Below are 57,671 nucleotides of genomic sequence, written 5' to 3' on the forward strand. Positions count from 1 at the left end.
TCCATGGCGACTACAGCTACACCCGTACGCCACGGCCCGGACCGGCGGAACCGACCGGCACGGACGAAGACCGGCAGCCCTGACGTCGGGGGGGTGAGCGTCAGGACTGCCGGGGTTCGTTGGACGTGGACTTCGGTGGACTCAGACCGTCAGGCCACGGGCGCGCAGCCACGGCATCGGGTCGATGCCGGTGCCGTCCGGGGTGTGGACCTCAAGGTGGAGGTGCGGGCCGGTCACGTTGCCGGTCGCGCCCACGCGTCCGATGGTGTCCCCGGTGGTGACCTGCTGGCCGACGCTGACACCGATCGAGGACTGGTGGCAGAACCACAGCTCCGTACCGTCCTCAAGCTCCAGGACCGTGCGGTAGCCGTACGCGCCGGACCAGCCGGCGGACTTGATGGTGCCGCTGTGGATGGCCTTGATCGGGGTACCGGTCGGCGCCGCGAAGTCGAGGCCCGTGTGGTAGCCGGAGGACCACATCGAACCGGCCTCACCGAAGGTCGAGGTGATCGTGTACGAGTAGGTGGGGATGGCGTAGCTGGCGGCGAGCTTGGCGAGCCGCACCGCTTCCGCCTTCTTCTTCGCCTCTTCCGCGGCCTTCTTCTTCGCGGCGGCGGCCTTGGCCTCGGCGGCGTCCTGCTGCTTCTTCGCCTCTGCGGCGGCCTTCTCCTCCGCGGCCTTCTCCTCGGCCGCCCTGGCCTCGGCGTCGGCGGAGTCCTGCTGCTGCTCGGCCTGCTGGAGGATGCGGGCGCGGAGCGCCTCACCGGCGTCCGTCGTGCCCTGCTCGGCCTCCGTGGTGGTGATGCCGGCCGTCGTCAGCGGGGCGGCGGCAGTCACGACCTCGGTCTTCTCCGCCTCGGACTCACCCGAGAACAACGCGCCGACGCCGGGCAGGGACTTGGCCTCGGGAAGTTTGTCCGAGATGGCGTCGGGAAGGGAGATAGACACGGGCGGCTTGCTCTGGGCGGAGGCCATGCCACCCGCACCGACGGCCGCGATGACACCGACGCCGAGGACGGTGGAGCTACGGGCGAGCCCGTTGCGCTGCTTGGCGACGCGGTGCTTGCCGCGCACGGGGCGGATGGACTCCTCCGTGGGGTTCCATTCCTCCCACGCCCGGTCGGATTCGGCCTCGTCGGCGCGGAGGCCGTTGCCGAACTCGGTCCCGAACTCGCTGCCCCGATCGGTCCCGTAGGCGGTTCCGTAGTCGGCACCGTGATCGGTTCCGTAAGCGGTTCCGTGGTTGGCGCCGTAAGCGGCACCGGGCCCGGTTCCGAAGTCGTTTCCGTGTTCGGGGGCGAACCGGTAGGGGGCTTCGGGGGCAGGCTTGTTGGACGCCACTGGGGCGCGCTCCTTTCCTTCCTTCTCGCCTACCGGGTTAGCTGACGGGTTCGGAGCAGGAAGGTCTCCTACGGGTTCCTCCGCCTCTCAACGAGACAGAGATGCCCGATTCACCCCATGTAGGTGGTTCCCCGGTTTCCTTGCGGAATTCGGCGCTCGCGCACGGTGCCGCCACTGACGGCGGCTGGGACAACCGCGCTGCGTTATCGAACGTTAATAGACACACCGGCCCGATTCCAAGCCGTTCCAACTGATCGTTCCGATCCTTGGCCTGGACTTTACGGGACACAACCGGGTGGAATCGGGCGAGTTGATCACCCCTCAGCCGTTAGCCGTCTTCTGACGTTGCGTCAAATGTTATGCGGAGGGGTTCCCTGTGGTTACGCACGGTGGCATCGGCCGCACCTCTCTCCCCACATCCGTCCACACTCCCCCCGTCCAGCCTCTCATCTTCACCCGGCTCCGACCAGGTTCACCCGGGCTCCACAGGGCCGCACCCGGCTTCACCGGGCCACACTCGTCATCACCAGGCCGCACTCGTCATCACCGGGCCGCACACGGCTTTACCCGGCTCCGCCGTCCAGGCCCACGATCTTCACGGTCGTGCGCCGGTCCGGCTGCCCCTCGGTCGGGCGCACGACCGCGAGCAGGGCCATGTCATCGGTCGTCACCCCACCGGTGTGCAGCCGTACGTCATCGGTCAGCGCCGACAGCAGCTCCTCGGGCCCCGGGAAGATCCGTCCGCGCAGCCGCTCGGCGGGATCGTAGAAGACCCCGTCGGCGTCCCGGGCCTCGGAGAGGCCGTCCGTATAGAGGAGCAGCGTCGACCCCGCGGGCAGCTCCCACTCGTCGGAGCGGTCCGGCCACACGCCCAGGTCCATCCCCAGGGGCAGCGCGGGCAACGTGGGCCGCAGCTGCTCCAGCGCCCCGTCCGAGTGCAGCAGCAGCGGTTCGGGGTGGCCGCGGTTGACCACGCGCACCCGGCTGGAGCCCTGCGGGATCTCCGCCAGCGCGGCGGTGACGAACCCTTCGACCGCGTCGAGCCCGCCGCGCCTGCTCGACTCCCGCGCCAGCGCGCGCTCCAGCCGCTGAGCCACCCCCTCCAGTGACCGCTCCTGCTCGGCGGCCTCCCGGAACGCCCCGATGATCACCGCCACCGCCTCCACCGCGTCCAGGCCCTTGCCGCGCACGTCCCCGACCACCAGCCGCACCCCGTACGGGGTGTCCGTGACCGAGAACAGGTCACCGCCGACGAACTCGTCCGCCTGTGCCGCCTCGTACCGCGCGGCCACGTACAGCCCGCCGATCCGGTCGGACGGGGTCGGCAGCACCGCGCGCATGGCGGTCGCCGCGATGACCCGGGCGGAGGCCAGCTGCTCGTTGCTGCGCCGGACGACCCCGTTGATGAAGACCGCGAGGACCGAGACGGTGAGGACGGTGAGCAGCTCGATGAACGGCACGACCCGGAACAGCGTTCCGCCGTAGAGCCACAGCGCGGCCACACACAGCAGCGCACCGGCCCCGACCCGGATCGTGCCGGCCCGCGAGAAGAACGGTGCGGCGATCAGCGGGGCCGCGGCGAACAGGGGAACAGCGGTGAAGGCGGGCGGAGTGAAGAAGTCGAACAGCAACCCGCCGATGAGCATGACCCCGGGCAGTACCCGGACGAGCCGGCGGTTCCGGACCTCATAGGTGCGCCTCCCCCGCCGCTGCTCCCGCTTCCCCACCTTTGCTCTCCTGCCCGGTGCGCTCAGGGCCGCGAACGGTACCGCGCACCACCCCCAGACTTCCCGGAGCACGGTCGCGGGGCGAGTGCTCGACGGCCAATGGGATGACGCGCGCGGCGCGGCACGTACGTACGGAAACGAATCAGGCCCGGCACGCGCTATGCGTACCGGGCCTGATTCTTCAGTAGCGGGGACAGGATTTGAACCTGCGACCTCTGGGTTATGAGCCCAGCGAGCTACCGAGCTGCTCCACCCCGCGTCGGTAAACACCACTCTACGGCATGTCCGACGCACTCATGACCACCCCGCACTCCTCGCCACCCGGCCCGGTCGCCCACCGACCGCACCGGAGGCCTCGACGGAGACCTCGCCGGAAGACTTCAACGGAGAACTCAACGTGGCGAAATCGAGAACGTATTACGGGGGCTCGTGTTCTGCCGCTGCCGCGAGCTGCTCCCGGTCTCTCATCGCGGCCTGCCTGAGGGCCTCCACCGATGACCACACCGCTCACCCACCGCACGGCACCCGAAATGCGATGGTATGAATTATTTCGTATTCACCCATTGGACGCGGCTCCCTGGAGTGGACGATGGACGACTACCCCTTGCTCAACCTCTTCTGGACCATGCTCTGGTTTTTCTCTGGATCATGTGGCTGTTCCTCCTCTTCCGCGTGATCATGGACATCTTCCGCAGCCACGACCTGGGTGGATGGGCCAAGGCGGGCTGGCTGATCCTCGCCCTGGTGCTGCCGTATCTGGGCGTCCTGATCTACGTGATCGCCCGCGGCAAGTCCATGAGCGCGCGTGACGCGAAAGAGGCGAAGGATCGGGATGCCGCCTTCAAGGCGTACGAGAGAGACGCCGCAGGAACGGACGCGGGCGGCGGCGCGACGAAGGGCAACCACGTCGAGGACCTGGCGAAACTGGCCGATCTCAAGGACAAGGGCGCGATCACGGACGAGGAGTACCAGCAGGCGAAGACGCAGCTTCTCGTCTGACCCGGAGCGCCGCGCGGTGCGGGCGTCGGCGCGGGTGCCGACGCCCGCACCGGCGCGTTCGGATTGAGCACCGTGACATCGGTGCCGGTGCCGTACGAGGTGTAGCTCCGGTATGAAGGGGGACGGGCCGGGCGTACTGGTGCCTCTGAGGCCCAGCGGACGGATGATGCGGTCGTTCAGCTCGTGTGCCCAGCTGAGGCCCGTCACCTCGCGGATGATCATCGCGGCGAGCACGTCCGTGCCGGGGTAGAACTTCCGCGAATCCCGCATGGCCGGCCCGACCAACTCCTCCGGCGAGCAGGTGCGGAACCGCTCGGCCCGGTAGCCGGCCACCAGCGCCGCGGGGACCGCCACATCCGGCTTTCCCCCGATGCACCGACGCACTGCCCACAGGGCGGGGCCGGGGGGTGCCCCTGTACGCGGCCCGGCGACCGATGAGTTGCGACGCTAAGCGGCGTCCTACTCGGGAACGTGCCCGCCAGGCACGTCCGAACTCGACCGAGCTTGATGACCCATGAGGAGCTTCCGCGGTGAGCGACATTGTGGTCCAGAAGATCATCCGGCCCGAGCGTGCGCTGTCGGGCCCGTGGCTGGAGGTGATCGCCTCGAATCTCGACTACCACCGGGCAACGTTCCTGTGGAAGTGCGAGAGCCTCTCGGACGAACAGCTGCGGTTACGCCCTTTGCGGTCCTCCGCGTTGACCCTGCTGGGGCTCATGAGGCACCTGCAGGGCGCCGAACGTGCCTGGTTCCAGCTGGCGTTGGCCGGCACGACGCCCTGCTTCTTCCCCTATCGGACCTACGTCACCGCTGACGGCGGCGAGTGGTACGACGAGTCGGACGCGACGCCCGCCAAGGACGTGTACGAGGACTACCTCAAGGCGTGCGAGGAGTCGCGACAGGTCTTCGCCAAGGTGACCGCCGACCTCACGCGCATCGTGCCGAACCCTGAATTCGGTGGCACCGATGTGCGGTTCATCCTGGAGCACATGATCGAGGAGTACGCCCGCCACGTCGGCAACGCGGATCTCCTCCGCGAGGCCATCGACGGCGTCACGGGCGAGTAGCGAGCCGGCGCGGGACCGGACCGGCATCGGCCAGATCGAGGGGGCGGAACCGTGGACATCCCCGCAGAACTCAGCATTGGCGAATGAAACCGCGTCCTGCGGGAGTCCCGCGGTATGTCCCGGCCGGTACTCGCCGCCGCGCTGCAGGTCTCCGACCTTTCCGTGATCACTGGCACCGACCTCGACGGCACGGCACAGCCCGTTCCGCTGGGTCGGCTCTCTCACCCAGGCATGCCCACGATCTGGTCCGCAGTCATGACCCGCGGTCATGACCCGCAGCCTGGCGGGTCCGGCGGCAGGGGCGGTAGACCCAGCTACCCGCCCTACTGATCCCCTGCCCGTACCCCGAGGCCGGCGGAGAAGTAATGGCCGTTGTCCAGATCGGCGAGCATGCCGGGCTGAGCGGGTTTCCAGCCGGGGGTCCGGCGGGTGGTGAGGCTGGACGCCGGGAGGTCCAGGGTGACCAGGTTCGCGAGGAAGCCAAAGTATCCCGGCACCATCAGTACGTCCGCGGGGATGCTCACGGCGGGCAGGCCCAGGCGGCTGCCGATTGCCTCGGCGATCTCGCGGAACGGAATGCCACCGTCCTCGATCGCGTGCCAGTACTTGCCGGCCGGCCCAGGTTCTCCCACCCGGGCGAGCCGATGCTCCCGGCGGCGACCAGCGGCTTTCCGGTTCCCGCGAGTGCCTCGCCGAACGCGAGCACGGCGGGAAGCTCGGCGGCGGCCACGGCATCGATCCCGACGGACGGAAGCAGGTCCTGCCTGTGCGCGAGGTGGATGACGCCGTCGGAGTCCGCGGCCCGCCTCCGGGGCCGCCGTGCCGGCGGTGCCTGCCGCCCCGGGTGCGGGCTGCACCGCGAGAAGCCGGGAAGCCGAAGTGCCTCGACCGGCCGAAGCCGGTCGAGGCACTCAGGAGCAGGTCACAGGGGAAACCCCGCCCCGCCGGAGGTAGGCCGTGTGGGACTCGAACCCACAACCAACGGATTAAAAGTCCCGGCAAGTTCATGCCGGGACTTCCCGACCGGTCCTACGTCATCCGCTTTTGCCTGTTCAGAGGCTTAGGCCGTGCCACGTAGTCCCGTTCGAAACTGAGTGTGCCGTTCCGTCCGCTCACGCATCGCTCACGCACCCCGGCCTGCTGACCAGCAGGTTCGATGCGACATCAACAAGCCCGACCGCTGCCCGCGATGCGGGGCGGTCACGCATTCGCTCTCTCCAACGCCTCGCCTGCGGGGGGCGGCCGGAGACCGGATGCCCCGGCTAGGGAGTGTTCTCTTACGCCCTGCGGACGATGCTGGACGGCGGTAAGGAGAAGAACCACACCGTCCAACGGTTCGAGAAATCGAAGGACTCCGAGGGTGCCGCCGCGGAGGAGGGGCTAGGCGCGAGGTGACAATCGAGGTCAAGGGCTCGGGCAACATGCACACACTCGACGACTCCAGATTCGAGCAGGCGCCCCTCCCCGGGAAGGGTCCGGCCACCATCGCCGCGCTGCGCGCCGAGCTGGAGGTCGGCCAGCTAGTGATCGTCACGCAAGGCGATAAGAAGGTATCCGAACGGCAAGGACGCCTCTGGCAAATCCTGATCCAACCAGCTCACGTAGTACCTGCCTCTGCGGTGACGCTGAGACGTCACATGCGCGACCCGACGCACGAAACCCCATGACCGCGCGGCAGGATGGCAGTTCGGCGCTCAGATCGTCCGCCGAAGCCATTCCCTCTACGAAGGAAACCATGGTGATTAGTTTCGGGCCCCTTAGCCAAGGAGCGGCTAACGGTCAATCTCAGGGCGCGTGGGGCGTTACGCAATACCAGTCATCGGGAGGGGCTGGGGAATCGCCGCCGACACTGGGTTAGCAGCAGCCGTGAATCCACTGTCGGGCACTGCCGCGATGGCTTCTTCCGCCGTGGCCAGGTAGCGGGGAGACACGTCAATACCCACGAACCTTCGACCAAGCGCACGTGCCGCAACACCGGAGCTACCGCTACCAACGAACGGGTCGAGGACCAAGTCGTTGACGTCGGTACTCAAAGCAATGCAGCGACCGGGCAAAGCCGTGGGGAACTGGGCGCCGTGCCCGCCCCGGCCACTGGACGTGGGTAGGACCCAGACGTCTGACAGCTTGTCGGACTCCCAACCGACGTTTCGGCCGCCAAGCGCCGTCCCCGTGGTGCGGTAGGCCAGCTTGTTGAACTTCGGGGTACGGGTCGTCGACAGGTGCAGGACGTACTCCAGCCCTCGGCTGACACGCGAATTCTGTGGTTCGGGGGTGCTGCTCGTCTTGGCCCAGCTGATGACGCTCTTGACGAAGTAGCCGATCCGGCTGGCCCGCTCAGCTACCTGAGACGGGATCATGCACTGTTCTCCATCCTTAAGATAGGAGTGCCCAGCGCTGTACCGGCGACAATCGTAGTCACCCCAGGACCGCCCGTCTTTACCTTGCATCGCCTTGAGCGTTTCGGCGGCGTTACTACGGATCTGGGTGCGGGTGTTGTAAGTATCACCCAAGTTCCACCAAACCGAACCGTCCGCGCTCACCCTAGAGTGAAGCTGGTGCAGAATTTGCACGGTGTGACGAATGAAGCCTTCAGGGGTTTGCTCGTGGCCATAGACACACTCTTCACCATCAGCCCAGAGGACGCTGGTTGCATCCTCGTAGACTCGCACCCCCCAGTACGGGGATGACGTCACCACGCACTGAACGGACTTGGCAGGCAGATAGTGCAGGCGGTCCAGCACACTGCCTTCGAGGAGCTCGTACTTCTCCGGCTCGATCTCCACTGTTTCCGGCGGGGGGGCGGCGGAGGCAAGGTAGGGCAGGACCATGCTGCGGGGAACGAAGGTCTCGTTGAATGCGTCCTGATCCAGTAGCAACAGGACATCGTCCACCGACAGCTCGCCGCCGTGTTCCACAACGCGTCGGATGAAAACCGGGGACATACCGACGGTCGGCGCGACCGATTTGACGGAGAACTTTTCGGAACGGCCAGCCCAGGCAGAGCGATCCAGCGTGGCTACGGGAGTCCTCGGCTTGATGTCAGGCAGCCGAGAGCTTGAGGCGGTAGCCACGGTATTCCTCTCCGTCACATTTGTGGTATCGACGGTCGAATCCTATCGCAAGGAGCGGTCTAGCCATGATCCGGCCGCGGCGATCCCGCTAGTCTGTGTCGATGCCGCGCAACGCCTTCCATGATCAGGGGGGTGTAGGGGCCTGCTCGAGCACTGATCGACCGCCGCAGCACCGCGGCCAGGTAGGGGGCACAGATGCAGCGTTGTTCGCAAGAGGCGTTGGAACATGCGCTGCTCCAGCTCGCCGAACACGCCGGGGACAATAAGCACAGGTCGAACTGGATGTCTACCTTCCTGGCCGCTTGCTGGGTCAAAGCAGCGGATTACCCAAACACCATCAGCGGCGTCAACCAGGCCGTGAACGACCTCTTCGTCTTGCTACCCGACAACAGGGAACACGGCCGCATCAACCCATTCGTAGGTCCTGGCACCGCCAGCCGCTGGCTGAAGATCACTGACTCTGGCCGGTCCACAGTCTGGAACACCGGCACCCGCAAGGGAACGCAGAGGGTTCTTTTCACAGAGGAGCACTTCAAGCATGGGCTGCGGGAGGACGCCATCGACGTCCTCCTGGAAGGGATTGGTGACGCGCCACTCCCTGGCCGCGACGCGCTGGCTGTCTTCCTCACCCGCAACTACAGCTGGTCCACCATGCCGACCCGCGAACAGTTGCACGAAGTGGCCCGTCAGAAGATCGGCCTGAGCGCCGACGAGTTCGCGCGGATCACCTCGGACTGGGCCCTGCGCTGCCCGGTCCTGGGCGAGCCGGAGTGGAGCCCCGAACTGATCGAGAGGTCCGCGCTTCGGCCCCCAGCCCCCAGCCGTCCCGCCGAGGAGCCGGCGCAGGAGCAAGAAGCGTTGTGGGAGCCGGAGCAGGAGTCCACGTCCGAGGAGGAGTCCGCGCCCCAGGAGGAGTCCGCAGCCGAACCGCAGGACGACGAAGGGCTTGGCTGGACACAGGACGTATGTCACCACTCCCTGCGCGACGTGGACATCAACGCCCTGACGCGTCAGGTGCTGGAAAGCCTTGCGAATGAGCACATGGTGCTGCCCGATGCCGAGGGCCTCGTACGGCGCTGCGTGAACGCCCTCCTCGTCGGCAACCTCATACTCCAGGGACCACCCGGCACCGGCAAGACCACGCTGGCGCGGCTGCTCGCGGACGCCTTCGAGGTGGACCTGGTCGAGACCACCGCCACCAGCGAGTGGTCCCCGTACCACGTCGTCGGCGGCTTCCGCACGGCCATCGATGGGGGTCTGACTGCCTCCCACGGCCAGGTAACTCGCGCCGCCCTGCACTGCGCCCGCATCGTCCAGCAAGACGGGTGGGAAGAGGCAGAAGGAGGGGCAGGCGACGATTCTCTGTCTGGTTACCAGGCCGCGTGGCTGTTCATCGACGAATTCAACCGCGCCGACATTGATAAAGCGATCGGCTCCTTGTTCACCGTGTTGTCCTCCTGTGACGCCCGACACCTGCAGGCGACGCCATTGGACCTCTGGTTCGAGTCCGCGCCAAGTCGGCGGAAGCTGTGGATCCCGGCCCGCTTCCGGATCATCGCCACTATGAACGATCTAGACACATCGTTCATCAACCAGATCTCGCAGGGCCTGACCAGGCGCTTTCAGTTCGTCACCGTAGGAGTGCCCACGGAGCGCGCGAGCGTCGAGCAGGCAATCACCAATGAGCTGCTCCAGGCACTCGCGTCAGCACATCGCTGGCTGCACGCTACGTACGGCCAAGCCCTGCCCCTCGGCTCGCTGAATGAGGCAGAACAGGCGTGCGACGCGGAGCTGAAGCGCTTGCAGATCATCGTCGATGGTCTGCGCCAGCCCGATGCTGGACCGGGATGGCCGGTAGGCACCGCCCAGGTCGTGGACGTCATGCGACTGATGCTGCTCCAGTGGGCAAGCAACCCGAACGCGGACCTGGCGACCGCGATCGATGAGGCCGTGGCTGACCGCGTTGTGCCACAGATGGCGGGCGTAGGCAACGAATGGCAGGCGTTCGCCGAGCTCTTCGAGGTCCAGGGCTTCACCGCCACGGCTCGAGCACTGCGTCACTTGGCCGACCCCCATCACATGCCGTGAATGCCCTCGCAGCTCCCGGCGGCGATGGTGCCGGCTGGCTCGACAGGGCTACAGGCGAGGAGCTCCGTACGGAGACCGCGACCAGGGGCGGTGCCCTGAGCGTGGCAGCACGGCGGGCTGCCATCGCGATGGCACTTTCGGTTGTCGGCCGGTACTTCGCCACGGGGCTTCAGCCTCTGACTCCCCAGGCGGCACTCGGCCATGGCGACCGAAGCGGTCGCGCCGAGGAAGGGGCGCCGGACGCCCTGCTGGATGCCCTGCGGCTACGAGCCGGGCTCGCCGCCGCCCGGCGAATAAGGCTGATCCTCGAGCGGATCGCCAGCCGAGCGACTTTCCGCTACGAGCTGCGGCCCGAAGAGAGCACTGGCCATGTCACCGGGCAACTGGACGTGAGCCGCTACCTCATGCGGCTTGGCGCCGTCACGGACGTACCGACCTACCCAGTGCTCACAGTGCGGCGCACCGAGCACACCCCCGAGAACGTCCTCGCTGCGTACGCCGCCCGCTGGATTCTGCGCGAGCTGCACACATGCGTGGCGGCGATCCGAATCCCCTCGACCGGCCCCGAACACCGCCGCTACCAGGAGGAACGGCAGGCATTGGAACGCGTCCTACGGCTGCCCTGGCTGATAGCATGCGCCCCCGCGGCGGCCCAGGTGCGCCACCGCCGGGCCGAACGCGACCTGCTCGCTTCGGTGAAGCGGCGGCTGCACCGCCGTGAGATCGCCAACACCGCACCCTATGCCGAGCTGGTCGACTGGGTGGAACGCGTCCTGGCCGGCGAACCCGTCGTCGACTCCGGAGACCTGGAGTGGGATTTCTACGACGATCGGTTCGACACCCGCTTGTTCGAATTGTGGTGCCTGCGGATGCTGGCCGTGGGAATCTCTCGGCAGCTCGTAGTACCCGTGCCAGACCTCGACCCGGGCTGGCGTATCGACCGCCCCGCGTATACCTGGCACCAATACGCGGGCTCGATCGAGCTGTACTTCCAGCGGTCTTTGCCCCGCGTGGCCCCAGGGCGCCGGGCACGCTGGCGCCGCGACGACGGCACATCGCTCGGAGGAGTCCCCGACATGGTCATCCGAGCGGTACGCCCCGATGAACCGGCCTCCGAGCGGTTCGCGGTGATCGATCCGAAGCTGCGCCAGCGCGGCGGGCCTCCAGCCGAGGAGCTGTACAAGGTCCTGGGCTACCTAGACAACTTCGGCCTTTCCAGCAGCCCGCTCGGCGCAATCCTGTTCCAGACCACCGACACAGAGGACCTGACCGGTTATATCTACCGCGCCTTTAGCCCCGAGGGGGGTGGCGCTGACCACGGCTCTGATGCCTCCGGCGACGGCAAGTTGTACGCGGTCCGGCTCAACCCCGCAGCACCCGACGCAAGCCACATAGCGCTGGCTCCGCTGGTGACCACCGTCCTCGGCATGCTCGACATCCCTCGCCTGGACCAGTACGCAAACGAGCAGCCCACCAACGACGAGGGTGAGCGCTTCTACCGCGCGAAGCAGGCCGAGCTACAAGCTTGCGCGGCCACGATCCCGCCCCAGCTCCTCAATCAGTCGCGCCACCGCGTTCGCATGGCGCTCGGTGACACGCGCTGGCAAACCCTCGGCGGACAAACCCAAGCCATGCTTGCCACCGCCGAACACATCGGATTTTCCCTACTCGCAGGTTCCGACGCGCGACAGGGCATGGTGGACGACTACTCCGGCCCTGTAATCGGGGTGTGCGCCAGCATCGAGAGCGTCTTGCACGACTGCGTGATCACCCCCGCTACCTCACACGACACCGCACTCCACGAGGACTGCGGAAGAGCAACACTCGGCAATGTGATCCGCATCATCGAAGACAGTCTCAACGGCATCAGTAATCCGCAGCCGAAGCACCTAGCGGTCCTCGCCCATCTGAACGCCGCCGGTATAGACAAAGATGCCGTGCGCGACCTCGTCCAGCCGCTACGCCGGATCAGTCAGAACTTCCGCAACCCGGCCGCCCACCGCCATGTGCTGACGCAGCAGACCTGGTCCAGACTGTGGCAGATCGCGGTCAGTGAGGACAGGATCCTGGCGCGAGTAATCGACGCGGTCGCTCCCCCGCCCTACACGGGCGGCGGCGAAGAGGACGGTACAGAGCGCCCTCCCCTGAGCGGATGAAGTGCCAGCAGAGTCCTGCCGGCACTTCCTGGCCGGTCCCCGGCTATCGGTTTGGTGCCTGTTCAGGGGCTCAGCACAGGCGTTTAGCAGTTCGGCCGGGCGGGGAACTTCGTCATTCGGAGTGGCGGTCGGTGACGGGGGCACTTCGGCGTATCCGGGGTCATCCCAGTCGTGATGCTCCATCCGGCCCTACCACATCTACCGGCACTCCAGCCGCCCGAGCTTCCTCCACCGTGTCCGCTGTGCCCCCGCCCTTCCCCGAAAGAGGAAGGCGTATCAGACCCAAGGGCTAGATGAGTGCTCGAATTCGACGCCGCCCGATCGGTTGGCAGGTGAGACGTTTCGGCGGAGGAACGAACGCTACGCCGGAGAAGAGCTCTTGCTGCCGACTCCGGGATGGTGGCCATGGTCTCTCCAAGAGGTCAATCACAGGGATGGTGGCTCCGATGCAAGCATGGTGGCAGCGGACTTGCTGCCGCACCGCGATCATGTAGATCGGGAGGCGGTCCTTGTTCGGCAACCTCGCGAAGAGCCACCGTTCGACTCCGGCTGGCCCGGCGCTGCTTGGCATCCAGAGGACGATCCGGATCTGATCGTGATAGCCCAGCAATGAGATGACGGCCCCTGGCGCTGGATTCTCTTCGTGTGGGGAGAGTCACTCCCGGCCGAGGCGCTGAGGCGTGTCCAAAACACGATCGAGTGGCGACCTGCCTGGGTACTTTGACGGGCTGGGTCGGTCTGCTCGGAAGCCCATCCCCCCACTCTGCACGCGCCGTGCGGCATGAGCCCGCTCAGTCTCCGTACGCAGCCAGCGTCTCAGCCGAAGGCAAGCCCACGGAAGGCGTTCCGGAAGTCCGCCAAGGGCTGACGGTCGCGGGTGTAGTAGAGCTTGTTGGTCAGGAGCACTGCCCAACGTTGCTGACTGGGTGAGATCCACATGCCGGTGCCTGTGAACCCGTAGTGGACCCAGACGTGACCGGCCGCCGCAGTACCGGGCGCGGGGTGCCAGAACAGGCCGCGTACCGGCTGCAGCTCACCGGTCTGGAAGGTCAGCGATTCCGCGGTCCAGGCGGCACCGAACCCCGCCCGGCTGGGTGCGTTGGTGGGGTTAAGCATGTAGCGCAGGAATGCTCCGAGATCGTCCATGACGGTGAAGGCGCCGGCGATTCCGCACACTCCACCCAGGAGCCGTGCGGAGAAGTCGTGGGCAATGCCCTTGAGGTGGGTATCGGTCTCCGGGTCGAGTTCGGTCGGGGCGCATCGTGAGGCGGTCTCGGTGGGCAGCGGCCCGAAGCAGGTCGTATTCATGCCCAGTGGCTGCCAGGTCCGCTGAGTCGCGACCTCGTCGAGGCGTTGGCCGGCCAGATGCTCGGCAAGGTAGCCGAGGATGAGGGCGGCTCGATCGGTGTACTCGACGGCCTCGCCGGGGGGACGGTGCAGGGCTTCGTGGAGGACTCCGTCACGAACGTCTTGTGGGTCCGTGCCGTAGAGGTTCTTGAGTTGTGCTCGTAGCGGGACACCGGCGGTATGCGTCAGCAGCTGTCGGGCGGTTACGCCCCCGAGCGGGTGGCCGTCGACTTCGGACCAGAAGGTGCCGAGTGGGATGTCGAGATCGAGTTTGCCTTCCTCCCAGAGGGCTCCGATCGAGGCCCACACCGCGAGGATTTTCGTCAGGCTGGCGGCATCGAAAATGGTGTCGGGCCGCATCGGCGTACCGGGGTCGTCGGGGTCGAGCACTCCGGCGGAGCCGGAGGCGTGGATGCCGGCAGCGTCACCGACGGCCCATACGGCGCCTGGGTAGACCTTGTCGCGGACGCCTTCACTCAGGAGCTGTTCGATGCTGTCGGTGCGGTACGTCATGGTCTCCCTGTTCGCCGTGTGCATCCCGCCGAGTCAGCGTAGTGACGTGAGCGGGTCCAGTGGGCGATCGGCGTGGCGGGATCGTCTGCTGTGCGACGTTCATGTGAGCCGGCGGCCCAGGTCCGTCAGGGCTTGTGCGGTCGTCGAGAGTGGGTAGCGAGTGGCGTTCGCGTAGCCCGCCTGTCGGAGAGCGGGCAGCAGCCCCGGTGCGGTCCGTAGTCGGTTCAGGTCGCGGACGAGTGCGGTGGACTGCGTGAAGTCGGTGGCCACTCCGGACCCTGCGAGGACCTGGGTGAGGCCGGGCACGGGCTGGTACAGGACAGGCAGGCCGCAGGCTTGGGCCTCCAGCGCGACGAGGCCCATGGCCTCCAGGGTGGTGGACGGCAGGACCAGTACGTCGTGTTCGGTGAAGGCTTTCCACAGCTGTGGACGGCGGAGCCAGCCGAGGTAGCGGGCCCGCACGCCGGCCCGCTGGAGCAGCGGGGTGAAGGCGCGGAACTGGGCTCTGGGGGCGGCGACGCTCAGCTCGACGCCGGGAATGGGCGCCAGGCCGGTGATGAGGTGCTCGACGCCCTTCTCGGATGTCAGCCGTCCTGCGTACAGGACTCGCAGATGGCTGGTTGACGTGCGGGCGGGCCGGGCCGGTGGGTCAGTGAGCAGATGGTCGGGGATGCCCCACGGGATGTGGACGACCTTGCGGCGGTCTGTTTGCGGGGCGAGCTTGAGCAAGTGATCGGCCATGGCACCGGTGGAGACCACGATTGCGTCAGCGGCCCTCGCTGTCTCGCGCAGCACCTGGAGCTGGTCGCGGTGGGCCTCGGCAAACAGCAGGTCGGTGCCGTGAACCATCGCGATCCTCGGGTGTGCCGGCAGGGCCCGGAGTAGCGCGGGGGTGGCGCCGAACGCGAGATGGTGCAAGTGCAGAACGCCGATCTGCGCTGGATCGATCGCTGCCACCAGGGCCCGGCGCAGGGCTGCGACGTAGCGACTGAAGCCGGCACCTTCCAGACACTTCCCGGACACGGCAAGCAGGTCGAGGCCCGATGGGAGGCGGGGCCTGGGGCCCGGGGGTGCCAGCATGAAGGCGCGCGCCGGAATGAGGGGGTCGTCGCCGGTATAGAGATCGAGGAAAAGTTCGACGCTGCCGCCGGGGCTGCCGGCTGGAAGGTCGAGGAAGGTAGCTGCCAGAGGGCCCGCGGTTGGGCGAACGACGGAATTCACAAAGCTCCTTGGGGGATCTCTTCGTACAGGCGGGAGATGTCGATGCCGTTCGTCGTCGCGTACTTGGCGCGTTGTTGTTGGTAACTGGACGGGCTGCCGACGGTGGTGAGGAAGACGAGCTTGCCGAAGGTCATCCCCGGGTAGACGCGGGCGGGCCTGGCGACACGGATCTCCAAGGTCCAGCGGATTGCGTGGCCTTGGTGGCCGAGCGGGGCGGAGACGTGGACCCAGATGCCCAGCGCGCCGATGGTGCGGTTTCCGTTGAGTAGCTGTGCGTACGTTTCCGAGCCGGTCTTCTCCAGAGTGATGCCGAGGTAGAGCACTCCGGGTTTCAGGACCAGGCCGGAGGTGGGGATGGGGTGTTCGGTGAAGGTGGTGCGGGAGGCGGCGTCCAGGTCGCCGTCGCAGATGCGGATCGTGTCGCCCAGCCGCCAGTCGTAGGCGTTGGGTGAGATCCGCGCGGGCTCGTAGGGGGAGATGGTGATCTCTCCCGTGCTGACGGCAGCGACGATGGCCGGCCCCGTGAGAATCACGAGGCCACTGCCTGGATGCGTCCAGCGTCCTGCCAGTAGCGGGAGGGCTGGGGGCCGTCGGCTCCCTGGTACTTGCCGCGGTACAGGTCGACGTCACCGGTGGAGACGAAGAACATGATCTGCCCGATCTTCATGCCCGCGTACACCCGTAGCGGGCGGATGGGCGAGAGCATCAAGGTCCACTGTCCGTGGAAGCCGATGTCGCCGATCGGTGCGGTGATCTCGACGAACAGGCCGAGGCGTCCGACTGAGGAGCGGCCGAAGAGCAGGGGGACGAAGATGTCCGAGCCGACCTCCTCAACGGTGTGGCCGAGGTACAGCTCGCCGGGCTGCAGGACGTATCCGTCATCGCCGATCAGGATCGAGCGCGTGGGATTCGTCTGATGGGCGTCGACCACCTTGGCGGCATACGTCAGCAAGGTCGGACCGAGGCAGACGTTGTAGCTGTTGGGGTTCGTCTGCTCCGGGGTGAAAGGAGTGATCCGTAAGCGCCCGTTGGCCACGGCAGCCTTGATCTCAGGTCCGGTGAGGATCATCACTGGCCTCCTTCTTGGGAGTCGGCGGAGCTGGGAAGCGAGGTGGTCAGGACATGGCTTACGGCTTGTCGAAGGCGTAAGCCTGCTTGATGAGTTCGCCCGCCGAGGTAGCTGTCGGCCAGGTAGTCGGTTGTCAGCACGGTTCGGATCGCCGGGGGAAGAGGCGCAGGGGCGACGACCAGGGGGCCGACGAGTTCGGTGAGGTGGTCGAGCAGCTTGCCGTGGCCTTGGACGTGCTGCTCGGGGAGGAAGGCGTGCACGAGCTGGTTACCGAAGGGCTCGATGGCCAGCAGGTCGCCGAGGGTCAGCGTGGCGCCGAGTGGCACGGGACGTAGGGCGGTCTCGTTGAGGATGACCGCGTCAGCGCCGAGGCCGGAGTGCAGTCGGCCTGCGATCTCTTCGAGCAGTCTGCGGCGATCGAAGGGCGCATTGCGGAGGCGCTCGTCCACAGCGCCGATGGGGCTTCTCAGTCGCAGTCCGATGGCTGAGATCTTCTCCATCAGCGAGGTGAGTTCGTGAGGAACGGAATGGACGTCGGGGAAGGACCCGATGCGGGCGCCCCAGCCGCTGCCGACAGGCTCGGCGGCGGCGTATCCGACACCGAGTTCGCAGCCCTTGACCACGAGGGTGTCGCCGACGTGCACGGGGCCGAAGCTGTCGCTGTGGCAGTGCCCGGCGAAGATGACATCGGCGCGCGGGCAGGCTGCGGCCAGCTTCAGGTCCTCATCGAAGCCGGAGTGGGACAGCACCATCCACGCGTCAGCGCGGTGGTGGTTCTCCTGCATCACTTCGTGCAGCGCCCGTGCCGGGTTGCTGATGCGGTGGCCGGCGCGCTGGTCGGCAGGGATGGCGTTGAACGCCTGCGGGCCCATCACCGCAGTGAAAGCGACCCGTCGTCCACCGATGTCCTGGATACGTACACGGTCGAAGAGCGGCGTGCCGCAGTCATCGGTCGTGTTCGCGCACACCGTCATCCGGCGCAGCCGCGGCTCGAAGTAGTGCGGCCACCCGTGGTTTCCGGGCGCGAGCAGGTCGTACAGGGTGGTGAGGGCTTGGCGCTCGATGCGTCCCTCGCCGAGGTGGTAGTAGCCGCTCCCCTCGAAGAAGTCTCCGCAGTCCACGATCAGGCTGTCGGGCCTCGCAGCGTGGAGGTGGGCGAGCATCGGAGCGGCCGAGTCGAAGGCGGAGTGGACGTCGGTCGTCGCGATGATTTGCCGCAGTTGCCGGTTCACGGGATCACCTCGCAGATGTCGGCTCCGAGGGCGTGCAGCTTGACGGGCAGGTCGGCGTGGCCGCGCCGGAGCTGTTCGAGGCCGCCGAGGGTGGTCACGCCGTGAGCGGTGAGGCCGGCGATGAGCAGGGCGGAGCCCGTGCGGATGTCGGTGGTCTCCACTCCGGCACCGGTGAGTTGCTGTGGCCCGGTGAAGCGGCACTGTGTGGGTGAGAGCTCGTCGATCGTGGCTCCGAGGCGGGCGAGCTGGGGCAGCAGGTTGCGGTGGCGGCCGGGGTTGATGTCGTCGGCGAACAGGTGGGTGCCGGGCAGGGTGAGGGCCAGGGCCAGCAGCGCGGGCTCGAAGTCCGCGTCCAGGCCGCCGGGGGCCAGGGAGGCAATGGCTCGCAGTGGTCGGCCGGTGGGCTGAGCGTCCTGGGCCTGCACGATGAGGGTGCCGTCCTCGGCGTCGGCGGGAATGCCGAGCCAGCGCAGCGCGGTGATCAGGGGGGTGATGTCGTCGCGGCGTACGCCGAGGATGTGCGCGTTGCCGCCGGTTACCGCGACTGCGCAGGCCAGGGTGCCTGCTTCGATCTTGTCGCCGGGCACCCGCCACGCGATCTCCTCGCCGGAAACGGATCGAGGCGGCTGAAGGGTGAGGACGGCCTCGCTGACCCGGCACTCCCACCCGGAGATCCTCAACGCCTCTACGACGCTGAGCACTTCGGGTGACAGGTTCGGTTGGCCCAGTCGCAGCGGCCGTCCGGCGACGACCGTACGTAGGACAGCGGCGATGCTCGCTCCGCGGGACCGGAAGGGGAGCATGATCGACACCGTCCCGCGTCCGCCTGTGGCTGCTTCCACGAGGTAGCCGCGGTCGTCGACGGTCGAGCGGTCTCCGAACCGTTCGTACACCTTGAAGTGCTGCTCCATCCCGCGTTCCCCGATGGCGCAGCCGCCCGGCCACGGCAACCGGGCCCGCCCATAGGCGCCGAGAAGTGCCGGGACCAGGTAGTACGAGGCCCTGATGCGCGCAGCAATCTCGGGATCGGGATCCGGGCGTTGTTTGTCGCTCGGCAGGATCACCGTGGTGTGTGGATCGCTGACCGGGCGGGCCGCGTGCCAGCCGGTCTGCTGGAGGAGGGTGAGCATTGTTCCGACATCCGTGTTGGCCGGGACGTTGCTCAGGTGCACCGGGCGGTGCATGGCTGCGGCGGCGGCCAGCAGGGGCAGGGCCGCGTTCTTCGACCCGTCTACGGTCACGGCCCCGGCGAGCGGAACGCTCGGGCGCACGGCGACCACTTCTGCGGCGACTGGGGGAATGCGTACGGCTGGCAACAGTCAGCTCCTCATCTGGGGCACGTGTGTGGCGACGGTTGGAAGTGGGGTGCTGAACTCGAATTCGGCCCAGCAGCGCTTGCCGGAAGGCAGCGGGTCGAATCCGTGGCGGTCGGCGAGTGCGGCGACGAGGAACAGGCCGCGTCCGTCTTCCTCTTCCGTATCCGCCAGGCCGACTTCCGGGATGTCGAAGCTGGTATCGATCACCGCGATCCGCAGCGTCTCGTCGCTGAGGTAGGCGCCGGCTGTGATCGGTCCTTTGTGTGCGTGCCGTACCGCGTTGGTGATCAGCTCCGAGGCCACCAGCACAGCCGCGTCCAGGAGTGCAGGTCCGAGAGCGGCGCCCCATTCCCGTATCTCCTCGGCGATCTGCCGGCGCGCCGACGCGGCGCCGGCAGGGGTGCCGGGGACGGGAATCCGGATGTGGTGCGCTTCCATGAGCGGCCTCCTGATCGGTTCGGCCACTCCACGTAACCGCCGGACGGGCCTCTCGGACCAGGGCGTGTGCGGGTGCTGCATCGTCTATGCAGGAGCTGCATCACAGTGCACTGCCAGTCCCTTACGCTCGGTTGGGAAGGCAGGATCGGCGACGGCGGGAGGAGCCGTGGCACAGATGGCCGAAGAGCACAGCGAAGCGAGACGGATCGGTGAAGTGATCCGTCAGGCCCGCGTATTACAGCGGCGTTCGCAGAGGGAAGTCGCCTCCTCCCTGGGCTATCACCAGTCCAAGGTGAGCCGCCTGGAAGGCGGCAGGGGCACGGACGACATCCGCATGCTGCGCGAGGTCTCGCGCGTGCTGGCGATTCCGCCCCACCGCCTCGGCCTCGCCGCCACCTCGGACATCAACGACTCCGAACCCGAGACAGAGGACATGCACCGCCGTACCGTTCTCGCCGCCGGCATCGCCGCGCTCGCGGCCCCTACCCTCCCCGGCACCGCCCATCAGGACCTGGTCCAGTCCCTGCTGCCTATATCAGCCCGTGTGAGTGACGAACCGGTGCCGGATCTCCAGAGCATGCGAGACCACGTCGCAGGTGTTCGACGCCTCTTCTGCACCTGCGATTACACAAAGCTGGAAGGCGCGCTGCCCGTCCTGATCGGGCAGTTACGGCAGGCCATCAGCGATAGTCCCGGATCGAGCGACCTGTCCGGGCTCCTCGCCACGGCGTACCAGACCTCGGCGAGCCTGCTGCTCAAGCAGAGCGACCAGGGCAATGCCTGGCTCGCGGTCGGACGCGCCATGTCCGAGGCCGAACGCTCCGGCGATCCTGTCGTCCTCGCCTCCAGCGTCCGCGTTCACGCCCACGCTCTGGCCCGTGACAGCCACACCGCTCAGGCCGTCGCCCTAGTCCGGCACACCGCCGACCAGCTCACGGGCTCGTACGATCAGCGCTCCCCGAAGTACCTCGCGGCACTCGGGCTGCTGCTTCTGCGCGGGGTCACCGCCGCCAGCAGCGGCGGTGACCGCTCCGCCACCCGGGACTTCCTCACTGAGGCGAAGGAGGTCGCCCGCTACGTGGCACTCGACAGCCCCGACGCCTGGGCCAACTTCAGCCCGACGAATGTCGCCCTGCACGGACTCAGCGCGGCGGTGGCCTTCGGCGACGCCGGCGTCGCTCTGGACACCGCCCGGCCTCTCATGCGCCGCCACATTCCCGTCCCCGAGCGTCGTGCTGCCCTGTGGATCGAGGCCGGCCGCGCCTACAGCCAGCAGGGCCGCCTCGCGGACGGGTACCAGGCCCTTCGCATCGCAGAGAGCTGCGCGGCCCAGGACATCCGTCGCCCGGCCGTCCGTGAGCTGGTGGCCGACATGGCCGCCCGCGACCGCCGTCGTACGCTGCCGGAACTGCACCGTTTCAGCCGTCAACTGGGAGTCCCCGCGTGAGTGATCAGCCGGACCGGCAGGCCAAGAAGCCCTTCCTGTACGTCGTCGTGTGCGCCTCCGGCATCGCCGGCGACGTCGGCATCCTGATCACCGCGGCCCAGGAGGCAAACTGGGAGGTGGGTGTCGTCGCCACCCCGCAGGGCCTCGGATTCATAGACGCCGAGGCAGTCGAGGCACAGACCGGCTACCCGATCCGCTCCGCCTGGCGCTCGCCCGGCGACCCGCGGCCGCTGCCGCCCGCCGACGCCATCGCGGTGGCACCGGCCACCTTCAACACGATCAACAAATGGGCTGCCGGGATCTCGGACACCCTGGCGCTGGGCATCCTGTGCGAGGCGTACGGCTTCGGCATCCCCACTGCCGTCATGCCCTACCTGAACTCGGCACAGGCCGCCCATCCCGCATACAGCCAGAGCCTGGAGCGGCTGCGCGACATGAGCGTCCTGATCGGTTCGTACGCGCCACACAAGCCGAAGGCCGGCGGTGGCGCGGACCACTACCGCTGGGAAGAGGCGCTGGAACTGCTTACTCCCAAGCTGTCCGCACCGGCCTGATCAGCGCCGCCGTGCTGGCTGTGCCTGCGGCGGCGGAGGGGCTGCTACCGGGTGGACGGGAGCAGCGGCGCGTTGTGTGGTGCTGCGTGCCCTGGCCGCCTGGGCGCGGGGACTAGGAGCGTGACGGTCGCCGAGGCGGCGGATGCGCCAGGTCAGCGCGCGGGCGGGGCTGTGGGCATCGTCCAGGGTGCGCTGGCCGAGGGCCTGAACGAGCACGGTCGTCGCGTTGTGTCCGGCAGCCTCGGCTTCGGCGAGCACGGCGGTGAGGGCGTCCCAGGCGGGGTCGTCGAGGATGCGCGCGGCGTGCTCCGGCACGGCCTGCTGGAGGTGGTGGGCGTAGCGGTGCTTCATCTGGGGGCTGGGGGCGCGTTGCGCGAGGCCGGTCAGGACCGGCTCGGCGATCTGGGCGTACGCGACCTGAAGGTGTACGAGAGCCTGTTCTGCTGCCGCTTCCTGCTGGGCGTGCTGGTGGGTGCGGTGCCAGTGCATGGCGAGCACTACTGCCGTGAGCACGGTGTCCAGCAGCATGGCGATTCCGGACCCGTCGCCGTCCGAGGGCCGGTCTCGCCAGATCGTTTGGATTCCGCGCCGCAGAGCGTGGGTGCTGGCGAGGTCGGCCGCGATGCGGGAGCGGGTGGCGCGCTCGAAGGCGGCAGCGGCTCGTTCCAGTTCGGCCTTCGCCGCGGTCGGTGCGTTGATCGGCAGTAGATCCAGCGTTGCGCCGAGTAGGACGAGTTGGCCTTGTGCGGTCTGGTCGTCGCCGTGGGTGAGGTGGTGGGGGATGCGTTCCGCGGCGGCGGTGGCTTGGTGCCATGGGTTGCCCGGCCGGACGGTGACCGGTTCGGGGCTGGTGGTGGCGAGGCTCTTGCGGATCTTGGGCAGTGACAGGTCGGGGGCGAGCGTGGAGCCCGCGTAGAAGACTGGCTCGCCCTTGTCGTTGGTGTCGTGGGGCAGGGCGAAGTTGCAGCCGAGCGCATCACCGGAGGGGCCGCGCTTGAAGCGCACAGCCACTCCTGTGCTCTCCAGCAGTGCGAAGAACTCGGCCTCGTCGGACGCGGCGGCAACCGCGCGGCGTACCCGCAGACGCAGGATGTCACGGGCGGCGGCGCCCTGGCCCAGGCGCTTGGCCTTGAAGTGCTCCTTGCTGGTGTGGTGCTCGGCGCCGGTGCCGTCGCCCGGCTTCAACCGCCGGAGCCCGTAGTCGGCCTCGATCGAGCGGGCCTCACGCTGGACTGCGCGCTGGTCGTAGTCGCGCTCGGGCCTTCGGCCGTCGTGGCGTACGAGGGTGGCGGCGATGTGGATGTGGTCGTCGGCGTGGCGGACGGCCACCCAGCGGCAGGCTTCCTCGTCACCTTGGGGGGCTATGCCGGCGGCGGCTACCATCCGGCGGGCGATGTCCGCCCACTGCCCGTCGCTGAGGATCGGGTCTTCGGGTGCGGCGCGGACGGGGCAGTGCCACACGGTGTCCCTGGGGGCCTTGTCGCCCAGCATCTTCACGGGCTGATCTAGTTGTGCGACGAGCTGGGCCTCCACATCCTTCGGGTTGCGGTGGGGGCTGCGGCCGGGGTCTGGGGCGAAGCCGTTCCAGGAGGCCACCAGGTGTGGGTCGGTGTGCTCGTTGGCCCGTCCCTTGCCGAAGAGGTAGGCGATGGTGCGTTGCGTGGCTTTCGGGCCCGCGCCGAGAATGATCTTGGGTATCACCGGCTCACCGGGCCTCGGTGACCTGGGCGATGGCGGTGTCCAGTTCGTCGATGGACGCCTCGATACGGGCCAGGAGCCTTTGGACGGTGGCGGGGTGGGGCCAGGCGCCGTCCTTGTTGAGGTGATGGGTGAGCTGGTTGAGGTTGCTGCCGATCTTGCCGAGCTGTCCGTTGGCGGCCATGAGCGTCTTCACCATGGCGCGGTAGTCAGCAACAGCGGCGGTGGGGTCGCTGGCGCGGGAGGCGGCGAGCGAGCACTCGGCCACGTAGCCACCGGTCGCCATGCCGCTCAGGGCAGCGGCGTTCTTGACGAGGGCGAACTCGTGGTCGTTGTAGCGGGGGTGGACGCGGCGCTCGCGCAACTGCTTGTCACGCAGACGGCGACGCGGCGCTGGCTGCTGCGGCACGCTCGACGATGGCTTGGTGCCCCCTGTCCCGGCCTGCTCCCCCGGGCCGGCCGACTCCGGTGCCGCCTCGGCGCCGGATGCCTCCGCCTCCCCTGGGGCGGAGGCCGGGTAAGGACTCCTTACCCGACAACTTGCTCCGTCTGAAGCAGCCCGTCCGAATGCCTGCCGTACGCGTTCCGTCAGCACAGGCGACTTCGTCAGCGGTATCTGTTCCTTGGGGTGGTGTGGATCGTGCGTCATGAACGGTTCTCCAGACGAGGGGGTGGGGCGGGCGCGCGGGAGGGCCCGTGAGCTGCGAGCGGTCACACGGACCCGTCCATGAGTGTGATGAGCCAGTAGTGACCGGAACGGGTTCCGGTCACCCGGCGGGTTCCTGGTCAGCCGCTGGCTGGACCGCTTTCGGCGGAGGCTGTGAGTTCGTTCCGGAGGACGTTTGTCACCTCGGTCAGCCGCTCGCTGGAAATCGGAAGGCCCTTGTCCTCAACTGCCTTCCGGACAGTGGCTCGGGTGAGTTTTCCCTGCTCAGCACAGGCAGCCCTGCCGATCTCCACGAGATCCCCGAGCGGGGCGCCGGGCGGACGGCCACCCCGGGCCTTGGTCTCCGCAACCTCCGCAGGAGGTTGCGGAGACCCATCGGGCACGGCGGCCGGTGGCTCGGTGAGCGTGCCGGGTTCCGCTGGCTCCGCTGATATTCGGGCGGCCCGGAGGGGGTGGTGACCGATGCCCTCAGCACTTGCCCGGAACCTGCGAGCGGGTGCTGGTCCACGAGTTGGTGGATCTGCCGCATCAGTACGGCGAAGGCCACCATCGCGGCTGCCGGTGGAACCGCGGCCACCACGTAGTCGAGAAAAGGGACGTCACCGGTTTCGCGTGTGCCGCTGACCCCGGCAACGTTCAGGGCGATGGAGCCGACAGATCCGATGGCGGTCACGGCGATGGCCCATCGGTCGGTGACTTGGCGCAGCCCTGCGCGGAGCATGAGCAGCTCACCCGCGACGATGAAGGCGTCCAGGGTGGCGGGCCACGCCCAGCGCCGGACCGGTGAACCTCCCAGGCCATGCTGCCCGGCGACATCGGCCAGGTGCGTGTAGGAGAGACAGAACGCTCCGGCGGTCAGGGCGACGATGACGATGCCGGCCGCGAAGAGCGCGTAGCGCTCGGCAGCGCCATGGGGCGCTGCGGGCTGTCCTTCGGTCGTTCGGTTGACCGGCTGGTGGTGCGGGGGTGAGAGGGGGGGTGGGCAAGCGAGTGCTCCTGGTGTGGTGGTGTGGTGCGTCTTTGGCGTCTTGGCCGTTGCAAGTGCAGGTCAGGGCGGTACGGCAGCGGCTCCGGCTGTCCGTCTCGGTGGTGCCGCCGGCCGTCTTCAGCTCTGTCGCAGTACGCCGAAGGCGGTTCGCCGCGCCAGTGCCCGACCGGGGTGCTCCTGTCCCCAGTAGGGGCAGCGGCATTGCGTCTTCCGTCTCACTGGCCAGGGCTGTGACCTGCGCCGATACGGCAAGGACGCGGGAGACGGTGCAAGACGGATCCGGACAGCGTCTTGGGCGGCCACGCCGGTGGTCGTGATCGCGTTGCCGTCTTGGCCCCGGTCGCCGTCTCGCTTGCAGGCCGTATGACCTGCGAGATCACGGCAGGGACGGCAACCAGGGCGGCGGGCCTCAGCCCTTGTCGGGAGCGGGGCGGGTGTCGACGGGGTGGACGGTGGGGCAGTACCGCCGCCAGCTGTCTAGGAACTTGTTGCGCGTGTAGCCCTTGCGCTGCGTTCCGTCGGCCATCCGGACGTTGCCCGGCCTGATGCCGAAGTCCCTCAGCAGCCTGCCGAGATCACGGGCCTTCAGCCCACCGCGCCCCCACTCCGCCCACGGACCCTCGGGGTCCTGGCGCAGGTGATGGAGGAGCTCCTCGGTGGACAGGCTGTCCACCTCTCGCTGGGCGGCGAAGATCCGCCGGGTATCGGAGAGTATCCGTGCGCCGCCGGGGTGGTCCTCCTCGGCTGCCACTTCGGCGGCGACCATCCGCGCGCACGCCATTCGAGCCCGGCGCGGCCAGGAACCCCCGGCCAGCTCGGCGACGATCACCAGGGGCTCCCAGGTGTCGGCGGCGCGGTCCTCGACCGGCATATCCGGCTCCAGGATTGCTGCCTCCTCCAGAAGCGGCCTGGCCCAGGCATTGATCCGGTCGCGCAGGTCGTGCAGGGCAGGGATGTCACGGCGGGAGCGGAAGGGCTTCACCTTCTCCCCCTCTGCCCGCCGACGCATCCGGATCACGACCGACCGGTCCATGACCGTGTCGGGGAGGTCGCCGATCCCCGCGATGGCCGCCATCGCGAAGGTGGCGAACTTGTGCGGCGTGTGGTCGTTACCGACGACCCGAGTCACGTAGCGCCCGCGCTGGTGACCGGCGTTGAGTAGGCCACGCGTCTCTTCGTTCCGCTCCGCCTGCTTCGGCGTACCGAAGATGGTGTCAGCCTCGTCCACCAGAAGCGTCGGCGGCTCCTCCTCGGTGATCGAGCGGAAGATCGCCGCCGGCGTGGTGTTGATCGTCAGCATCGGCTCGTGGACCGTCTCGGTCAGCACGTCCAGGAGCCGCGACTTTCCGCACCGTTTCGCCGGCCCCACCACTGCCAGACGCGGGGCGTGCTGCCACGCGGTCTGCAGGTGCGTGGCCACCACCCACAAGGCGATCGCATCGAGCGCCTCCGCTGACGGCGGGATCACGAACTGGGCTATCTGCGAGTGCAGTTCATCCAGCAGCGTGGAGCCCTGCGTCGGCTCCGCGTCGGGGACGTCCTCCAGCCCGCTCGGCGCCTGTGCCTCAGCGGTGCTGTCTGCGGCCGAACCGCCGGTCGGGCCCGGATCGGTGTCCACGGGCTGGGCGGCGCCCAGGTGGGCACCTGGGCGCCCTGGGATGGCGGTCGTGGGCCAGCTCGCCTTGGCGGGTTCGGAATAGTCCTTGGGGTTGTCGGGTTCCACTGGGCAGCTCCTCGTCTGGCGGTGGCGGGCTCGCCCGCCCTTTCCGCCGGGTCGGTTCTCATCGGATCGCTGGGGAGCTATGGGGCCTCCGGCGTTGCACCGCCGGGGGCTCTCCCCCTTCCTGTAGGCACCGTGGTACCGCGAGGGACCACGGACAGTACGGTCACGCCCGGCCACAGTCCAGCGTTTCTGTGTCAGCTCAGCGCAGAACAGTTTGCTACGCTCCCGCCCTCTCACGCGGCCAGACCCAACAGGATCAGCAGATCCGCGGTCACAACCCGGTAGGCGTTGCCCAGCCGCAGGACCTTGCACGGGTACGCGCCGCGCTTCGCCAGCTCATACCCCTTGCTCCGCCCGAGCCCCAGGGCGCGATTGCTGGTTTCGAGGTCAACGGCCACCGGCAGGGCCAGCAGGTCCTCACGGCTCATCCCCTTCGCCAACCCCGCCGTGGTGTTTTCGCGCATGCGCCATCCCCTTCGGTACAGCCGTCGGCGAACGCGGGCATCACGTCCGGCTCCAGGCAGCCACCAATAAGAATCCACAAGCTAGTGTGTCTGTATGACACAACGCGGTGTGGATGATGAAGCGGACGACTTCCCGGAGTGGGTGGACCGGGTCCAGGCGAATGTGGCCGGCGAAGTCCGCCGCAGACGAAAGGAGATGGGATGGAGCGCGCAGGAACTCGCCGACCGGTGCGAGCAGCTCGGGCATCCGATCCCGCGCAACGTGATCGCCAACATGGAGTCCGGCCGCAGGGCCGGCCTGCCATTGGTGGATGTCCTGGTCCTGGCCGCTGCCCTGGAGACGTACCCGGCCTGCCTGATCTTCCCGGTCGGCTACGTCGAACGGACCCAGGAACTCCCCTTCGAGCACCTCGTGCCGACCTGGGACGCCCTGCGGCGCTTCACCGGCGAGCAGGAAGTACCGGGGCACGATGCCGGCCTCGTGCCCGACTTCGAAATTCACGCCAGCCTCGTGAGCACCGCCCTCGCTGCGCTCGACGAAGAAGAGCAGGCACGGTTCGCCGCCAAGACGGCAACCAGCCGCGCCCAGCAGGAAGAAGCCGAACGCAAGCGGACCGAGTACGCCGACCGGGCCGTCTCCGCGAAGTACAACCTTCGCTACCTCCGCCGAGACCTCCTAGACGACGGGGCCACCCCACCCGATCTCCCACCCGCACTCCACGACGTCGACCCGCCCGAATGGGCCCCCGATACCACCACGGAGGAACGCCCTTGAAGGGATCAACCCACCGCCGCTGCTACTGCCGCGACGCCGAGACCGGCAAGCCGCTCGGCAAGAAGTGCCGCAAGCTCACCAGCCGCAAGCACGGCTCCTACTCCATACGCCAGGAGCTCCCACCCCGAGCCGATGGCACTCGCCGATCCTTCAACCGCGCCGGCTACGAAACGTTGAAGGCCGCGCAGGTCGCCCTGGACCACGTCCGAGCCCTCATCGCCATCGCGGACTCGGACGATGATCACGACCTGGACCGGATCGCGGAGCTGCTCGAACAGGTCGCCGACGAGAAGGGTCCCCTGCCCAACATCGAGGACACCCGCAGGCGTTTCAGGGCGGGATTGGACCTGATCGGACGACGGACGGTGGGTGAGTGGCTCGATCAGTGGCTTGCTGCGAAGAAGTCACGGAAGACGACGCTCAACGGGTACGCCTCCCACATCCGCGTCCACCTGAAGCCCCGCATCGGCCATGTCCGGCTCGACCGTCTCAACGTCGGCCATCTCGTGGAAATGTACGACGGTATAGCCGACGCCAACGAGGTGATCCAGGCGGAGAACCTGGAACGGCGCGAGCAGATCGCCAGGTGCAAGCCCCGCAGGCCCGGCCGCCCCGTCGCAGCCGAACGAGCACTGCTCGCCGTCGAACGGGCGAAGCTCGCCAAGATGAAGCCGTTCCGGAAGATCACCGGGCCCGCTACGCAGCAGAGCATCCGGCGCACGCTGCGAGCGGCCCTGAACGCGGCCATCGCCCAGCAGTTCATCACCTTCAACCCGGCCTCCCACGTCGAGCTGGAGTCCGGCAAGCGCCCGAAGCCGCTCCTCTGGACTGCGCAGCGGGTGGAGCGCTGGCGTGCAACCGGCGAGCTGCCGTCGCCGGTCATGGTCTGGACGCCGGCTCAGTTCGGAACGTTCCTGGACGCAGCCGAACCCGAGCGGCTCTACTTGCTCTTTCACCTCATGGGGACCCGCGGTCTTCGCAGGGGCGAGGCCGTCGGCCAGAACTGGACGGACGTCGACCTGGACGCCGGCCTCATCACACCGGCGAAGGAGATCGTGGTCGACGGCTGGGACCCGTACGAATCCGCCCCCAAGACGGACGGCAGCGCCGGGACGATCGCCCTGGACAGCGTCAACGTCACTCTCCTGCGAGGGCAGCACAAGGCCATGCTGAGCGCCCGGGAGAAGTGGGGCGACGCCTGGAACGAGACGGGCAAGGTCTTCACTCGCGAAGACGGCTCCTGGCTGCACCCGGAGACGGTCTCCGAGACGTTCCGGAGCATCCTCGCCACCACAGATCTGCCGCCCATCACCCTGCGCGATCTACGCCACGTTGCGGCCACCCTCACCCATGGCGGGGGCGGCGACCTGCACACGATCAAGGAGACCCTGCGGCACTCCACAATCACGCTGACCTCTGACACGTACACGAGCCTGCTGCCCGAGGTCGACAAGGCTGCCGCAGAAGCCGCTGCACAGCTGATACCCCGTAAGGCTCGCGAGTCAAGGTAACTACCGAAATCCACTCCTAGCGCCAACACGCGGGCGCCAGGCAGGAGACATCCACCAGCTCACATGGGGCACCCCTCAGCTGAGCTTTCATGCTGGGCCCACCCTGCCCCATTCAGCAAGATCGACAAGATGTTTCATCAACTTGCGCATTTCAGTGGACACGGTGTCTATCTATCTGAATGATGAAGGCATGGCCGACGATGACGTTTTCAGCAAGGCAGTCCGACGACGCAATGCGCGAGGGATGACCTACAGCCAGATGGAGGCGAAGACTTGGGAGGTAGGAGGGAAGGAAGGAAGCCGGTCAGCCGGATGGTGGAACAATATGGCCAACTACCAAATGGAGACGCCACCCGGGCCTAAGTACATCCCCGGCATCGCCAAGGTACTCAAGGTCTCCGAGCGGCGCGTCAGCGAACTCGTCGCTGAACAGTGGTACGGAGTTTGCCCCGATGACGGGGTCCCCGAGGCACTGAGAGATCTAGTGCCGTTGCTTGCAGACGTTGACCCAGCCGACGTGCCGGCGATCGAAGAGATCGTGGTAGCTCTGGGGCAAAAGCACGACCTTGCGAAGCGACTCGCGGCGATCGAGGCAGGGGACGAGGACGACAGCGAGGCAACCTGAGACCCGATCCGGCCTCTAGCTGGGCTACCCCGTCTCCTTTCACCGCTCTCACAGCGCGTCCGGAGCTCACTCAGAACCGGGCCCACCTGGCGCCGGTTCGCCGGTTCGCGTCCAACTGCGCGGCGACCGCAACGTTCAGCCCACTTGGCGGACCACACCACCAACCGGGCCTACAAGGGCAGCCCCCGTGCCACCCAGAGGTGTGCAGGTGGAGCCCCAACAGCAGCAAGTCTGCGCGTGACAACAACCCGCACCTCAGACGATCGACTTGATTGCCCTATCCGCGTACCGCAGCGTCTCGTCGATGACCTTGTCCATTTCGCGCAAATCGTCGAGTGTCGCCGTGAGGAGAGCAGGGACGTTGATGATGCTCGCGGCGAGGAAGCACCCAGCCACCGTGAGGAACTCCTTGTACCGTTCCCGCCCCTCTGGCCCGAGCGATTCCCAGTCCCGGGGCTCTGGCGGCAGACTCACCCTCCACTTTTCGAGGGCGTGGGTGCCGTGGACTTCGACATATTCCATGATAGCCGTGGCGCGCGATAGCACCTCGACCATCGTGTCGAAGCCCCTCTGTGACAGGTTCAGAGCGGCCTCCGCAGCCTCAACCTGAATTCGGAGACGTTCTTCCTCCTTCTTGTTGCGGCGCTGCTTCACGACGTAGAAGCCGGCGGCCGCCAACGCTGCCACTGGGGCAGCGACCATGCCGGTGAGCAGAAGAATTCCACCCGCCATACCTGCACCGCCTGCGGCTAGCGTGCCTCCTCCCAGGAGGGCCAGAGTCGCGTTGGTCGCCGCAACCCCGGCTAGCGTCGAGATAGCCGCTCCAGTGGAGGCGGTCCCGAACAGCGCGGCGGCCGTGAATGCACCATAGGCCGCAGCCCCGCCGACTGCCGCCCCGGCTACACCTCCGGCGGCGGCACCGCGGATTGCGTTGGCGATCCCGGCGGACATGGCCTCGATGCGTATCGCTGTTGGGGGCTCGCTCTCGCTCTCCTCCTCGCTCGGGATCTCCGGCTCGGGCGCCCCGCTAATGCTCTTGGCCAGCTCCACGAACCTCATGAAGAACTCGTCGCGGACGACATCATGGACACGGTTGAAGGCTTCCCCGTGTTCTTGGGTGATCTTCGACCGCTGTGCCGCTTTCTCAGTGATCTCAGCGTGTCGCCTTTTCGTCTCCGCGACTTGGTCGCGCAGTTTCGCCGGCCGCTGGCCCCGCTGATGAGCGAGAGCCCTGGTTCTGCGCTCCGCCTCCTCCTTGAGTTGCTCGGGCGTGAGTTGGAGCGCGAGGGCGATGGCGGCCAGACGGTGGCCCCCAGGGCTGATGAGCCCGCTCTCGATCCGGGAGATCGAGACCGCGCCGCCCCTTCCATAGTCCGCCCGCTTGGCCAACTCTTCCTGAGTCATCGAGGGTTCCTGTGCCTGACGGTGCTCGCGGACTACGAGGCCCATCGCCTCTGCGCTGAAATCATTCACCGGTTCCGGTCCCCTTGCTCCGCGGGCTGTGGCGGTGCCAGGAGGACTGAAGCTCACGTGCCAGCGCGCCACCGGAGCGCACAGCCTGAACGCCGTCTTCAGCGAACTGCTTGAACGCCTTGACGACGGCCGGGTCACGACGGACCTCGTCGGCAGTCTGGATCTGGGCGGCAGCGAGGGTCAGGTGGGCCAGGTTGAGGCGAGACATAACGATGGGCCTTTCGTCGCTGATGGCACCTGCGCCTGTGAAACATAGCGTCGCTTAGTGTTCGGCGTACACACTATGGCGAAACTCCTTCGGCTACCTCACCGCTCTCATCGATCAGGACGGGCCCGATGGCAGCGCCACTGCGCCGGGGGTCGAGTACCTCGACGACAACGAGGTATGAGCCTTCACGCTCCACTCCCCGGCGGTTGGAGGTGACCAGCCCACTCCCCCGAACCGGAACCCCCACCAGCACCCTCGCCCGCCTCACCGACTGCACTCGGACTACTGAGCGCCCTCAGGATTCCCTTACAGCCGGCAGCGCCCCCGGAAGGTGTCAGTAGTGCCTGCTGTCAGGCCGTCCGCTCACGCATCGCTCACGCAAGAGCCCCGGAACGACGAAGCGCCCCGACCGGCCGAAGCCGGTCGAGGCGCTGAGTAGCAGGTCATCGGGGGTTCCCCCGCCCTGCTTCGCGTAGGCCGTGTGGGACTCGAACCCACAACCAACGGATTAAAAGTCCGCTGCTCTGACCAATTGAGCTAACGGCCCCCGGCAATCACCCCACGAGCATAGCCCGCCGCGACCCGGCCGCCGATCGGGTATCGGTTGCCGGGCCCCGTCATCGTGGAGGCGTTTCGGTCAGCGGGGCGTATTGCGGGCGGTCGTGCGCTTGTGATCCGGATTGAGGAACCAGTGGCGGGCCGAGGCCAGCCACCAGATGGCGGCGAAGCCGAGGACCACCAGGACGGCGATCGGGGCGTAGTTGAAGGTCTCCCAGGTGACGGGTGAGACCTGGGGGAGCATGAAGAGCACCGTGATGACGGCCACCCACACCATCGCGACGATGCCGATGGGCCGGGACCAGCGGCCCAGGTGCCAGGGGCCCCGCCGGAAGTCGTCGCCGCGCAGGAGGCGGAGCAGGGTGGGGATGACGTACGCGATGTAGAGGCCGATCACCGCGATGGAGGTGACGGCCGCGTACGCGGTGTCGTTGATCAGGTACGGCAGGCCGAGGACCAGCGCTCCGGCGGCGGCCAGCCAGACCGCTGCCACGGGGGTGCGGGTGCGGGGGCTGACCGTGTGCCAGACGCGGGAGAACGGGAGGGCGCCGTCCCGGGAGAACGCGTAGATCATCCGGCTGTTGGCGGTCACGGACGCCATTCCGCAGAAGAGTTGAGCACCGATCACCACCAGGAGGAGCAGCTTGCCGGTGGTGGCGCCCAGGGCGCCCAGGAGGATCTGGGCGGGCGGGGCGCCGGTCGGGGAGGCGAGGGCTCCGTCGTAGGACTGGATCGCGAAGGTGAAGCCGAGGAGGAGGACGAAACCGGCGATCCAGGAGGTCCAGATCGACTGGACGATGCCGCGCGGCCCGGCGGTCGCGGCGTCGTGCGTCTCCTCGGTCATATGGGCGGAGGCGTCGTATCCGGTGAAGGTGTACTGGGCCATCAGCAGCCCGATCATCACCACGTAGAACCCGCTGCCCCAGCCGGTGTGGTTCACGAACTCCGTGAAGACGAACGACGCCGACTGATGGTGGTCCGGTACGAAGGTGAGCGCCCCGACGATGACCGCGACGCCGAGCACGTGCCACCACACGCTGACGCCGTTGAGGATCGCGACGATCCGCACCCCGAAGGTGTTCAGCAGGCCGTGCAGGAACAGGATCGCGGTGAAGAGGAGGATCGTGCGGCCGGGCGTGACCCCGAAGTCGAACTGGAGGTTGAGGTACGCGCCCAGGAACGACGCCGCCCCGAAGTCGATCCCGGCGGTCACCGCGACCTGACCGAGCACGTTGAACCAGCCGGTGAACCACGCCCACGCCGCCGCCGAGCGCGGCGGGGCCAGCCGGTGGGCCCAGAAGTAGAGGCCTGCGGAGGTCGGGTACGCCGAACAGATCTCGGCCATCGCGAGCCCGACGAACAGCGTCATCAGCCCGACACCGACCCAGCCCCAGGTGATCAGGACCGGACCGCCGGTGTTCATGCCGAACAGGTACAGCGTCAGGCAGCCGGAGAGCACCGAGATGATCGTGAACGAGACCGCGTAGTTGGAGAACGCCGACATCCGGCGGGCGAGTGTCTGCGTGTAGCCGAGCTCGGCCAGCCGCTCCTCGTCCGAGCGGGGGACAGCCGGCGCGGACGACCCAGGCGGCACGGACGACCCAGACGGTACGGACGACCCGGGCAACCCGGTCGGGGGCTCGCCCCGGCCGGGTTGCTCGGACGGGGCACTGCGGGGATTGTTTGTCATGCCCCCAGCGATTCCCTCGCCGGGGGCACGACATGCACCGGACGCCGCCCCCTCGGGGCCGGAGCCCGTCAGCCCCTCAGAAGATCCCCTTGTACGTCCACCCCGTAGCGATCTGGGTACGGGATCCGAACGAGCCCTTGCCGTTGCCGTTGTTGCGGTACAGCTTCCCGGCCTTGTCACGTACGACGATGTCGTTCCTGCCGTCGCCGCTCAGGTCTCCGACGCCCACCATCAGGTTGTACGAACTCCCCCAGTCCGAGAACACCTTCACCCTCGGTGCGAAGCTGCCGTTGCCCAGGCCGTTGTAACGCCACAGGCCGCCCTTGCGGTCATGGCCGAGCAGGTCGGGACGGCCGTCACCGGTGATGTCTCCGACACCTGTGATCTGGGCGTACGTCTTCCAGTTGGTGAAGATCCTGGCCTTCGGCGCGAACTTCCCGCCGGCCATGCCCGCGTAGAAGTACATGTCGCCGGTGGACGTCTGCCGGGCCACGAGGTCGGCCCGGCCGTCCCCGTTCAGATCGCCGGGCGAGGTCAGCACGTCGTACTGCTGCCAGCCCCCGCCGATCACGGTGTGGCTGCTGCCCGGCGTGTACCCGGAGTTGCCGCAGCGGCCGGCGTACTGGCGCAGTTCGCCGCCCGGCATCCGCACGATCAGTTCGGAGCAGCGGTCGCTGCCGGTGTCCGCGAGCGGCACGGCGAGCGTGCCGGCGGGCCAGCCGGTCCCGGTGATCTTCCCGTCGAACGTACCCGGGGCCCCCTTCCCGAACTGGACGGTCAGCCCACCGGAGGAGTTGAGGGTGACCAGATCCCCGATGCTGTACCGGCCCTGGTCGTGGAAGCCCGCCTTGCCGCCGCCCACCCCGATGGAGCCACTAATGGTGTACGTCCCTGACCCGTCCTCGGCCGTCGCTTTCAGCGTCCAGGTGTGCTTCCCGTTGCCCGTGTATCCGCCGGCGTCCGTCCGGCCGTTCCAGGCGACGTCCGCCTCGGTGCCGGATCCGGTCCCCTTGAGGGTGCGTACCCGGCCGGTCCAGTCCTTGACCGTGTAGGTCCAGGTGACGGGCTTGTTGAACTGCCAGGTGCTGAGCCACGCCTCCAGGCCGTTCACGCCCTTGAGGTCGATAGAGGTGTCGCCGATGTCGGAGGCGATCTTCGCGAGGGGCTGCGCGGGCACGCCGCTGGGCACGATGTGGACGGAGTTCGCTCCATCGACGTACGCGATGTCCCCGCCGAACCTGTCCACCGCCCAGGTCAGCCGGCGCTGGTCGGCCGTCTTCCCCGCCGCCAGGTCGGCCACCGCTCGGGGAGCCGCGGCCTTGCCTGTGTGGAAGTCGGTCAGCAGCAGCTTCCCAACGGTCCTGTCGTGCCGGACGAGGTATCCGTCACCGACGAGGGCGGGCCCCGACGGCACGGTGAACGACTTCTTCGCCGTCCGGTCGTACACCCCGGCCGCACCGGTCGCCCCGCAGTTCCAGTAGACCCAGCGCCCGACCGCGCGCACCTCCTTGATCACACAGGGGGCGCCGGTGGCAACCGTCTCCACGACCTTGTTCTTCCCGATGTCGGTCGCGGTGAGCGCGCCCTTCGCGGAAGTCGCCGCCCACAGCGAGGTGCCCCGGACGGAGGCGGCCGTGGCGGTGCGGACGAGGGGGGCGGGGGTCGCGTAGTAGCTCGGGTACATGCCGGCCCGCTGCTTGACGGGCGAGCCGCCGTTGACGACCCAGGCGCGGGCCGTCATGTCCACGATCTTCGCGGTGCCCTCGGGGTAGCGGACATCGCCCCCGTTGTACGAGTTCCCCGGCCCCCAGAACTGGACGCTCTCGGTGCCGTCGCCGTTGACGAACACGACGCCGAAGTCCCCGTGCCCGGAGGCGACCAGCTCCACACAGGAGCCCATGTCGCAGGGCACCGTCCTGAAGTGCGCGCCGTTGGCCAGGGCCCCGGCGTACGCCCGGCCCTCCCGCGCCCCCACGGTCGTGCCGTCGGCGGACACCCGGCGCTCGTAGATCATCGCGTCACCACTGGGGCTCCGCTCGGCCGTGACCAGCCGTCCACCGGCGAAGTCGAGACCGCGGACCCCGGTGGTCGCCACGGTGGCCGGAGCCCCGGCGCCGGCCGCCAGGGGCACGAATCCCGCCCCGATTCCAAGTGCCGCCGCCATCGCGACAGCACCGCGTACAACAGTGTGGCGTCTCACGCCCAGCCCCTCCCGGGAACTACCGAAGAGCATGAGGAGGACGCGGCAGAGCGCCGCGGTCTGTGCGAAGTGTGAAAGCCCCCCGGCCCTGACCCCTCATGCGTGTGGGCCGACTTTAACAGCGTCCGCACAGGTGGTGACAGGGAGATTCGAACCGGTTCAAAGAAACAGGGCCCGCACAACACCGAAGTGATGTGCGGGCCCTGCTCAGCAGTCAGGCGATCGGACGATCAGCCGTTGCGCTTCCAGCGCGGCTTGTCGTCGCGGCGGCCGAAGGAGCCGGTGCTCGTGCCGGTTCCGGTGGAGCGGTGGTCGTCACGGCGGCCGGTGGGACGGTCGTTGCCGCCCGAGCGGAAGCCGCCCGAGGGACGGTCGTCACGACGGTCGCGGTTGAACGGGCGGTCGCCGCCGCCGGAGCGGAAGCCACCGGACGGGCGCTCGTCACGACGGTCGCGGTTGAACGACGGACGGTCGTTGTCACGGCTGAAGCCGCCCGCCGGGCGGTCGTTGTCGCGACGCTCGAAGGAGCGGCCGCCACGGTCGTCGCGGCGGTCGCCGCCACCGGAGCGGAAGCCGCCCGAGGGACGCTCGTCACGACGGTCGCGGTTGAACGACGGACGGTCGTTGTCACGACGCTCGAAAGAACGGCCGCCACGGTCGTCGCGGCGGTCGCCGCCACCGGAGCGGAAGCCGCCGCCGACGGGACGGTCCTCGCGACGGTCGTTGCTGCCCCGGAAGGACGGACGGTCGCTGCTGCCTCGGTAGCCGCTGCTGCCGGCCGGACGGCCGCTGCGCTCGCCGGTACGGTCGTTGCCGCCGCGGTACCCACCGCGGTCGCCGCCGCGGTTGTCCCGGCGCTCGTAGTTGCCCCGGTCGTCGCGACGCTCTTCGCGCGCGGCCGGCTGCTCCGGCGCGGAAGCGGCGGCCAGCAGTGCGGCCTCCGCCTCGGCGGCGACCTCGGCCACCGCTGCCTCGGGGTCGTCGCCCCGCTCGCGGGCGGCACGGGCGACCAGGCGGTCGGCCTCCTCGCGCAGCTCGACGGCGCGGCGCTGGATGCGCTCCAGCTGCTTCGTCAGGTCGGCGGCCTCGCGCTCGGCCTGCTTGGCGGCGTTGTTCGCGGAGTCGGCCTGGACCTCGGTGAGCGAACGGGCACCGGTGATCTCGGCGACCTCCGGCTCGAAGACGCCCGCGCCCTGCACGATGTGGCGCGAGGCGTCGACGCCCGCGTCCTCCATCAGGCGGAAGATCTGGCGGCGCTGGTGCGGCAGCGCCAGCGAGACGACGACACCGGACTTGCCGGCACGGGCGGTACGGCCCGAGCGGTGCAGGTAGTCCTTGTGGTCACCGGCCGGGTCCACGTTCAGGACCAGGTCGATGCCGTCGACGTGGATACCGCGGGCGGCGACGTCGGTCGCGACCAGCGCGTTGACGTAGCCCTTCTTGAAGTCCTCAAGAACGCGGGTACGGGCGCCCTGGGTCATGCCGCCGTGCAGCGCGTCCGCCTTGACGCCCGCCTCGACGAGCTGCTCTGCGATGCGGTCGGCGCCCAGCTGGGTGCGGACGAAGATGATGGTGCGGCCCTTGCGGGCGGCGATGGCGGAGGTGACCGGCGCCTTGTCCTTCGGCTTCACGACGAGGACGTGGTGCGACATGGTCGAGACGTTGCCCTGGGCGGAGTCGACCTCGTGGGTGACCGGGTTGCTCAGGTAGCGCTTGACCAGGGTGCCGATCTCGTTCTCCATGGTGGCGGAGAAGAGCATGCGCTGGCCACCGCCGGGGATCTGGTCGAGCAGCTCGGTGACCTCGGGCAGGAAGCCCAGGTCGGACATCTGGTCGGCCTCGTCGAGGACGGCGACCTGGACGTTCTCCAGGGAGCAGGCGCCCCGGTTGATGATGTCGCGCAGCCGGCCCGGGGTGGCGACGAGGACGTCGACACCGCGCTCCAGCGCGTAGATCTGGTTGCCCATCGACGTACCGCCGCAGACGACCTTCATCTTCAGGCCGAGGACGTCGCCGTACGGCTGAAGCGCGTCCGCGACCTGCATCGCGAGCTCACGCGTCGGGGTGAGGATGATCGCGCGGGGCTTCTTCCTCTCGGTGTGCCCACCGGCCAGCGAGGCCAGCGTCGGCAGACCGAAGGAGAGGGTCTTGCCGGAGCCGGTACGGCCTCGGCCGAGGATGTCCTTTCCGGCCAGGGCGTCCGGGATGGTCGCTGCCTGGATCGGGAAGGGCGCGGTCACACCGTTCTGTGCGAGCTTGCGGACGATGCCGTCCGGCAGGCCCAGCTCCGCGAAGGTGATGGTCGGCTCGGCGTCCGCCTCGTCGGCGGCGGAGTCGGCGTCGGCCTGCTCGGCAACGGGGGCCTCAGGAGCCTTGGTCTCGGCCTCGGGGGCCTTGGCCTCGGTCTGCTCGGCGGCCTCGGTCTGCCCGGCCTGCTCGGTCTGAGGAGCCTTGAGGTAGTCCTCTACGGAGACGGCGGACTCTGCGACAACGGCCTCCGCCGCCACCACGAGCTCGTCGTTCTCGATGTTCTCGGGCAGCACGGCGTGGTCAGAACTGGAAATTGACATGCGAAATGCGAAACCTTCCGGAGTCTCGGCACGCGCCCGTAACTCCGTGTTTTCGCAATTTCGACCGCCTCAATGCGGTCCAGCCACGGCAAGGGAGAGTACGCGCCACACGGCGCTCTTCTGTGTCGGCGCCGGGCAATGGATCAAACGATGTACTACCATACGCACTCACCCCACCATCGCGCAAACCGGCCCCCTCCGGCCGCCCCGTCAAGCCGGTCCCACCTGCGGCGATGCCTCCGGAGTCCGTACGTCCTCCACGTGGCCCGGCGCCCCCATCGCCTCATTGCGGAGCTGAGCCGCGGGCGACGCCGAAGGCACCTCCGGCGGCTCCGAGGGCTCCGGCTCGGGCTCCTCCGGCGGGGCGGGCGGCTCGGGGGTCTGCGCCTCGGAGGGCGCCGGGGGATCCGGCCGCTCCGGAACCCCGGGCTCCGCCTGCGGGAGCGGCGGAGCCGACAGCCGGCCGCCCCGGACCCTGCCCGGCTCGGCGGACTTCGCTCCGGGACTGCGCGAGGGCTCTGCGGAGGCGCTCGGGGCGCCGGACTCTGCGGCCTCCCGCTCCGAGTCCGCCTCGGCTCCGCCGGTACGGGCCGACCGGCCGGTACCGGTCACCGTGGAGCCGTCGGGTCCGGCCACCGTCCCCTTCGACGCGGACGGTCGCGAGGGCGACGGCTTCCCGCCGCCGTCACCGACGCTCATACAGCCTGTGGACGCGGCGATCGTCACAACAGTGACGGCCGCCCAACGGACGGGAGCAGGTACGGACAACTGGCGCACGGGGGCACCTCCGGGGGCGCGAGGAAGGACGTGGCGGTACGGAAACGAGCCGGGGAGCGCTGTGCCCAACTCCCACCGCCCCGCCGGGGACACGCCCCCGGACCCGGCCCGCACACCTCATTCACACCTCGCCGCCCCGGCGCGCTCCCCGCAACCAGACACCCGAAGCCCACCTCACAGCCCGCAACCCGGCGCCGGAGCCCGCCCGGCAACCCGAAACCCGGTCCCGGAGCCCCGCCCCGCAACCAGGCACCCGGAGCCCCGGTCCCGTACCCCCCACCCCGGCGCGCCTCAGCCGTAACCGAGCGCGTGCAGCCTCTCGTCGTCGATGCCGAAGTGGTGGGCGATCTCGTGCACGACGGTGATCTCCGTCTCGGCCACCACGCGCTCGCGGGACTCGCACATCCGCAGCGTCGGCCCCCGGTAGATGGTGATCCGGTCCGGCAGCACACCCGCGTACCACTCACCGCGCTCGGTCAGCGGCGTGCCCTCGTAGAGCCCGAGCAGATCCGGATCGTCGGCCTCCGGTTCGTCCTCGACGAATACTGCGACGTTGTCCATCAGCCGGGTCAGCTCCGGCGGGATCCGGTCCAGGGCCTCGCCCACCAGTTCCTCGAACTCTTCCCGCGTCATCTCCAGCACCCCGTCATTGTCACGTACCGCCGCCGGAAGCGCGCCGAAGAGACCGGGAACGTACGCACGTATCCGGGAGCACCCAGGCGCACCCGGAGCGCATACCTGCCCTCGGTCCGGGGCACAGTCGCCCAATGGCCCGCGACCCGTTCCGTGCCGCAGCAGCCCGTGTCCGGCACCGCCTCCGCCCCCGCCCCCGGCCGCGCACCGGCCGCCGTGTCCGTGGCTCCGGTGGCGCGCTCGCCGTCTCGCCGCGACCGCTCGCCCGCGCGCTGGGCCTGGTCACCGTCGTGTTCTTCGGCGCCTGGCTCGGGCTGCTGGCCGTCGGCAGTGTCCGTACGACCGTCGGCCCGATGGACACGACGATGACCCTGCGCCCCTCGCTCACCGGCGGCACCAAGATCAACGTGTCCCCGCTGGGCGCCCTGGAGCTGGATTCGCACCACGCCCCGGTCCGGCTCGACGTCGACGTCGACCGCCTCGACCCGGTCCGTTCCGAGGCCCTGGTCCAGCACCCGGAACGGCTGTCCGGGCTGGAGGAGGAGGTCACCGGCGACGTCAGCGCCGGCACCCGCGAGCTCGCCCTGCGCTCCTGCGTCGCGGTCGTCTCCGGGGCCACCGCACTGGGCCTCGCGGTCTACCGCAGGCCCCGCCGCGCCCTCGCGGCCGGCGGGCTCGCGCTCACGCTGCTGGCCGCCTCGGGCGTCAGCGCGTACGCCACCTGGAACCCGAAGTCGGTCCTGGAGCCCAGGTTCTCCGGACTGCTCTCCAGTGCCCCCTCCGTCGTCGGGGACGCCCGCTCGATCGTCACCGACTTCGACGTCTACCAGCAGGAGCTGGCCCGGCTGGTCACCAACGTCACCAAGCTGTACGACGCCGCCTCTACGCTCCCCGTCTACAGCCCGGACCCCGCCACACTGCGCGTCCTGCACGTCTCCGACATCCATCTGAACCCGGCGGCCTGGCACATCATCGGCTCGCTCGTCGAGCAGTACGACATCGACCTGATCATCGATTCGGGCGACACGATGGACCACGGCGCCGCCGTGGAGAACAACTTCCTGGACCCGATCAGCGATCTGGGCGCCCCCTACGTCTGGGTCCGGGGGAACCACGACTCCGCGACCACCCAGAAGTACCTGCGCGACGCCAAGCGGTTCAAGAACGTGCACGTGCTGGACGACGGCCGGGCGGTGAACGCCGGCGGGCTGCGGGTGGCCGGTATCGGGGACCCGGAGTTCACCCCGGACCGCACCGGGCCGGAACAGGCCGAGGACGTCGAGCGGACGGCGGGCCTGCGGCTGGCGGCCGCCCTGCGCGAGCAGCGGCGGGCCGGCACCCCGGTCGACATCGCCGTCACCCACGAACCGGCGGCGGCCCGGGAGACGGACGGCACGGTCCCGCTCGTGCTGGCCGGCCATGTGCACCACCGGCAGAACGAGGTGATGAAGCTCGGCACCCGGCTGAAGGCCGAGGGCTCCACGGGCGGCGGCGGGCTGCGCGCCGTACAGAACAAGAAGCCGGAACAGGTGCTCGCGTCGGTGCTCTACCTGGACCGCTCCACCCGGCGCCTGCAAGCCTGGGACGAGATCACGCTGGGCGGGCTCGGCCTGACGACGGCCGAGGTCAGCCGCCATCTGCCGGAGCCGAATCCGGCCCTCCCGAGCCCGCTCCCGACGGCCCCCACGACCTCCCGGTAAACCGTTTTGGCGATACCTGCCGCCATCCCATATGCTTCTGACGTCCCCGACGCGCTGGGAAGCGCGCAGGTGGGCCCTTAGCCCTCATCGTCTAGTGGCCCAGGACGCCGCCCTTTCAAGGCGGTAGCACGGGTTCGAATCCCGTTGGGGGCACGCTTTAACGTGTGCGAGACTTGTCTCGCACATTGCTTGGTCCTGTGGAGCAGTTTGGAGTGCTCGCCACCCTGTCAAGGTGGAGGCCGCGGGTTCAAATCCCGTCAGGACCGCTGCAGCCCGTATGAGCTGCGTGGCTGGGTAGCTCAGTTGGTACGAGCGATCGCCTGAAAAGCGATAGGTCGCCGGTTCGATCCCGGCCCCAGCCACCACCAGAAGGCCCCGTCCGACGGACGGGGCCTTCGTCGTGTCAGACACCTTCCCGGTCTGCGGTGTTCGCCTCGTCCGCACCGGCAGCGGCCCGGCGGCGCACCGCCCGTACCGCGAGCACCAGCAGGACCACGGCCACCACCGCGCCCAGCAGCACCCCGTCCGGCACCTGCTCACCCACGCCCTGGGCCCACTGCTCCACGGCGAACGACTGGTCCACGTCCAGCAGCCCGGGGAGCGCGGTCGTCCCGTCGTACACCAGGAACATGACGCCGAGGCCGATGAAGAAGAGCCCCGACAGCAGCGACGTCGTGTGCAGTTCGAAGCGGCCGAGCCGCAGGACGCGTCCGCGCAGCCAGGCCCGGCGGCCCAGCTCGAACCGTTCCCAGACCAGCGCGAGCAGGAAGAGCGGCACCGCCATGCCCAGGGCGTAGACGGCGAGCAGCAGTCCGCCGTACGCCGGGCTGCCGCTGACGGCCGCCACGGTGAGCACGCTCCCGAGGATCGGTCCCGCGCAGAAACCGGCCAGTCCGTAGACCGCGCCGAGCGCGTAGACCGATACGGCGGTCGTGGGGCGGATCCGGCCGTTGAGCGCGGCGATCCGCCGCGAGGCGAAGCCGAGCCCGACGATCTGGGCGGCGCCGAGGACGATGATCAGCCAGCCCGCGCCGAGGACGAGAGCGTCGCGGTGGCCGTAGAAGAGCCGTCCGGCGTACGAGCCCGCCGCGCCCAGCGGGACCAGAGTGGTGGCCAGCCCCGCGTAGAAGATCCCGGTGCGGGCGAGCAGCCGTGAGGCGGAGTTGATGGAGTACGCGAAGAAGGCGGGGAGCAGCAGGGCGCTGCACGGGCTGAGCAGGGCCAGCAGCCCGCCGAGGAGGGCGGCGAAGTAGCCGATTCCGGCGGTCACTTCGCGGCGCCCTTGGCGTCCTGGCCCGCGTTGCCGGTGTTCTTCGCCCGTTCCGCCGCCTGCTCGATGGCCTCGGTGAAGGTACGGGCCGGCTGCGCCCCGGCGATCGGGCGGCCGTTGATCAGGAACGAGGGGGTGGACGTCGCGCCGATCCCGTATCCCTGCTCCTGGTCCTTGCTCACCGCTGCGGCGGCCGCCGCACCGTCCGCGTCGGCCTGGAAGCGGTCCAGGTCGGCCACCCCGGCCTGCTGGGCGAGCGCCTTGAGGCGGTCCTTGCCGAACCCCTTCTCCTTGACCCCTTCGGCGTAGGCGGCACGGTGGAACTGCCAGAAGCGGCCCTGCTGTCCGGCGGCCCAGGAGGCGCGCGCGGCGGCCTCGGACTCGGTGCCGAAGATCGGGAAGTTCCGCCACTCGATGCGCAGGGTGCCGTTGTCGACGTACTTCTCCACCAGGGCGGGTTCGGTGTCCCGCACGAACTTCGCGCAGTAGCCGCACTTGAAGTCGGCGTACTCGATGAGGACGACGGGCGCGTCCGCCCGGCCCCGCGCCAGCTTGTCCCCGGCATCGCGCCGGGCCAGCTTCGCCAGCTCGGGGTAGACGCCGGCCTCCGGCTCCGCGGTGACGTCTGCGACCGCGGTGGAGCCGGAGTCCGAGGGCTCGGGGGCGGTGGCCCGGTAGGAGACGTAGCCGAACAGGGCGGCGGCCGCGACGATCCCGGCGCCGTAGACGAGCGGCTTACGGGACCTCCCGGTCGGTTTACGGGACTGCGCGGTCGGCTTGGCATTCGGCTTGGCATTCGGCTTGCGGGACGGCTTCGGGGACGGACCGGACGTGGAAACGGGCATGCGGAACTCCGGACTGGTGGTGCGGGAAGAAGGAGAGGGGCGGCCGGCGCGGGGCGGGCGGTCCGTCTACACCCTCAGTACGGAGAGTTCCACCGGGCCCGGCGCCGCCGCGTCGGGTCCCCGCGGTGTCATCGGCGCGGGTGGCCGGACCGGCTCGGGTCCGGTGGCGGCGGGCAGGCCCCATTCGGCGAGGCCCGGCGCCTGGTCGTGGGCCGTCCGGGCCCGGCCGGGAACGGCGGGCTCTGTGCCGTCGCGCTTTCCGTTCCTGCCGCAGCCGGGAACCCCGTGCCCGTCGTCCTTGGCGTCGGCCACGACCGGCGTCCGGGACGACAACGGCACCGGCGCCGAAGCCGTCGAAGCGACCGAAGCCGCCGGGGCCGATACCGGAGACGTCGCGGCGACCGCCGTGGACGGTCCGCAGAACAGCCCGAGCACCACCGCCAGCGCCGCCACCAGGCAGCACCACTGCGAACGGGACACGGGACGGGGCCTTCCAGAAGGAGGAGATCGGAGCGGGTGGATCGGAGCAGGGAGACCGGAGGAAGATCAACTGTCCGGAATGGTACGTGCTGTGACCGTCACCGCCCCCACCGTGCGGGCACCGTGACGGATCCCGTGACGGATCCCGCGCGAAATACGTTCGCCGTTCCTCGGGCCCGGGTGAGATCCTGGAACCCGTATGTCTACTTCCTTTGCCGACCTCCAGTCCCAGCTCGGGCAGCTCTCGCTGCGCGACGCCCACCGGCTCGGCCGCCGCCTCGAAGGCGCGCGCCGCATTCGTAAGCCAGAGGCCCAGCAGGGCGTGCTGGACGAGATCGCCGCGCAGGCCACCAAGGCGGCGGAGCGGCTCGCGCTGCGGGCCGGGCGGCTGCCTGCCATCTCGTACCCGGAACAGCTGCCGGTCAGCCAGAAGAAGGACGAGATCCTGGAGGCGATACGCGACCACCAGGTCGTGATCGTCGCGGGTGAGACCGGCTCGGGCAAGACCACCCAGATCCCCAAGATCTGCATGGAGCTGGGCCGTGGCGTCCGCGGCATGATCGGGCACACCCAGCCCCGCCGGATCGCCGCCCGCACGGTGGCCGAGCGGATCGCGGAGGAGCTGAATACGCCGCTGGGCGAGGCGGTCGGCTGGAAGGTCCGGTTCACCGACCAGGTCAACCAGGACGCGACGTTCGTCAAGCTGATGACGGACGGCATCCTGCTGGCCGAGATCCAGACGGACCGCGAGCTGCTCGCGTACGACACGATCATCATCGACGAGGCCCACGAGCGGTCGTTGAACATCGACTTCCTGCTCGGCTATCTGGCCCGGCTGCTGCCCAAGCGCCCGGACCTGAAGGTCGTCATCACCTCCGCGACCATCGACCCGGAGCGCTTCGCCCGCCACTTCGGCGAAGCCCCGATCGTCGAGGTCAGCGGGCGTACGTACCCGGTCGAGGTGCGATATCGGCCCCTGCTGGAGGAGGACAGCGAGGACTCCGACCGCGACCAGATCACCGCGATCTGCGACGCCGTCGACGAGCTCCAGACGGAGGGGCCGGGCGACGTCCTGGTCTTCCTCTCCGGCGAGCGGGAGATCCGTGACACCGCGGACGCGCTCGGCAAACGCAACCTCAGACATACCGAGGTGCTCCCTCTCTACGCACGTCTGTCGCACGCCGAGCAGCACCGCGTGTTCCAGCGCCACACCGGACGCAGGGTCGTCCTCGCGACGAACGTCGCCGAGACCTCGCTGACCGTCCCCGGCATCAAGTACGTGATCGACCCGGGCAACGCCCGTATCTCCCGCTACAGTCACCGCACCAAGGTCCAGCGGCTGCCGATCGAGCGGATCTCGCAGGCCAGCGCCAACCAGCGCAAGGGCCGCTGCGGCCGTACCTCTGACGGCATCTGCATCCGGCTGTACTCCGAGGACGACTTCCTGACCCGGCCGGAGTTCACCGACCCGGAGATCCTGCGGACGAACCTGGCCTCCGTCATCCTCCAGATGACCGCGGCCGGGCTGGGCGACATCGAGAAGTTCCCCTTCATCGACCCGCCGGACCACCGCAACATCCGTGACGGCGTGCAGCTCCTCCAGGAGCTGGGCGCGCTGGATCCGGAGGAGAAGGATCCGAAGAAGCGGCTCACCCCGCTGGGGCGGAAGCTCTCCCAGCTGCCGGTGGACCCGCGCCTGGCCCGGATGGTCATCGAGGCCGACCGCAACGGCTGTGTCCGCGAGGTCATGGTCATCGCCGCCGCGCTCTCCATCCAGGATCCGCGCGAGCGGCCGTCCGAGAAGCAGACGCAGGCCGATCAGAACCACGCCCGGTTCAAGGACGAGACGTCGGACTTCCTGGCGTTCCTGAACCTGTGGCGCTACATCCGCGAGCAGCAGAAGGAGCGCGGCTCCTCCAGCTTCCGCCGGATGTGCAAGCAGGAGTACCTGAACTTCCTGCGCATCCGCGAATGGCAGGACATCTACGCCCAGCTGCGCACGGTCGCCAAGCAGATGGGGATCGAGCTCAATGAGGACGACGCTCCCGAGCAGTCGGTGCACACCTCGCTGCTGGCCGGGCTGCTGTCGCACATCGGGCTGAAGGACACCGAGAAGAACGAGTACGTCGGTGCCCGCAACGCCAAGTTCGCGATCTTCCCGGGCTCCGCGCTCTTCAAGAAGCAGCCCCGGTTCGTGATGTCGGCGGAGCTGGTGGAGACGTCCCGGCTGTGGGCGCGGGTCAATGCCCGGGTCGAGCCCGAGTGGATCGAGCCGCTGGCCCAGCACCTGCTGAAGCGCACCTACAGCGAGCCGCACTGGGAGAAGGACCAGGCCGCGGTGATGGCGTACGAGCGGGTCACGCTGTACGGCGTACCGATCGTGGCCCAGCGCAAGATCAATTTCGGCCGTATCGACCAGGAGGCCTCGCGGGACCTGTTCATCCGCAACGCCCTGGTCGAGGGCGACTGGCGCACGCATCACCAGTTCTTCCACGACAACCGCAAGCTCCTGGGCGAGGTCGAGGAGCTGGAGCACCGGGCCAGGCGCCGCGACATCCTGGTGGACGACGAGACGCTGTTCGACTTCTACGACCAGCGGATCCCGGAGCACGTCGTCTCGGGGGCGCACTTCGACTCCTGGTGGAAGCACAAGCGCCGGGACGAGCCCGACGCGCTGGACTTCGAGCGCTCGATGCTCATCAACGAGAAGGCCGGGAACGTCACCAAGGACGACTACCCGGACTCCTGGCGGCAGGGGAAGCTCAAGTTCCGGGTGACGTACCAGTTCGAGCCCGGCGCGGACGCCGACGGCGTGACCGTCCACATCCCGCTCCAGGTGCTGAACCAGGTCACCTCCGAGGGCTTCGACTGGCAGATCCCGGGGCTGCGCGAGGAAGTGGTCACCGAGCTGATCCGCTCGCTGCCCAAGCCGATCCGCCGGCACTACGTCCCCGCGCCGAACTACGCGGACAAGTTCCTGGACCGGGCCGTTCCGCTCCAGGAGCCGCTGCCGTTCACGCTGGCCCGCGAGCTCCAGCGGATGGTCGGCGTCCCGGTCACGGCCGACGACTTCGATCTGACCCGGATCCCGGACCACCTGAAGATCACCTTCCGGATCGTCGACGAGCGGCGCCGCAAAGTCGCGGAGGACAAGGACCTGGAGGCGCTGCGCGTCCAGCTGCGCCCCAAGGCCCGGCAGGCGCTCTCCAAGGCCGCCGCGGCGACCGCGGGCCCCACCGGTGAGTCCATCGAGCGGGCCGGCCTCACCGACTGGACGATCGGCACCCTGGACCGGATCTTCGAGACCCGGCGGGCCGGCCAGCCGGTGAAGGCGTACCCGGCCCTCGTCGACCAGGGCGAGTCCATCGCCGTACGGCTCTTCGACACCGAGGCCGAGCAGCAGCAGGCGATGTGGCGCGGCACCCGGAAGCTGATCCTGCTGAACATCCCGGTGAACCCGGCGAAGTTCGCGTCGGAGAAGCTGACCAACCAGCAGAAGCTGGCCCTGTCGCGCAACCCGCACGGCTCCATCCAGGCGCTCTTCGACGACTGCGCGACCGCCGCCGCGGACCGGCTGATCGCCGCGCACGGCGGGCCCGCCTGGGACGAGGCGTCGTTCCGGAAGCTGTACGACAAGGTGCGCGCGGACCTGGTGGACCTGACCGTCCGCACGGTCGGCCAGGTGCAGCAGGTCCTGGCGGCCTGGCAGGCGTGCGAGCGCCGGCTGAAGGCGACCAGCAGCCTGGTCCTGATCAACAACGTCACCGACGTACGGGAGCACCTCGCCCGTCTCGTCCCGCCCGGGTTCGTCACCGCGACCGGGCTGCGCAGGCTGCCCGATCTGATGCGCTACCTGGTCGCGGAGGACCGTCGGCTCCAGCAGATGCCGACCAACGTGCAGCGCGACACCGCGCGCATGGAGAAGGTCCACGAGATGCAGGACGAGTACGCCTGGCTGCTCGAACAGCTGCCGCAGGGCAGGCCGGTGCCGCAGGAGGTCCTGGACATCCGCTGGATGATCGAGGAGCTGCGGGTGAGCTATTTCGCGCACGCCCTGGGCACCGCGTTCCCCGTCTCCGACAAGCGGATCGTGAAGGCGATCGACGCCGCGGCCCCGTAGCCGCCCCGCCGGTGGCCGGGTGACCGGCCGGCCACCGGAAGTGAGGTCGACCGCACCCTCTGACCTCCTGTACAGTCTGTCTTCGCAGCCAGCCGCAAGGCAGCCGCGAAAACCTGGTCCTGTGGAGCAGTTTGGAGTGCTCGCCACCCTGTCAAGGTGGAGGCCGCGGGTTCAAATCCCGTCAGGACCGCAGTAACGAAAGCCCGGATCCCCTGGATCCGGGCTTTCGCGCGTATTGACTCCGGTGGCCGCCGACGAGTACTCAGAAAACAGGGGCTGCCCCTGTTTTCCGGGCTCGGGGCAGCGCGCATCCACCGGGAGGTGGCGCGGATGACGGCATCCACGGACGAGGGGTTCCGGAGCGAGGCGCTCGGGACGGGCACGTCAGGCGCGGCAGGTGCGGCAGGTGCGACGAGCGCGGCGGACGCGCCGGGTATCGCGGTCACGGCAGGCGCCCGCGAACCGGTCCGGCGCCGGGTGGCCGCGCGGAGCGCGCCCCGGCACGAGATCCGCGCCCTGCTGCGCGCCCATCTGGCGGCCGCAACCGGCTATCGCCACCTCACCCGGCACTGCGCGGTCTGCGCCCGGCTGCTGCGGCTCGCCATGGAGCCCGTGACGACCTCTCCGGCGACCGGACCGGCCGAGGAGCCAGCCGGTCCGTCCGGGCCGCCCACAGGGCCCCAGGAGGGCCCGACGCGGGCCACCGCGGCGCCCCCTGGCGATGCCCCGCCACCGCCGCGCGCCGACGCACCGTCACCCGAAGCTGTCGACGCATCGTCACCGGGAGCCTCGGCACCGGTCCGTGACGGCCGGTCCTCCGCCCGGCGGGCGGAGGACGAAAGTCCCCCCGCCACGTGACCAATGGCGCGCTCCCACACCCCTATGCAGTGGCAGGCTCGTACTTGGCAAGAGTCCTGCCGTGTGACGGGAGTCACCCAATCAGTTTTGAGAAGGGGTGGCTTTACACCCTTCCTACAACTGGCGAATTTAATATGTGCAATTGCACCACCCTGACGGGACCCGCCCAGGAGCCCCCGAACCGCCCCGGCCCGGCCTTCCCGGACGAGGACGCACAGTCCCGCACAGACCCGAGCAAGCCCGCACGAGAACCCGTCGGGAGCCAACCGGGCGTCCGGTTTCCCCGCGCCCGAACGGGCAGGAAATCGCGGACCGGAGCCCGGGTCGAGGCCGGCCGCGCGGGCACAAAAAAAGATCGCGCTGGACCCGGCGGAGTCCAGCGCGATCTGACGACGTGACCTGTATGGCACAGGTATGGCGCCCGTTGGGGCGGGCGCCCGTCATATGGAGCTATGGGTGGGCCAGTCGGGTTGGGGGACCCAAAAGCCCGGTTGTGCTGCGGCGACAGGGGTTTTTCAGGCCTCGCTGCGCTGCTGCGGAATACCCGCAAGCAGTGCGCGGACCTCTGCCTCGCGGTACCGGCGATGTCCACCGAGCGTGCGGATGGACGTGAGCTTGCCTGCCTTGGCCCAACGGGTAACCGTCTTCGGGTCCACGCGGAACATCGTGGCAACCTCAGCCGGGGTCAGCAGCGGCTCGGCATCAGGGGTGCGAGCGGTCATGAGCGGCCTCCTCGGGAGAACCGAACCATCTCGGTTCTTTCCTCTAAATTCTGCACCTTGACCCACGTTGCCCGAAATGGCGGACGCGGGCCGAGTCGGTTATAGGACGAACGGCTTGTCCTCGGCACTACAACTACACCATCCGTCCAGCCACGTCGGCCAAACCGATGGAATTGCCCTCCCAGGTGTTCATCAGCGACGGAAGCCGATGGACCATGCTATAGCGGACAGTCACACCACCGTGACGATCAGTCACAGAGCGATCAGGAGTCGTCAGACCCCCCATAGAGCGCAATACAGAGCACTTCGCCCATAATTGGACGAACAGAGTCCTCCCCGGACTCCTTGTCCTATTTTGGCACGAGGAGTAGGTAAGAGCGCAAGGGCCCCGTAAGTGCTATCCATCACGCTTGAGGCAAAGGCCCGGTTCGGGACGTAGGTCCTAAGACAACGGAAGTATGCTTCCGCCTCTTCACCCTCACGTGTCACACGGGACGCAGGTTCATCGATCGTCAGTTCGCCACCAGTTCGACCTGAGGCCACTGCCAGGCCCCGTCAAACCGCCGTCAGTTCGCGAACTGACGATCCCTGACGGACCTCCAGCGCTCCGAGAGGCGGGAGTACGCCTCGCTCACCCCCTCGCCGTCACCGGCCCGCAGCGCCGCGATGCTCTCGGCCACATCGGCGGCGCTCCGGTCCTCGGCCAGCTGCTTCGACGGCAGGGCGTGCACCAGGCCCCCGTAGTCCAGCTCGACCAGTGCGCGCGGATGGAACTCCTCCAGCCACCGGCCGACATCCACCAGGCCCTCGGTGAGCGGGCTCTCGTCCATCGTCTCGCGCAGCGTCTTCAGCGCCCGCGCCAGCCGGCGGCGCGCCTGGACCATCGGCGTCCGGTACCGCAGCACGGCCGGTTCGCCGTCGTCGCCCGCCGCCCGGTACTCGCGCTCCTCGTCCGCGACGAGGACGAACCAGCGCACCGGGACCTGCCAGACCGCCGTCCTGATCCAGGGCCGGGCGTCCGGATTCCGCTCCGACCAGCGCTCGTGATCGGCGACGGCCTGCCCGCGCACCACCGGCGGCAGCACCGCGTCGAGCACCGGCCCGGGGAACATGTCCATGAGACCGTCCAGCGCCAGCCAGCCGCGCAGCCGGGTCCGCCACGGGCAGACGCACACCACCCCGTCCACCTCCGCGACGAACGCGTCGGCGCTCTCGTGGGCCGGCACGCCGACCGGCGGGGTCGCCGCCAAGTCGGCCAGCGAACGGCGCAGTTCGTCCTGGGCCGTGGGGATCAGGTCGCGGCCCGCGTAGCGCGCCCAGTGGGCGCGCTCGGCCTCCGGGAAGGCGGCCAGTGGCTCGTAGACCCGGAGGTAGGACGCGTATGGGACGAGCACCGAAGACACCACCGACATGCTGCGATCGTGTCACGCCCGTACTCCGGTCGTGGGTGATCCGCCCCACTGGATCAGATCTCCGCCGGTGCGGGACGGGCGGCCTTAAGCTCTTGCCACGGACTGTCCGCGCCGGGCGGTCCGTGGCTCTCCCCACCTTCAGGAGTGCCTTTCCGCCGCTTCGTAATTGGGAGTCACCACAGTGACCGATGTGACCGGCGAGCCTGTAGACGCACTGCACACCCTGTTCCACTCGGACCAGGGGGGCCACGAACAAGTCGTGCTCTGTCAGGACCGTGCCAGCGGCCTCAAGGCCGTGATCGCCATCCACTCCACCGCCCTGGGCCCGGCCCTGGGCGGTACCCGTTTCTACCCGTACGCCTCCGAGCAGGAGGCCGTCGCGGACGCGCTGAACCTCGCGCGCGGCATGTCGTACAAGAACGCCCTGGCCGGGCTCGACCACGGTGGCGGCAAGGCCGTCATCATCGGGGACCCGGAAGCCTTCGAGGGCGACCGGCGGACCGAACTGCTGCTGGCCTACGGCAGGGCCGTGGCCTCGCTCGGCGGCCGCTACGTGACGGCCTGCGATGTCGGCACGTACGTCGCCGACATGGACGTCGTGGCCCGCGAGTGCGGCTGGACCACCGGCCGCTCCCCCGAGAACGGCGGCGCCGGTGACTCCTCCGTGCTCACCGCGTTCGGCGTCTTCCAGGGCATGCGGGCCTCGGCCCAGCACCTCTGGGGCGACCCGACGCTGCGTGGCCGGAAAGTGGGGGTCGCCGGAGTCGGCAAGGTCGGCCACCACCTGGTCGAGCACCTGCTGGCGGACGGTGCGGAGGTCACGATCACCGATGTGCGCGAGGAGTCCGTGCGCCGGATCACCGAGAAGCACCCCGGGGTCGCCGCGGCGGCGGACACCGAGGCGCTGATCCGTACCGAGGGCCTGGACATCTACGCCCCGTGCGCGCTCGGCGGCGCGCTGAACGACGACACCGTCCCGGTGCTCACCGCCTCCGTGGTGTGCGGCGCGGCCAACAACCAGCTCGCGCACCCCGGCGTGGAAAAGGATCTGGCGGACCGCTCGATCCTCTACGCACCCGACTACGTGGTGAACGCCGGTGGCGTCATCCAGGTCGCGGACGAGCTGCGCGGCTTCGACTTCGACCGGTGCCGGGCCAAGGCGGCGAAAATCTTCGACACGACGCTGGCCATATTCGCACGTGCGAAGAGCGATGGCATTCCTCCGGCCGCGGCGGCGGACCGGATCGCCGAGCAGCGGATGGCCGACGCCGCCCGCCGCTGACCGTCGCTGAACGCGCCGGGGCCCCTACGGGGTGTCATTCCCTGGGCAGAGCCTGCTGTACCCGCCGGTCGGGGAGACATGCCTCACCCCGGTCGGCGGGTCGCACGCCCAGAAGAGGTTAAAATCGCAGTTGACCAGCGAGGACGGAGCTCTTCGCGGGTCCTCTTCCGGGGCGTGTGATGCGGGCGGCGTACCGTATGGCCGCGGAAGCAGGTACCGTTAAAGCTCTACAGGCGCGGTCTCTCTGTCGAGAGTCCGTCCTGAAACATGAACGCGTGTCAAGACTCTGGGGCCATCGAGCCCCGTCACCGAGGGGGTCGAGCCATGGGGCGCGGCCGGGCAAAGGCCAAGCAGACCAAGGTCGCCCGTCAGCTGAAGTACAGCAGCGGCGGGACTGACCTGTCGCGTCTGGCCAATGAGCTGGGCGCATCACCTTCGAGTCAACCACCGAACGCAGAGCCGTTCGAGGACGACGACGAGGAAGATGACCCGTACGCACAGTACGCGGATCAGTACAACGACGATGACGAGGACGAGGACGACCAGTCCGGTCCGTCGTCACAGCGCTGCGGCGCTTGACCTCGCGCTGACACATCAACCCGGTCCGGGCCCGCCCCGGACCGGGTTTTGTGCTGTCCCGATCCGGTGCGTCCGCCGTCCCCGGCCTACGGGCGGGCCATGTCGACCCGCTCGGCGTCCGGGACCGTCCGCCCTGCTCGCGCTTCAGCGCGCGTACCCGCCCACGAGCTCCGCGCCCCTCGCGTGCGCGCCGCGGTCGGTGATCTCGCCGGCGATCCAGGAGTCGACACCCCGGTCGGCCAGGGTCGTCAGGGCCGCGTCGGCCGACTCCGCCGGGACGATCGCGATCATGCCGACGCCCATGTTGAGCGTCTTCTCCAGCTCCAGCTGCTCGACCTGACCGGCCTTGCCGACGAGGTCGAAGACCGCGCCGGGCGTCCAGGTGGAGCGGTCCACCGTGGCGTGCAGTCCGTCGGGGATGACCCGGGCCAGGTTGTTGGCCAGGCCGCCGCCGGTGACGTGGCTGAAGCCGTGCACCTCGGTGGTGCGGGTGAGGGCCAGGCAGTCCAGCGAGTAGATCCTGGTCGGCTCCAGGAGCTCCTCGCCCAGCGTCCGGCCGAACTCCTCGATCTCGCGGTCCAGCGTCCAGCCGGCCCGGTCGAAGACGACGTGGCGGACGAGCGAGTACCCGTTGGAGTGAAGCCCGGACGACGCCATCGCGATGACGGCATCACCCTTGCGGATGCGCTCCGGTCCCAGCAGCAGGTCGGCCTCCACCACTCCGGTACCGGCGCCGGCGACGTCGAAGTCGTCCGGGCCGAGCAGACCGGGGTGCTCGGCGGTCTCGCCGCCGACCAGGGCGCAGCCCGCCAGCACACAGCCTTCGGCAATACCCTTCACGATGGCCGCGACACGCTCGGGGTGCACCTTGCCGACGCAGACGTAGTCGGTCATGAAGAGCGGTTCCGCGCCGCAGACGACCAGGTCGTCCACGACCATGCCGACGAGGTCGTGGCCGATCGTGTCGTACACGCCCATCTGGCGGGCGAGGTCGACCTTGGTGCCGACACCGTCGGTGGCGGAGGCGAGCAGCGGACGCTCGTAACGCTTGAGGGCCGAGGCGTCGAAGAGTCCGGCGAAGCCGCCGAGGCCGCCGAGGCCCGCGACCTCGGGGCGCTGGGTCTTCTTCACCCACTCCTTCATCAGCTCGACGGCGCGGTCGCCGGCCTCGATGTCGACGCCCGCTGCCGCGTAGGAAGCACCTGTTGTCTCAGACATTGCCTGGGATCTTTCGTGTGGAGATACGGGGCTGGTGGGAAGGCTGCCGGACGGTCCGGGTCACGGACGGCGCAGCGCGTCGGCCGCGGCGGTCGCCGCAGGGCCTGCCGCCAGCTCGGTCTCCAGCAGCTGCTTGCCGAGCAGCTCCGGGTCCGGAAGCTCCATCGGGTACTCGCCGTCGAAGCAGGCGCGGCAGAGATTCGGCTTGTCGATCGTCGTCGCCTCGATCATCGCGTCGATCGAGATGTACGAGAGCGAGTCGGCCCCCATCGACTTGGCGATCTCGTCGACCGACATGCCGTTGGCGATCAGCTCGGCGCGGGTCGCGAAGTCGATGCCGAAGAAGCACGGCCACTTCACCGGCGGGGACGAGATCCGGATGTGGATCTCGGCGGCGCCCGCCTCGCGGAGCATCCGGACCAGCGCGCGCTGGGTGTTGCCGCGGACGATCGAGTCGTCGACGACCACCAGGCGCTTGCCCTTGATGACTTCCTTGAGCGGGTTCAGCTTGAGCCGGATGCCCAGCTGCCGGATGGTCTGGGAGGGCTGGATGAAGGTCCGGCCGACGTAGGCGTTCTTGACCAGCCCGACGCCGAACGGGATTCCGCTGGCCTCCGCGTAACCGACTGCGGCGGGGGTGCCGGATTCCGGCGTCGCTATGACCAGATCGGCCTCGACCGGGGCCTCCGCCGCCAGCTTGCGGCCCATCTCCACGCGGGAGAGGTACACGTTCCGCCCGGCGATGTCGGTGTCGGGGCGGGCCAGGTACACGTACTCGAAGACGCAGCCCTTGGGCTTCGCTTCCGCGAACCGGGAGCTGCGCAGACCGTTCTCGTCGATGGCGACGAGCTCACCGGGCTCGATCTCGCGGACGAAGCTGGCGCCGCAGATGTCGAGGGCGGCGGACTCGGAGGCCACCACCCAGCCACGCTCCAGCCGGCCGAGCACCAGCGGGCGGATGCCCTGCGGGTCACGGGCGGCGTAGAGGGTGTGCTCATCCATGAAGACGAGGGAGAAGGCACCCTTCACCTCGGGAAGCACCTTGGTGGCTGCGTCCTCGATGGTGAGCGGCTTGCCGTCGTCGTCGGTCTGGCCGGCGAGCAGCGCGGTCACCAGATCGGTGTCGTTGGTCGCGGCGACCTGAGTGGCCCGGCCGTCCTTGCGCGGGAGGTCTGCGACCATCTCGGCGAGCTGGGCCGTATTGACCAGGTTGCCGTTGTGGCCCAGGGCGATCGAGCCGTGCGCGGTCGCACGGAACGTCGGCTGCGCGTTCTCCCACACCGAGGCACCGGTGGTGGAGTACCGGGCATGGCCGACCGCGATATGGCCCTGGAGTGATCCCAGAGAAGTTTCGTCGAAGACCTGCGAGACCAGTCCCATGTCCTTGAAGACCAGGATCTGGGACCCGTTGCTCACTGCGATGCCCGCGGACTCCTGTCCACGGTGCTGCAGGGCATACAGTCCGAAATAGGTGAGCTTGGCGACCTCTTCGCCCGGAGCCCAGACACCGAAGACGCCGCAAGCGTCCTGGGGGCCTTTCTCTCCGGGGAGCAGGTCGTGGTTGAGTCGTCCATCACCACGAGGCACGCCACCGAGTGTAGGCGAGATCGACCACTGGTCCGAATGGGGACACCCGGCCGGGGCCCGGGGCGGACGCCCTCTCAGCCGCCTCCAAGCACCACAGGAACGGTCACGCAGGGTGTTCGTCGCGTGAGGGCCGGCGGCGGGCGGCGAGGGCCGCAGGACAGTCGTCGCCCGGATCAGCGGCGGATTACCGACCGGTTCCGGCCAGCCGTCCCGGAACCCGGCAGACCGGATCGTGGCACTCCGTTAGCCGGTCCCGAGTGCCGTTCGAGGGGGTGGCCGAACGCTCGTTTCGTGGTGAGCCTCACACCGGAACACCTGTGCGTCTCCTGCGCGGAGGCTGCGCGGAGACGGCGCGCAGCCGCACGGAGACCGCTCGGAGACCGGTATGCGGCATCTGTGGGGTGGGGTGGGACTCGGGGGCGCCGCTGGGCGGACGGGGCTTCGGGGCTTTTGGCTTCCGGCTTCGGGCTTCGGGGCTTCCGGGAGGGCCTCTGTGGTCGTGACGTTGCAGACCGGGCGGTCGGTCTCGAACCGGCCGTGGCCGGCCTGGCCGATCCGGTTCACGTCAGCCGGTCGGACCGTCCGGTCGTCCTGTTGCCAGGCGGTTCGGTCGCCCCGGCCCCGCCGGGACCCTCAGGCAGTCAGCCCATCAGCGGCAGCAGGGCGGCGAGGTCGGCCCGTTCGCCGCTGGCGCTGACCTTCGCCGCGTCGAGGGCCTGCGCCCACCGCGTCCGGCCGGTGGCCAGTCGGAACCAGGTGACCGGATCGGTCTCGACGACGTTGGGCGGGGTGCCCCGGGTGTGCTTCGGGCCCTGGACGCACTGGACGACGGCGAACGGCGGGACCCGCACCTCGACCGAGCCGCCCGGCGCCTTCTCCGCCAGGGCGTCCGCCAGCAACCGGGTGCAGGCGGCAAGGGCCTGGCGGTCGTAGGGGATGCCGAGCCCGGCCGCCTCGTTGAGGTCGTACGTGTGGACGACCAGCTCCACGGTCCGGGTGACCAGGAAGTCCCCGAGCCGCATCACGCCGACCCGGGTGGGCAGCAAGCGGTCGTCGGAGGCATCGGCCACGAGCGCCTCGAAGCGGTCCGCCACCTCCCCGTACAGCGCGTCCACATCCGGGTGGTCCGCGGCCGACTCCGCCGTGTCGTACGCGATCCGCTCGGCCCGCCCGGCGGCGGAGAACGGCCACTCCAGGAGCGTGACCTCGGGCTTGGCGAGGGCCGGCTCGGGGAGCTCCAGGCTCCGGCTGACGTGCGAGAGCGCCATGGTCAGATGGACGGCCAGCTCACGCACCGTCCAGCTGCCGAGGCCGCTCGGAGCCTCCAGCTGCTGGGCCGTCAGGGCGCCGACAGCTGCTCGGACATGGGCGAACTGCGCCAGGACCGCAGCGCGGGTCCTGGCCGGGTCATAGCGGCGGGCGCGCTTCTGGGACGGCGGCATGACGAGGAGC

At 68.9% G+C, this 57,671-nt stretch carries 46 protein-coding genes, 6 tRNA genes, 1 pseudogene and 1 riboswitch; of the genes and pseudogenes, 20 read left to right on the top strand and 33 right to left on the bottom strand.

Annotated features, from left to right (window positions below):
* Window positions 1-141: 141 nt before the first annotated feature.
* The 3 genes from RLT59_RS17110 to RLT59_RS17120 form a co-directional block, all read right to left on the bottom strand.
* Window positions 142-1,341, bottom strand: coding sequence for a M23 family metallopeptidase (locus RLT59_RS17110; protein ID WP_311304203.1), 1,200 nt, complete (start codon window positions 1,339-1,341; stop codon window positions 142-144).
* Between the two features lie 11 nt (window positions 1,342-1,352).
* A riboswitch (cyclic di-AMP (ydaO/yuaA leader) is annotated at window positions 1,353-1,506 on the bottom strand.
* A 398-nt stretch (window positions 1,507-1,904) separates the two neighbouring features.
* The gene (locus RLT59_RS17115; protein ID WP_311304204.1) at window positions 1,905-3,068 is read right to left on the bottom strand and encodes a PP2C family protein-serine/threonine phosphatase; all 1,164 of its coding nucleotides are present in this window, start codon (window positions 3,066-3,068) and stop codon (window positions 1,905-1,907) included.
* Window positions 3,069-3,253: 185 nt separating this feature from the next.
* Window positions 3,254-3,327 (bottom strand) — tRNA-Met (locus RLT59_RS17120).
* Window positions 3,328-3,657: 330 nt separating this feature from the next.
* Here RLT59_RS17120 and RLT59_RS17125 point away from each other — a divergent pair.
* Window positions 3,658-4,067 (top strand): annotated as a pseudogene (locus RLT59_RS17125) (SHOCT domain-containing protein).
* 530 nt (window positions 4,068-4,597) lie between these two features.
* Window positions 4,598-5,134: a DinB family protein gene (locus tag RLT59_RS17130; RefSeq protein WP_311304205.1), complete on the top strand. Its 537-nt coding sequence runs from the start codon at window positions 4,598-4,600 to the stop codon at window positions 5,132-5,134.
* A 323-nt stretch (window positions 5,135-5,457) separates the two neighbouring features.
* Here RLT59_RS17130 and RLT59_RS17135 read toward each other — a convergent pair whose 3' ends face one another.
* Window positions 5,458-5,766 (bottom strand): Rossmann-fold NAD(P)-binding domain-containing protein, encoded by a 309-nt coding sequence (locus tag RLT59_RS17135; protein WP_311304206.1) that lies wholly within the window; start codon window positions 5,764-5,766, stop codon window positions 5,458-5,460.
* 759 nt (window positions 5,767-6,525) lie between these two features.
* Here RLT59_RS17135 and RLT59_RS17140 point away from each other — a divergent pair.
* A complete protein-coding gene (locus RLT59_RS17140) occupies window positions 6,526-6,801 on the top strand; it encodes a hypothetical protein (RefSeq protein WP_311304207.1) in 276 nt (91 codons plus the stop codon).
* 135 nt (window positions 6,802-6,936) lie between these two features.
* Here the strand turns inward: RLT59_RS17140 and RLT59_RS17145 are convergent, their stop codons facing one another.
* Entirely contained in the window at window positions 6,937-8,205 is a 1,269-nt protein-coding gene (locus tag RLT59_RS17145; protein WP_311304208.1) for a DNA-methyltransferase, read from the bottom strand.
* A gap of 282 nt (window positions 8,206-8,487) precedes the next feature.
* Here RLT59_RS17145 and RLT59_RS17150 point away from each other — a divergent pair, with 282 nt between their 5' ends.
* On the top strand, window positions 8,488-10,293 hold the full coding sequence (locus tag RLT59_RS17150; protein WP_311304209.1) for an AAA family ATPase: 1,806 nt from the start codon (window positions 8,488-8,490) through the stop codon (window positions 10,291-10,293).
* 101 nt (window positions 10,294-10,394) lie between these two features.
* Entirely contained in the window at window positions 10,395-12,449 is a 2,055-nt protein-coding gene (locus RLT59_RS17155) for a hypothetical protein (protein ID WP_311304210.1), read from the top strand.
* 816 nt (window positions 12,450-13,265) lie between these two features.
* On the opposite strand, the gene RLT59_RS17160 is transcribed toward RLT59_RS17155, so the two are convergent.
* The 7 genes from RLT59_RS17160 to RLT59_RS17190 all read right to left on the bottom strand — a co-directional run bounded on the left by RLT59_RS17160 (window position 13,266) and on the right by RLT59_RS17190 (window position 19,585).
* The gene (locus RLT59_RS17160; RefSeq protein WP_311304211.1) at window positions 13,266-14,309 is read right to left on the bottom strand and encodes a serine hydrolase domain-containing protein; all 1,044 of its coding nucleotides are present in this window, start codon (window positions 14,307-14,309) and stop codon (window positions 13,266-13,268) included.
* Between the two features lie 99 nt (window positions 14,310-14,408).
* On the bottom strand, window positions 14,409-15,530 hold the full coding sequence (locus RLT59_RS17165; RefSeq protein WP_311304212.1) for a glycosyltransferase family 4 protein: 1,122 nt from the start codon (window positions 15,528-15,530) through the stop codon (window positions 14,409-14,411).
* Window positions 15,527-16,063 (bottom strand): dCTP deaminase, encoded by a 537-nt coding sequence (locus tag RLT59_RS17170; protein ID WP_311304213.1) that lies wholly within the window; start codon window positions 16,061-16,063, stop codon window positions 15,527-15,529. Before RLT59_RS17170 ends, RLT59_RS17165 begins: the two co-directional genes overlap by 4 nt.
* Window positions 16,060-16,599 (bottom strand): dCTP deaminase, encoded by a 540-nt coding sequence (gene dcd / locus RLT59_RS17175; RefSeq protein ID WP_311304214.1) that lies wholly within the window; start codon window positions 16,597-16,599, stop codon window positions 16,060-16,062. The genes RLT59_RS17170 and dcd overlap by 4 nt, the downstream gene beginning before the upstream one ends.
* Entirely contained in the window at window positions 16,599-17,831 is a 1,233-nt protein-coding gene (locus RLT59_RS17180; protein WP_311304215.1) for a metallophosphoesterase, read from the bottom strand. The genes dcd and RLT59_RS17180 overlap by 1 nt, the downstream gene beginning before the upstream one ends.
* Complete coding sequence (locus RLT59_RS17185) at window positions 17,828-19,111, bottom strand: carboxyvinyltransferase (protein ID WP_311307753.1); 1,284 nt, start codon at window positions 19,109-19,111, stop codon at window positions 17,828-17,830. Before RLT59_RS17185 ends, RLT59_RS17180 begins: the two co-directional genes overlap by 4 nt.
* Before the next feature lie 39 nt (window positions 19,112-19,150).
* The gene (locus tag RLT59_RS17190; protein ID WP_311304216.1) at window positions 19,151-19,585 is read right to left on the bottom strand and encodes an ATP-binding protein; all 435 of its coding nucleotides are present in this window, start codon (window positions 19,583-19,585) and stop codon (window positions 19,151-19,153) included.
* A 175-nt stretch (window positions 19,586-19,760) separates the two neighbouring features.
* Between RLT59_RS17190 and RLT59_RS17195 the strand changes: the two genes are divergently transcribed.
* Together RLT59_RS17195 and RLT59_RS17200 are read left to right on the top strand one after the other, a co-directional pair.
* Window positions 19,761-21,032 carry a helix-turn-helix domain-containing protein gene (locus RLT59_RS17195; RefSeq protein WP_311304217.1) on the top strand — a complete coding sequence of 424 codons (1,272 nt, stop codon included), beginning with the start codon at window positions 19,761-19,763 and terminating at the stop codon, window positions 21,030-21,032.
* Window positions 21,029-21,586, top strand: coding sequence for a flavoprotein (locus RLT59_RS17200; protein ID WP_311304218.1), 558 nt, complete (start codon window positions 21,029-21,031; stop codon window positions 21,584-21,586). Before RLT59_RS17195 ends, RLT59_RS17200 begins: the two co-directional genes overlap by 4 nt.
* Here RLT59_RS17200 and RLT59_RS17205 read toward each other — a convergent pair whose 3' ends face one another.
* The 3 genes from RLT59_RS17205 to RLT59_RS17215 form a co-directional block, all read right to left on the bottom strand.
* Window positions 21,587-23,287, bottom strand: a complete 1,701-nt coding sequence (locus tag RLT59_RS17205) for a mobilization protein (protein ID WP_311304219.1) — start codon at window positions 23,285-23,287, stop codon at window positions 21,587-21,589.
* Between the two features lie 4 nt (window positions 23,288-23,291).
* On the bottom strand, window positions 23,292-23,693 hold the full coding sequence (locus RLT59_RS17210; RefSeq protein ID WP_311304220.1) for a plasmid mobilization protein: 402 nt from the start codon (window positions 23,691-23,693) through the stop codon (window positions 23,292-23,294).
* Window positions 23,694-24,138: 445 nt separating this feature from the next.
* Window positions 24,139-24,825 carry a DUF2637 domain-containing protein gene (locus RLT59_RS17215; RefSeq protein ID WP_311307754.1) on the bottom strand — a complete coding sequence of 229 codons (687 nt, stop codon included), beginning with the start codon at window positions 24,823-24,825 and terminating at the stop codon, window positions 24,139-24,141.
* Between RLT59_RS17215 and RLT59_RS17220 the strand changes: the two genes are divergently transcribed.
* The gene (locus RLT59_RS17220; RefSeq protein WP_311304221.1) at window positions 24,751-24,921 is read left to right on the top strand and encodes a hypothetical protein; all 171 of its coding nucleotides are present in this window, start codon (window positions 24,751-24,753) and stop codon (window positions 24,919-24,921) included. The two genes, RLT59_RS17215 and RLT59_RS17220, sit on opposite strands and share 75 nt — an antisense overlap.
* Window positions 24,922-25,348: 427 nt before the next feature.
* Here the strand turns inward: RLT59_RS17220 and RLT59_RS17225 are convergent, their stop codons facing one another.
* Window positions 25,349-26,662 carry a DUF3631 domain-containing protein gene (locus RLT59_RS17225; protein WP_311304222.1) on the bottom strand — a complete coding sequence of 438 codons (1,314 nt, stop codon included), beginning with the start codon at window positions 26,660-26,662 and terminating at the stop codon, window positions 25,349-25,351.
* A 233-nt stretch (window positions 26,663-26,895) separates the two neighbouring features.
* On the bottom strand, window positions 26,896-27,126 hold the full coding sequence (locus RLT59_RS17230) for a hypothetical protein (RefSeq protein WP_311304223.1): 231 nt from the start codon (window positions 27,124-27,126) through the stop codon (window positions 26,896-26,898).
* A 109-nt stretch (window positions 27,127-27,235) separates the two neighbouring features.
* Here RLT59_RS17230 and RLT59_RS17235 point away from each other — a divergent pair, with 109 nt between their 5' ends.
* The 3 genes from RLT59_RS17235 to RLT59_RS17245 all read left to right on the top strand — a co-directional run bounded on the left by RLT59_RS17235 (window position 27,236) and on the right by RLT59_RS17245 (window position 30,037).
* Window positions 27,236-27,901, top strand: a complete 666-nt coding sequence (locus RLT59_RS17235) for a helix-turn-helix domain-containing protein (protein ID WP_311304224.1) — start codon at window positions 27,236-27,238, stop codon at window positions 27,899-27,901.
* A complete protein-coding gene (gene xerC / locus RLT59_RS17240; protein WP_311304225.1) occupies window positions 27,898-29,412 on the top strand; it encodes a site-specific integrase in 1,515 nt (504 codons plus the stop codon). Before RLT59_RS17235 ends, xerC begins: the two co-directional genes overlap by 4 nt.
* 190 nt (window positions 29,413-29,602) lie before the next feature.
* A complete protein-coding gene (locus RLT59_RS17245; protein ID WP_157841264.1) occupies window positions 29,603-30,037 on the top strand; it encodes a hypothetical protein in 435 nt (144 codons plus the stop codon).
* 255 nt (window positions 30,038-30,292) lie between these two features.
* Here RLT59_RS17245 and RLT59_RS17250 read toward each other — a convergent pair whose 3' ends face one another.
* The 8 genes from RLT59_RS17250 to RLT59_RS17285 form a co-directional block, all read right to left on the bottom strand.
* Window positions 30,293-31,441 (bottom strand): helix-turn-helix domain-containing protein, encoded by a 1,149-nt coding sequence (locus RLT59_RS17250; RefSeq protein WP_327338110.1) that lies wholly within the window; start codon window positions 31,439-31,441, stop codon window positions 30,293-30,295.
* Between the two features lie 61 nt (window positions 31,442-31,502).
* Window positions 31,503-31,718 carry a hypothetical protein gene (locus RLT59_RS17255; protein WP_311304226.1) on the bottom strand — a complete coding sequence of 72 codons (216 nt, stop codon included), beginning with the start codon at window positions 31,716-31,718 and terminating at the stop codon, window positions 31,503-31,505.
* A 473-nt stretch (window positions 31,719-32,191) separates the two neighbouring features.
* Window positions 32,192-32,265 (bottom strand) — tRNA-Lys (locus RLT59_RS17260).
* Window positions 32,266-32,355: 90 nt separating this feature from the next.
* Window positions 32,356-33,966, bottom strand: a complete 1,611-nt coding sequence (locus RLT59_RS17265; protein ID WP_311304227.1) for an amino acid permease — start codon at window positions 33,964-33,966, stop codon at window positions 32,356-32,358.
* A gap of 76 nt (window positions 33,967-34,042) precedes the next feature.
* Window positions 34,043-36,130, bottom strand: a complete 2,088-nt coding sequence (locus tag RLT59_RS17270) for an FG-GAP repeat domain-containing protein (protein ID WP_311304228.1) — start codon at window positions 36,128-36,130, stop codon at window positions 34,043-34,045.
* Window positions 36,131-36,396: 266 nt separating this feature from the next.
* Entirely contained in the window at window positions 36,397-38,736 is a 2,340-nt protein-coding gene (locus RLT59_RS17275; RefSeq protein WP_311304229.1) for a DEAD/DEAH box helicase, read from the bottom strand.
* A 210-nt stretch (window positions 38,737-38,946) separates the two neighbouring features.
* Window positions 38,947-39,513 (bottom strand): hypothetical protein, encoded by a 567-nt coding sequence (locus RLT59_RS17280; RefSeq protein WP_311304230.1) that lies wholly within the window; start codon window positions 39,511-39,513, stop codon window positions 38,947-38,949.
* Between the two features lie 291 nt (window positions 39,514-39,804).
* Window positions 39,805-40,155: a metallopeptidase family protein gene (locus tag RLT59_RS17285; RefSeq protein WP_311304231.1), complete on the bottom strand. Its 351-nt coding sequence runs from the start codon at window positions 40,153-40,155 to the stop codon at window positions 39,805-39,807.
* A gap of 125 nt (window positions 40,156-40,280) precedes the next feature.
* Between RLT59_RS17285 and RLT59_RS17290 the strand changes: the two genes are divergently transcribed.
* From RLT59_RS17290 to RLT59_RS17305, 4 genes are all read left to right on the top strand, one after another.
* Window positions 40,281-41,846, top strand: a complete 1,566-nt coding sequence (locus RLT59_RS17290) for a metallophosphoesterase family protein (RefSeq protein WP_311304232.1) — start codon at window positions 40,281-40,283, stop codon at window positions 41,844-41,846.
* An 80-nt stretch (window positions 41,847-41,926) separates the two neighbouring features.
* Window positions 41,927-41,999, top strand: a tRNA-Glu gene (locus RLT59_RS17295).
* 38 nt (window positions 42,000-42,037) lie between these two features.
* Window positions 42,038-42,112 (top strand) — tRNA-Asp (locus tag RLT59_RS17300).
* 22 nt (window positions 42,113-42,134) lie between these two features.
* Window positions 42,135-42,211, top strand: a tRNA-Phe gene (locus tag RLT59_RS17305).
* A gap of 38 nt (window positions 42,212-42,249) precedes the next feature.
* On the opposite strand, the gene RLT59_RS17310 is transcribed toward RLT59_RS17305, so the two are convergent.
* From RLT59_RS17310 to RLT59_RS17320, 3 genes are all read right to left on the bottom strand, one after another.
* Window positions 42,250-43,116, bottom strand: a complete 867-nt coding sequence (locus RLT59_RS17310) for a cytochrome c biogenesis CcdA family protein (RefSeq protein ID WP_311304233.1) — start codon at window positions 43,114-43,116, stop codon at window positions 42,250-42,252.
* On the bottom strand, window positions 43,113-43,961 hold the full coding sequence (locus tag RLT59_RS17315) for a DsbA family protein (RefSeq protein WP_311304234.1): 849 nt from the start codon (window positions 43,959-43,961) through the stop codon (window positions 43,113-43,115). The genes RLT59_RS17310 and RLT59_RS17315 overlap by 4 nt, the downstream gene beginning before the upstream one ends.
* A 66-nt stretch (window positions 43,962-44,027) precedes the next feature.
* Window positions 44,028-44,441: a hypothetical protein gene (locus tag RLT59_RS17320; protein ID WP_311304235.1), complete on the bottom strand. Its 414-nt coding sequence runs from the start codon at window positions 44,439-44,441 to the stop codon at window positions 44,028-44,030.
* Between the two features lie 199 nt (window positions 44,442-44,640).
* Here RLT59_RS17320 and hrpA point away from each other — a divergent pair, with 199 nt between their 5' ends.
* The 3 genes from hrpA to RLT59_RS17335 all read left to right on the top strand — a co-directional run bounded on the left by hrpA (window position 44,641) and on the right by RLT59_RS17335 (window position 49,419).
* Window positions 44,641-48,561, top strand: coding sequence for an ATP-dependent RNA helicase HrpA (hrpA, locus tag RLT59_RS17325; RefSeq protein ID WP_311304236.1), 3,921 nt, complete (start codon window positions 44,641-44,643; stop codon window positions 48,559-48,561).
* A 115-nt stretch (window positions 48,562-48,676) separates the two neighbouring features.
* Window positions 48,677-48,751: transfer RNA gene (locus RLT59_RS17330), tRNA-Asp, on the top strand.
* Window positions 48,752-48,891: 140 nt separating this feature from the next.
* The gene (locus RLT59_RS17335) at window positions 48,892-49,419 is read left to right on the top strand and encodes a DUF6274 family protein (protein WP_399125598.1); all 528 of its coding nucleotides are present in this window, start codon (window positions 48,892-48,894) and stop codon (window positions 49,417-49,419) included.
* Between the two features lie 515 nt (window positions 49,420-49,934).
* Here the strand turns inward: RLT59_RS17335 and bldC are convergent.
* Window positions 49,935-50,141, bottom strand: coding sequence for a developmental transcriptional regulator BldC (gene bldC, locus RLT59_RS17340; RefSeq protein ID WP_003949541.1), 207 nt, complete (start codon window positions 50,139-50,141; stop codon window positions 49,935-49,937).
* A 566-nt stretch (window positions 50,142-50,707) separates the two neighbouring features.
* Window positions 50,708-51,553 carry a DUF8083 family protein gene (locus RLT59_RS17345; RefSeq protein WP_311304237.1) on the bottom strand — a complete coding sequence of 282 codons (846 nt, stop codon included), beginning with the start codon at window positions 51,551-51,553 and terminating at the stop codon, window positions 50,708-50,710.
* A 181-nt stretch (window positions 51,554-51,734) separates the two neighbouring features.
* On the opposite strand from RLT59_RS17345, the gene RLT59_RS17350 reads away from it, so the two are divergent.
* Both RLT59_RS17350 and RLT59_RS17355 read left to right on the top strand, forming a co-directional pair.
* Window positions 51,735-52,835 carry a Leu/Phe/Val dehydrogenase gene (locus RLT59_RS17350; protein ID WP_311304238.1) on the top strand — a complete coding sequence of 367 codons (1,101 nt, stop codon included), beginning with the start codon at window positions 51,735-51,737 and terminating at the stop codon, window positions 52,833-52,835.
* Window positions 52,836-53,159: 324 nt separating this feature from the next.
* Window positions 53,160-53,414: a DUF3073 domain-containing protein gene (locus tag RLT59_RS17355; protein ID WP_311304239.1), complete on the top strand. Its 255-nt coding sequence runs from the start codon at window positions 53,160-53,162 to the stop codon at window positions 53,412-53,414.
* 144 nt (window positions 53,415-53,558) lie between these two features.
* Here the strand turns inward: RLT59_RS17355 and purM are convergent, their stop codons facing one another.
* The 3 genes from purM to RLT59_RS17370 form a co-directional block, all read right to left on the bottom strand.
* On the bottom strand, window positions 53,559-54,632 hold the full coding sequence (gene purM, locus RLT59_RS17360) for a phosphoribosylformylglycinamidine cyclo-ligase (RefSeq protein ID WP_311304240.1): 1,074 nt from the start codon (window positions 54,630-54,632) through the stop codon (window positions 53,559-53,561).
* 60 nt (window positions 54,633-54,692) lie between these two features.
* Window positions 54,693-56,219: an amidophosphoribosyltransferase gene (purF, locus tag RLT59_RS17365; RefSeq protein ID WP_311304241.1), complete on the bottom strand. Its 1,527-nt coding sequence runs from the start codon at window positions 56,217-56,219 to the stop codon at window positions 54,693-54,695.
* A gap of 641 nt (window positions 56,220-56,860) precedes the next feature.
* On the bottom strand, window positions 56,861-57,661 hold the full coding sequence (locus RLT59_RS17370; protein WP_311304242.1) for a maleylpyruvate isomerase family mycothiol-dependent enzyme: 801 nt from the start codon (window positions 57,659-57,661) through the stop codon (window positions 56,861-56,863).
* Between the last annotated feature and the right edge of the window lie 10 nt (window positions 57,662-57,671).

Source organism: Streptomyces sp. ITFR-6 (genome assembly GCF_031844725.1).
Taxonomy (GTDB): Bacteria; Actinomycetota; Actinomycetes; order Streptomycetales; family Streptomycetaceae; genus Streptomyces.

Coding starts and splice junctions, on each gene's coding strand:
- RLT59_RS17190 (WP_311304216.1), bottom strand. CDS start 19,585: ATGGAAGCGCACCACATCCGGATTCCCGTCCCCGGCACCCCTGCCGGC.
- RLT59_RS17315 (WP_311304234.1), bottom strand. CDS start 43,961: ATGCCCGTTTCCACGTCCGGTCCGTCCCCGAAGCCGTCCCGCAAGCCG.
- RLT59_RS17245 (WP_157841264.1), top strand. CDS start 29,603: ATGGCCGACGATGACGTTTTCAGCAAGGCAGTCCGACGACGCAATGCG.
- RLT59_RS17220 (WP_311304221.1), top strand. CDS start 24,751: ATGCTGCCCGGCGACATCGGCCAGGTGCGTGTAGGAGAGACAGAACGC.
- RLT59_RS17335 (WP_399125598.1), top strand. CDS start 48,892: ATGACGGCATCCACGGACGAGGGGTTCCGGAGCGAGGCGCTCGGGACG.
- RLT59_RS17345 (WP_311304237.1), bottom strand. CDS start 51,553: ATGTCGGTGGTGTCTTCGGTGCTCGTCCCATACGCGTCCTACCTCCGG.
- RLT59_RS17370 (WP_311304242.1), bottom strand. CDS start 57,661: ATGCCGCCGTCCCAGAAGCGCGCCCGCCGCTATGACCCGGCCAGGACC.
- RLT59_RS17250 (WP_327338110.1), bottom strand. CDS start 31,441: ATGACTCAGGAAGAGTTGGCCAAGCGGGCGGACTATGGAAGGGGCGGC.
- hrpA (WP_311304236.1), top strand. CDS start 44,641: ATGTCTACTTCCTTTGCCGACCTCCAGTCCCAGCTCGGGCAGCTCTCG.
- RLT59_RS17160 (WP_311304211.1), bottom strand. CDS start 14,309: ATGACGTACCGCACCGACAGCATCGAACAGCTCCTGAGTGAAGGCGTC.
- RLT59_RS17290 (WP_311304232.1), top strand. CDS start 40,281: ATGGCCCGCGACCCGTTCCGTGCCGCAGCAGCCCGTGTCCGGCACCGC.
- RLT59_RS17150 (WP_311304209.1), top strand. CDS start 8,488: ATGTCTACCTTCCTGGCCGCTTGCTGGGTCAAAGCAGCGGATTACCCA.
- bldC (WP_003949541.1), bottom strand. CDS start 50,141: ATGACCGCTCGCACCCCTGATGCCGAGCCGCTGCTGACCCCGGCTGAG.
- dcd (WP_311304214.1), bottom strand. CDS start 16,599: ATGATCCTCACCGGACCTGAGATCAAGGCTGCCGTGGCCAACGGGCGC.
- RLT59_RS17355 (WP_311304239.1), top strand. CDS start 53,160: ATGGGGCGCGGCCGGGCAAAGGCCAAGCAGACCAAGGTCGCCCGTCAG.
- RLT59_RS17270 (WP_311304228.1), bottom strand. CDS start 36,130: ATGGCGGCGGCACTTGGAATCGGGGCGGGATTCGTGCCCCTGGCGGCC.
- RLT59_RS17265 (WP_311304227.1), bottom strand. CDS start 33,966: ATGACAAACAATCCCCGCAGTGCCCCGTCCGAGCAACCCGGCCGGGGC.
- RLT59_RS17255 (WP_311304226.1), bottom strand. CDS start 31,718: ATGTCTCGCCTCAACCTGGCCCACCTGACCCTCGCTGCCGCCCAGATC.
- RLT59_RS17195 (WP_311304217.1), top strand. CDS start 19,761: ATGGCCGAAGAGCACAGCGAAGCGAGACGGATCGGTGAAGTGATCCGT.
- purM (WP_311304240.1), bottom strand. CDS start 54,632: ATGTCTGAGACAACAGGTGCTTCCTACGCGGCAGCGGGCGTCGACATC.
- RLT59_RS17230 (WP_311304223.1), bottom strand. CDS start 27,126: ATGCGCGAAAACACCACGGCGGGGTTGGCGAAGGGGATGAGCCGTGAG.
- RLT59_RS17275 (WP_311304229.1), bottom strand. CDS start 38,736: ATGTCAATTTCCAGTTCTGACCACGCCGTGCTGCCCGAGAACATCGAG.